The sequence below is a fragment of the Laribacter hongkongensis DSM 14985 genome (assembly GCF_000423285.1).
In the GTDB taxonomy this organism is placed as follows: Bacteria; Pseudomonadota; Gammaproteobacteria; order Burkholderiales; family Aquaspirillaceae; genus Laribacter; species Laribacter hongkongensis.
Genome location: NZ_AUHR01000003.1, coordinates 115,344 through 169,834 on the forward strand (window position 1 = coordinate 115,344; position 54,491 = coordinate 169,834).

60 protein-coding genes and 1 pseudogene (2 of these 61 cut by a window edge) are annotated in these 54,491 nt (G+C 61.5%); 38 read left to right on the forward strand and 23 right to left on the reverse strand.

Features of this window, described 5'->3' with window-relative positions:
• On the forward strand, positions 1 to 612 hold the 3' portion of the coding sequence (locus tag G542_RS0103495; RefSeq protein ID WP_027823384.1) for a cupin domain-containing protein. 321 nt of this gene lie to the left of the window's left edge; 612 of the gene's 933 nt are visible here — the last part of the coding sequence; the start codon falls outside the window, past its left edge; it ends in the stop codon at positions 610 to 612.
• Positions 613 to 857: 245 nt separating this feature from the next.
• Here G542_RS0103495 and G542_RS15760 read toward each other — a convergent pair whose 3' ends face one another.
• Positions 858 to 1,142, reverse strand: coding sequence for a transcriptional regulator (locus tag G542_RS15760; RefSeq protein ID WP_051189879.1), 285 nt, complete (start codon positions 1,140 to 1,142; stop codon positions 858 to 860).
• 184 nt (positions 1,143 to 1,326) lie between these two features.
• On the opposite strand from G542_RS15760, the gene G542_RS0103505 reads away from it, so the two are divergent.
• The 11 genes from G542_RS0103505 (at position 1,327) to G542_RS0103565 (ending at position 8,476) form a co-directional block, all read left to right on the forward strand.
• Entirely contained in the window at positions 1,327 to 1,575 is a 249-nt protein-coding gene (locus G542_RS0103505; RefSeq protein WP_027823385.1) for a hypothetical protein, read from the forward strand.
• Entirely contained in the window at positions 1,572 to 1,994 is a 423-nt protein-coding gene (locus G542_RS0103510; RefSeq protein ID WP_027823386.1) for a hypothetical protein, read from the forward strand. Before G542_RS0103505 ends, G542_RS0103510 begins: the two co-directional genes overlap by 4 nt.
• 22 nt (positions 1,995 to 2,016) lie before the next feature.
• Positions 2,017 to 3,789 (forward strand): replication endonuclease, encoded by a 1,773-nt coding sequence (locus G542_RS15765; RefSeq protein WP_162142325.1) that lies wholly within the window; start codon positions 2,017 to 2,019, stop codon positions 3,787 to 3,789.
• A gap of 450 nt (positions 3,790 to 4,239) precedes the next feature.
• Positions 4,240 to 5,217 (forward strand): hypothetical protein, encoded by a 978-nt coding sequence (locus G542_RS0103525; RefSeq protein WP_027823388.1) that lies wholly within the window; start codon positions 4,240 to 4,242, stop codon positions 5,215 to 5,217.
• Positions 5,218 to 5,289: 72 nt separating this feature from the next.
• Entirely contained in the window at positions 5,290 to 6,171 is an 882-nt protein-coding gene (locus tag G542_RS17330) for a hypothetical protein (RefSeq protein WP_155826591.1), read from the forward strand.
• A gap of 58 nt (positions 6,172 to 6,229) precedes the next feature.
• A complete protein-coding gene (locus G542_RS0103540; protein WP_027823389.1) occupies positions 6,230 to 6,724 on the forward strand; it encodes a lysozyme in 495 nt (164 codons plus the stop codon).
• 22 nt (positions 6,725 to 6,746) lie between these two features.
• Positions 6,747 to 6,935, forward strand: coding sequence for a hypothetical protein (locus tag G542_RS0103545; RefSeq protein WP_027823390.1), 189 nt, complete (start codon positions 6,747 to 6,749; stop codon positions 6,933 to 6,935).
• Positions 6,925 to 7,332, forward strand: coding sequence for a hypothetical protein (locus tag G542_RS0103550; RefSeq protein WP_027823391.1), 408 nt, complete (start codon positions 6,925 to 6,927; stop codon positions 7,330 to 7,332). The genes G542_RS0103545 and G542_RS0103550 overlap by 11 nt, the downstream gene beginning before the upstream one ends.
• 15 nt (positions 7,333 to 7,347) lie before the next feature.
• Entirely contained in the window at positions 7,348 to 7,701 is a 354-nt protein-coding gene (locus tag G542_RS0103555; RefSeq protein ID WP_027823392.1) for a hypothetical protein, read from the forward strand.
• Positions 7,702 to 7,926, forward strand: a complete 225-nt coding sequence (locus G542_RS0103560) for a hypothetical protein (RefSeq protein WP_027823393.1) — start codon at positions 7,702 to 7,704, stop codon at positions 7,924 to 7,926. It abuts the gene before it with no gap.
• Between the two features lie 286 nt (positions 7,927 to 8,212).
• Positions 8,213 to 8,476: a hypothetical protein gene (locus G542_RS0103565; protein ID WP_155826592.1), complete on the forward strand. Its 264-nt coding sequence runs from the start codon at positions 8,213 to 8,215 to the stop codon at positions 8,474 to 8,476.
• Positions 8,477 to 8,880: 404 nt separating this feature from the next.
• On the opposite strand, the gene G542_RS0103570 is transcribed toward G542_RS0103565, so the two are convergent.
• Together G542_RS0103570 and putA are read right to left on the reverse strand one after the other, a co-directional pair.
• Positions 8,881 to 10,068, reverse strand: a complete 1,188-nt coding sequence (locus G542_RS0103570) for a branched-chain amino acid ABC transporter substrate-binding protein (protein WP_027823395.1) — start codon at positions 10,066 to 10,068, stop codon at positions 8,881 to 8,883.
• A 177-nt stretch (positions 10,069 to 10,245) separates the two neighbouring features.
• Positions 10,246 to 13,845 (reverse strand): trifunctional transcriptional regulator/proline dehydrogenase/L-glutamate gamma-semialdehyde dehydrogenase, encoded by a 3,600-nt coding sequence (gene putA / locus G542_RS0103575; RefSeq protein ID WP_027823396.1) that lies wholly within the window; start codon positions 13,843 to 13,845, stop codon positions 10,246 to 10,248.
• A gap of 285 nt (positions 13,846 to 14,130) precedes the next feature.
• Between putA and G542_RS0103580 the strand changes: the two genes are divergently transcribed.
• From G542_RS0103580 to G542_RS0103590, 3 genes and pseudogenes are all read left to right on the forward strand, one after another.
• Positions 14,131 to 14,616 carry an Lrp/AsnC ligand binding domain-containing protein gene (locus tag G542_RS0103580; RefSeq protein WP_012697330.1) on the forward strand — a complete coding sequence of 162 codons (486 nt, stop codon included), beginning with the start codon at positions 14,131 to 14,133 and terminating at the stop codon, positions 14,614 to 14,616.
• A complete protein-coding gene (locus G542_RS0103585; RefSeq protein ID WP_012697329.1) occupies positions 14,616 to 15,425 on the forward strand; it encodes an alpha/beta hydrolase in 810 nt (269 codons plus the stop codon). The genes G542_RS0103580 and G542_RS0103585 overlap by 1 nt, the downstream gene beginning before the upstream one ends.
• A 125-nt stretch (positions 15,426 to 15,550) precedes the next feature.
• Positions 15,551 to 15,841 (forward strand): annotated as a pseudogene (locus G542_RS0103590) (DUF3579 domain-containing protein); the annotation flags it as partial.
• 153 nt (positions 15,842 to 15,994) lie between these two features.
• On the opposite strand, the gene G542_RS0103600 reads toward G542_RS0103590, so the two are convergent.
• On the reverse strand, positions 15,995 to 16,810 hold the full coding sequence (locus G542_RS0103600; protein ID WP_012697327.1) for a crotonase/enoyl-CoA hydratase family protein: 816 nt from the start codon (positions 16,808 to 16,810) through the stop codon (positions 15,995 to 15,997).
• A gap of 63 nt (positions 16,811 to 16,873) precedes the next feature.
• Between G542_RS0103600 and dapF the strand changes: the two genes are divergently transcribed.
• The 4 genes from dapF to fabI all read left to right on the forward strand — a co-directional run bounded on the left by dapF (position 16,874) and on the right by fabI (position 19,769).
• On the forward strand, positions 16,874 to 17,710 hold the full coding sequence (gene dapF / locus G542_RS0103605; RefSeq protein WP_012697326.1) for a diaminopimelate epimerase: 837 nt from the start codon (positions 16,874 to 16,876) through the stop codon (positions 17,708 to 17,710).
• Positions 17,707 to 18,351: a DUF484 family protein gene (locus G542_RS0103610; protein ID WP_012697325.1), complete on the forward strand. Its 645-nt coding sequence runs from the start codon at positions 17,707 to 17,709 to the stop codon at positions 18,349 to 18,351. Before dapF ends, G542_RS0103610 begins: the two co-directional genes overlap by 4 nt.
• Positions 18,348 to 18,905, forward strand: coding sequence for a hypothetical protein (locus G542_RS0103615; protein ID WP_027823397.1), 558 nt, complete (start codon positions 18,348 to 18,350; stop codon positions 18,903 to 18,905). Before G542_RS0103610 ends, G542_RS0103615 begins: the two co-directional genes overlap by 4 nt.
• Before the next feature lie 69 nt (positions 18,906 to 18,974).
• Positions 18,975 to 19,769 (forward strand): enoyl-ACP reductase FabI, encoded by a 795-nt coding sequence (fabI, locus tag G542_RS0103620; RefSeq protein WP_012697323.1) that lies wholly within the window; start codon positions 18,975 to 18,977, stop codon positions 19,767 to 19,769.
• Between the two features lie 120 nt (positions 19,770 to 19,889).
• Here the strand turns inward: fabI and rlmD are convergent, their stop codons facing one another.
• Positions 19,890 to 21,440 (reverse strand): 23S rRNA (uracil(1939)-C(5))-methyltransferase RlmD, encoded by a 1,551-nt coding sequence (gene rlmD / locus G542_RS0103625; protein WP_012697322.1) that lies wholly within the window; start codon positions 21,438 to 21,440, stop codon positions 19,890 to 19,892.
• A 170-nt stretch (positions 21,441 to 21,610) separates the two neighbouring features.
• Between rlmD and G542_RS15775 the strand changes: the two genes are divergently transcribed.
• The 9 genes from G542_RS15775 to trpE all read left to right on the forward strand — a co-directional run bounded on the left by G542_RS15775 (position 21,611) and on the right by trpE (position 29,438).
• Positions 21,611 to 22,543 (forward strand): L,D-transpeptidase, encoded by a 933-nt coding sequence (locus G542_RS15775; protein WP_162142326.1) that lies wholly within the window; start codon positions 21,611 to 21,613, stop codon positions 22,541 to 22,543.
• A gap of 304 nt (positions 22,544 to 22,847) precedes the next feature.
• Entirely contained in the window at positions 22,848 to 24,242 is a 1,395-nt protein-coding gene (gene gltX / locus G542_RS0103635; RefSeq protein WP_027823398.1) for a glutamate--tRNA ligase, read from the forward strand.
• Between the two features lie 171 nt (positions 24,243 to 24,413).
• Entirely contained in the window at positions 24,414 to 24,716 is a 303-nt protein-coding gene (locus G542_RS0103640) for an ElaB/YgaM/YqjD family protein (protein WP_012697319.1), read from the forward strand.
• Between the two features lie 3 nt (positions 24,717 to 24,719).
• A complete protein-coding gene (locus G542_RS15780) occupies positions 24,720 to 25,118 on the forward strand; it encodes a phage holin family protein (protein WP_012697318.1) in 399 nt (132 codons plus the stop codon).
• Positions 25,115 to 25,399 (forward strand): hypothetical protein, encoded by a 285-nt coding sequence (locus G542_RS0103650; protein WP_012697317.1) that lies wholly within the window; start codon positions 25,115 to 25,117, stop codon positions 25,397 to 25,399. The genes G542_RS15780 and G542_RS0103650 overlap by 4 nt, the downstream gene beginning before the upstream one ends.
• 86 nt (positions 25,400 to 25,485) lie before the next feature.
• Entirely contained in the window at positions 25,486 to 26,574 is a 1,089-nt protein-coding gene (nagZ, locus tag G542_RS0103655) for a beta-N-acetylhexosaminidase (protein WP_012697316.1), read from the forward strand.
• A gap of 73 nt (positions 26,575 to 26,647) precedes the next feature.
• Entirely contained in the window at positions 26,648 to 27,100 is a 453-nt protein-coding gene (locus G542_RS0103660) for a MaoC family dehydratase (protein ID WP_027823399.1), read from the forward strand.
• Positions 27,101 to 27,170: 70 nt separating this feature from the next.
• Positions 27,171 to 27,836, forward strand: coding sequence for an HAD-IA family hydrolase (locus G542_RS0103665; RefSeq protein ID WP_012697314.1), 666 nt, complete (start codon positions 27,171 to 27,173; stop codon positions 27,834 to 27,836).
• A gap of 132 nt (positions 27,837 to 27,968) precedes the next feature.
• Positions 27,969 to 29,438 (forward strand): anthranilate synthase component I, encoded by a 1,470-nt coding sequence (gene trpE / locus G542_RS0103670; RefSeq protein WP_027823400.1) that lies wholly within the window; start codon positions 27,969 to 27,971, stop codon positions 29,436 to 29,438.
• Between the two features lie 65 nt (positions 29,439 to 29,503).
• Here the strand turns inward: trpE and hisC are convergent, their stop codons facing one another.
• The 8 genes from hisC to G542_RS0103710 form a co-directional block, all read right to left on the reverse strand.
• Positions 29,504 to 30,604 (reverse strand): histidinol-phosphate transaminase, encoded by a 1,101-nt coding sequence (hisC, locus tag G542_RS0103675; protein ID WP_012697312.1) that lies wholly within the window; start codon positions 30,602 to 30,604, stop codon positions 29,504 to 29,506.
• An 82-nt stretch (positions 30,605 to 30,686) separates the two neighbouring features.
• Complete coding sequence (locus G542_RS0103680; RefSeq protein ID WP_012697311.1) at positions 30,687 to 31,268, reverse strand: LOG family protein; 582 nt, start codon at positions 31,266 to 31,268, stop codon at positions 30,687 to 30,689.
• Positions 31,269 to 31,340: 72 nt separating this feature from the next.
• Positions 31,341 to 32,411, reverse strand: coding sequence for a prephenate dehydratase (gene pheA, locus G542_RS0103685; RefSeq protein WP_012697310.1), 1,071 nt, complete (start codon positions 32,409 to 32,411; stop codon positions 31,341 to 31,343).
• A gap of 27 nt (positions 32,412 to 32,438) precedes the next feature.
• Positions 32,439 to 33,518, reverse strand: a complete 1,080-nt coding sequence (gene serC, locus G542_RS0103690; RefSeq protein ID WP_027823401.1) for a 3-phosphoserine/phosphohydroxythreonine transaminase — start codon at positions 33,516 to 33,518, stop codon at positions 32,439 to 32,441.
• Positions 33,519 to 33,566: 48 nt separating this feature from the next.
• Positions 33,567 to 34,004 (reverse strand): PaaI family thioesterase, encoded by a 438-nt coding sequence (locus G542_RS0103695; RefSeq protein ID WP_012697308.1) that lies wholly within the window; start codon positions 34,002 to 34,004, stop codon positions 33,567 to 33,569.
• Positions 34,001 to 34,444, reverse strand: a complete 444-nt coding sequence (locus G542_RS0103700) for a PaaI family thioesterase (protein ID WP_027823402.1) — start codon at positions 34,442 to 34,444, stop codon at positions 34,001 to 34,003. The genes G542_RS0103695 and G542_RS0103700 overlap by 4 nt, the downstream gene beginning before the upstream one ends.
• A gap of 34 nt (positions 34,445 to 34,478) precedes the next feature.
• Positions 34,479 to 37,058 carry a DNA gyrase subunit A gene (gene gyrA / locus G542_RS0103705; RefSeq protein ID WP_012697306.1) on the reverse strand — a complete coding sequence of 860 codons (2,580 nt, stop codon included), beginning with the start codon at positions 37,056 to 37,058 and terminating at the stop codon, positions 34,479 to 34,481.
• A gap of 209 nt (positions 37,059 to 37,267) precedes the next feature.
• Positions 37,268 to 37,807: a Dps family protein gene (locus G542_RS0103710; protein ID WP_027823403.1), complete on the reverse strand. Its 540-nt coding sequence runs from the start codon at positions 37,805 to 37,807 to the stop codon at positions 37,268 to 37,270.
• Positions 37,808 to 38,057: 250 nt separating this feature from the next.
• Between G542_RS0103710 and nadC the strand changes: the two genes are divergently transcribed.
• Positions 38,058 to 38,900, forward strand: coding sequence for a carboxylating nicotinate-nucleotide diphosphorylase (gene nadC, locus G542_RS0103715; protein WP_027823404.1), 843 nt, complete (start codon positions 38,058 to 38,060; stop codon positions 38,898 to 38,900).
• Between the two features lie 198 nt (positions 38,901 to 39,098).
• Here nadC and dinB read toward each other — a convergent pair whose 3' ends face one another.
• From dinB to G542_RS19595, 8 genes are all read right to left on the reverse strand, one after another.
• A complete protein-coding gene (gene dinB, locus G542_RS0103720; RefSeq protein ID WP_027823405.1) occupies positions 39,099 to 40,166 on the reverse strand; it encodes a DNA polymerase IV in 1,068 nt (355 codons plus the stop codon).
• A 17-nt stretch (positions 40,167 to 40,183) separates the two neighbouring features.
• A complete protein-coding gene (gene nudB, locus G542_RS0103725) occupies positions 40,184 to 40,633 on the reverse strand; it encodes a dihydroneopterin triphosphate diphosphatase (RefSeq protein WP_012697302.1) in 450 nt (149 codons plus the stop codon).
• A complete protein-coding gene (locus G542_RS0103730; RefSeq protein WP_027823406.1) occupies positions 40,634 to 41,269 on the reverse strand; it encodes a response regulator transcription factor in 636 nt (211 codons plus the stop codon).
• Positions 41,266 to 42,621, reverse strand: a complete 1,356-nt coding sequence (locus G542_RS0103735; RefSeq protein WP_012697300.1) for a mechanosensitive ion channel family protein — start codon at positions 42,619 to 42,621, stop codon at positions 41,266 to 41,268. The genes G542_RS0103730 and G542_RS0103735 overlap by 4 nt, the downstream gene beginning before the upstream one ends.
• A gap of 80 nt (positions 42,622 to 42,701) precedes the next feature.
• A complete protein-coding gene (gene lolD / locus G542_RS0103740) occupies positions 42,702 to 43,376 on the reverse strand; it encodes a lipoprotein-releasing ABC transporter ATP-binding protein LolD (protein ID WP_012697299.1) in 675 nt (224 codons plus the stop codon).
• On the reverse strand, positions 43,369 to 44,610 hold the full coding sequence (locus G542_RS0103745) for a lipoprotein-releasing ABC transporter permease subunit (protein ID WP_027823407.1): 1,242 nt from the start codon (positions 44,608 to 44,610) through the stop codon (positions 43,369 to 43,371). Before G542_RS0103745 ends, lolD begins: the two co-directional genes overlap by 8 nt.
• 9 nt (positions 44,611 to 44,619) lie before the next feature.
• A complete protein-coding gene (locus tag G542_RS0103750) occupies positions 44,620 to 44,844 on the reverse strand; it encodes a hypothetical protein (protein ID WP_012697297.1) in 225 nt (74 codons plus the stop codon).
• Positions 44,841 to 45,833 carry a C40 family peptidase gene (locus G542_RS19595; RefSeq protein WP_012697296.1) on the reverse strand — a complete coding sequence of 331 codons (993 nt, stop codon included), beginning with the start codon at positions 45,831 to 45,833 and terminating at the stop codon, positions 44,841 to 44,843. Before G542_RS19595 ends, G542_RS0103750 begins: the two co-directional genes overlap by 4 nt.
• A gap of 89 nt (positions 45,834 to 45,922) precedes the next feature.
• Between G542_RS19595 and G542_RS0103760 the strand changes: the two genes are divergently transcribed.
• The 7 genes from G542_RS0103760 to map all read left to right on the forward strand — a co-directional run bounded on the left by G542_RS0103760 (position 45,923) and on the right by map (position 52,597).
• Positions 45,923 to 47,608, forward strand: coding sequence for an ABC1 kinase family protein (locus tag G542_RS0103760; RefSeq protein WP_027823408.1), 1,686 nt, complete (start codon positions 45,923 to 45,925; stop codon positions 47,606 to 47,608).
• Positions 47,605 to 48,216 carry a hypothetical protein gene (locus G542_RS0103765; protein ID WP_027823409.1) on the forward strand — a complete coding sequence of 204 codons (612 nt, stop codon included), beginning with the start codon at positions 47,605 to 47,607 and terminating at the stop codon, positions 48,214 to 48,216. The genes G542_RS0103760 and G542_RS0103765 overlap by 4 nt, the downstream gene beginning before the upstream one ends.
• Before the next feature lie 64 nt (positions 48,217 to 48,280).
• Positions 48,281 to 48,751, forward strand: coding sequence for an NUDIX hydrolase (locus G542_RS0103770; RefSeq protein WP_012697293.1), 471 nt, complete (start codon positions 48,281 to 48,283; stop codon positions 48,749 to 48,751).
• On the forward strand, positions 48,723 to 49,280 hold the full coding sequence (locus G542_RS0103775; protein WP_012697292.1) for a hypothetical protein: 558 nt from the start codon (positions 48,723 to 48,725) through the stop codon (positions 49,278 to 49,280). Before G542_RS0103770 ends, G542_RS0103775 begins: the two co-directional genes overlap by 29 nt.
• Positions 49,277 to 50,356, forward strand: coding sequence for a tRNA 2-thiouridine(34) synthase MnmA (gene mnmA, locus G542_RS0103780; protein WP_012697291.1), 1,080 nt, complete (start codon positions 49,277 to 49,279; stop codon positions 50,354 to 50,356). Before G542_RS0103775 ends, mnmA begins: the two co-directional genes overlap by 4 nt.
• 236 nt (positions 50,357 to 50,592) lie before the next feature.
• On the forward strand, positions 50,593 to 51,714 hold the full coding sequence (locus G542_RS0103790) for a porin (RefSeq protein ID WP_012697289.1): 1,122 nt from the start codon (positions 50,593 to 50,595) through the stop codon (positions 51,712 to 51,714).
• 94 nt (positions 51,715 to 51,808) lie between these two features.
• Positions 51,809 to 52,597: a type I methionyl aminopeptidase gene (gene map / locus G542_RS0103795; protein ID WP_012697288.1), complete on the forward strand. Its 789-nt coding sequence runs from the start codon at positions 51,809 to 51,811 to the stop codon at positions 52,595 to 52,597.
• Between the two features lie 484 nt (positions 52,598 to 53,081).
• On the opposite strand, the gene G542_RS0103800 is transcribed toward map, so the two are convergent.
• The gene (locus G542_RS0103800) at positions 53,082 to 53,492 is read right to left on the reverse strand and encodes a YchJ family protein (protein WP_012697287.1); all 411 of its coding nucleotides are present in this window, start codon (positions 53,490 to 53,492) and stop codon (positions 53,082 to 53,084) included.
• Entirely contained in the window at positions 53,473 to 53,955 is a 483-nt protein-coding gene (locus tag G542_RS17335; protein WP_012697286.1) for a hypothetical protein, read from the reverse strand. Before G542_RS17335 ends, G542_RS0103800 begins: the two co-directional genes overlap by 20 nt.
• Positions 53,956 to 54,123: 168 nt before the next feature.
• Here G542_RS17335 and G542_RS0103810 point away from each other — a divergent pair, with 168 nt between their 5' ends.
• Positions 54,124 to 54,477, forward strand: coding sequence for a CidA/LrgA family protein (locus G542_RS0103810; RefSeq protein ID WP_012697285.1), 354 nt, complete (start codon positions 54,124 to 54,126; stop codon positions 54,475 to 54,477).
• On the forward strand, positions 54,474 to 54,491 hold the 5' portion of the coding sequence (locus tag G542_RS0103815) for an LrgB family protein (RefSeq protein WP_027823411.1). 699 nt of this gene lie beyond the right edge of the window; the window shows 18 of its 717 coding nt (coding positions 1-18); the start codon lies at positions 54,474 to 54,476; its stop codon lies off the right edge, out of view. The genes G542_RS0103810 and G542_RS0103815 overlap by 4 nt, the downstream gene beginning before the upstream one ends.

The window sequence follows — 54,491 nt, forward strand, 5'->3', positions numbered from 1 at the left end:
GAAGTGGATTTGCTGTGTGGCCGTTTTTGTTTCAGTTCGGGTATAGGAGACTGGTTGTTGTCGGGATTGCCAGAGCCATGGCGGATATCTTTTTCCAGCCTTTCGGCGCAGGCGATGCTGCAATCACTGGTCGGCTGGATCAGGCAGGAGGCTGGACAATCTGCTCCAGGGGCCGTGGCGATTGTCACTTCACTGGTTCAGGCGTTGTTGACACTGGCATTGCGTGAACAAGGGAATCAGCCAGATACGCCTCCGGGTTTGCTGAAGCTGCTGGGGCATTCCCGGTTGGCGATTTCGGTGCATGCGGTTCTGAAAGCTCCCGAATATCCCTGGACAATTGCCGAACTGGGGCGGTTGGCAGCCATGTCGCGAGCAACCTATGCCAGGCATTTTGCTGAGTCGGCCGGTATGGGGGTTGGTGCATTCCTTTTGCGGTTACGCATGCTGAAGGCGTGCGCGTTATTGAGGCAAACGAGCCAACGTGCCGGGGAAATCGGCCTTGCGGTGGGATATCAATCCGAAGCGGCTTTCGGGAAGGCGTTTCGCCAGTTTTCCGGATTGGCTCCAGGGCGGTATCGCCAGCAGTACATGCAACATCCATCAATGCCATGAAAGCACAGACCAATCAGTTTACTGATGCGCGCAGGCTACAGAATTGCGCGCTTTTTTATTGATCTGACTCAAGAAACCTGCAACGTCGAAGGCCGGAAAACTGGGCACGTGCCAAGTGGCGAAATTTTCAAAAACGCATAGTTCCAGCGTTTTTTCAGTCGACTTAATATTATTAAGCGTATGCAATCGGCATTAAATTGAAAAAATTGGCGGACGTTTCCGAGCGGGAAACGTTGAAAACGCAATTAATTTTGTGTTTCGTCTGGTCTGCTGCAATAAATCTGTTCCCAGAACGCTTTCTCTGAGGGCGATTTTGCGCGCTCAAAATTTAACGACGAAATAATTTTCAAAGCGTCGAAATGGGCAAAATTGGCTAGTCGAATGGCCGTTGTATCGCCAAGGTTCGACTTGCCGGTCTTTATTTTGCTGATCTGGTGGCGAGTTACGCCAATCACTTTCGCCATCGCATAGTCGGACTCAACACCAATCCGCTGTTTGGCAAGGCAAATCCAGTCATAACTTGTCATCATTTCCGCACCCGTTTTTATTAAGTTTCCGACTTTCTCGGTTAGCTGGATTGTAGGCTGATCGACATTAAAAACAACGGTTTACCGGCAGGCACCGTTGTCCGGGATTTCAGTAACTTGAATTGCAAGGCGCGGCAGAAATCTGTCGCGCCCAACTATTTATGTCATTGGCATTCCGGGGGTCGGCATGGGTTCGGTGTTTCAGTCGTTCGCATTTGAAAAGGCAATGGTCACGCTGCGGCGGGGCCGGGCCGGCATGGTCGTCGTCGAGATATGGGGCGGCGACGAGATGCGGGCGCGCATCGAGATTTGCACCCTGCCGACCGTGGGTGAGGGCCGGGCACGGCCGCCGGTGCTGGTCGATCTGCGCAGCCTGCCGGGCCGCGAGGCTGCGGCGACGGAAGAACAGGCTGCCGCCAAACAGGTGAAGCCATGAGCGCCCGCCCGCCGATTGATGCCGGCGCGCTGACTCTGGCGCACTGCAAGCGGTTGCTGGCCGACAAGACCGCCGCTGCTGCCGGTGCAAAAACCGCGCGCGCCGGTGGGGCTGAATCCAGCGTGGGCGGCCCGACCGGGGTCATCAGGCGCGACGGTTGCGCGGCTGATCGCGCCGAAATCAGTCACGCCGAAGCCGAAACCGCCGAGCGCGTCGGCCAGTACCTCGAAAAACTCGCCGCGCGCATTGCCGAATGCCAGCGCGCGCTGGACGTGGCAGGGCTGGAATCGCTGCGGGTCGAAGCCGCTGCCGGCGTACTTGCGATGGTCGCCGGCGAATGCCGGCAGGTAGCCGACCGCTACGCCCTGCAACGCCAACAACGCGAGCGCGCCGGTATCCGGTCGCGCCTCGCCGCCTGAGAACGCCGGCATGAGTGCGGACATGCTGGCACGGATTTACCGCGAGGATTCCGCGTGGCGTGCCGGCCTGCTGGCCGACCTGCCGGCCGGGCTTCGCCAACACTGGCAAACCACCTATGACCGCATCTTTCAGCGTCAAGGGCTGGCCGGCGACGTGCGCCGCGCAGCCAATTCGTTTCTGCGTCAGGCGCACCGGCGCGCGACCGGCACCGCTGCGGGCCTGCCGCTGGATACCGACGGCGACACTATCGACACTCGTGCGCGTGATCTGTGCCGGCAGGCGCGGGCGGCGCTGTCACGTCCTGCCGGTCACGCCGGCATCGAAACCGGCGGGCTGCCATCGGCCGAACGCCTTGCCCAAGCGGTCGCCATCGAACTGCCGGCCACCGGCAGCCCGGCAGGACTCGCCGCGCGGCTGGTCGAAGATCGTTTTTGGCTGCGCCGGGTGCGAACGCAAACTGGCCGCCGCCGTGAATCGCTCGAAATAGCCGCCGGGCTGGTGCACAAACGCCGCTCGGCCTACGTCAGCGCCGACACGCTGGCCGTGGTGCGCCGCACCCGCGCGCGCAATGCCGCCCTGCTGGCCGCCACCCGGCTGGTCAGCGACGCCGGCGACGACGTGCCGCTTGATGAAATCGTCGCCGCATCGGTGTCCAACCCGGCCATCCGGCGCGCAGAACTGATGACGCGCATCGCCGGCATGGAACGCGCCAGTCTGGCAAACGGCCACGCCGCCGAATTCCTGACGCTGACCGCGCCAAGTGCGTTTCACGCGCGCCTGAGCAACGGCCGCAAGAATCCGCGCTGGCAGGGCAGTACCCCGCGCGAAGCGCAGGCGTGGATGACAAAACAATGGGGCCGCGCCCGCTCGGCCTTCGCCCGTGCCGGCCTGTCGGTCTACGGGCTGCGGATTGCCGAGCCGCACCACGACGGCACACCGCACTGGCACGTCCTGCTGATGGGCGAAGCCGAAGCACTCCAGCGGGCCATCGCCATCGCAACCGACTACTGGCAGCGCGAATTTGCCGAAGAACTGACCAGCAGCGAAGCGCGCCGGGCGCGCGCCTACAGCGTGGCAATAGACCGCCAGCGCGGCAGTGCCGCCGGCTACGTCGTCAAGTACGTGTGCAAGAACATCGACGGTGCCGGGGTCAGTGAAGGCGACTTTGAAGCCGGCACCGATGCCGCCAGCGGGGCCGAGCGCGTCCGGGCGTGGGCGTCGATCTGGGGCATCCGGCAGTTCCAGTTTTTCGGGGCCGCGCCGGTCACGCTCTGGCGCGAAGCGCGCCGGGCCGCCGACCGGATCAGCGAAGTCTCCGGCGCGCTGGCCGTCGTCATCGACGCCGCCGACCGGGGCGCGTGGGACGACTACACCGCCGCCATGCGCGGCCGGGCGGTCAGCCTGCGCTACCGCAGCGCGCTCAACCGCTACGGCGAACCGATGCAGATCATTGCCGGACTGACCGATACGGCCAGCGGCGAAACCCTGACCACCCGCGTCAAGACATGGCGGATGGAATGGTCCGGGTCACAGAAAAGCGGCGTCAGCCGCTCTTGGACTCGTGTCAATAACTGTACGCGAGGCCATTTTTCAACCGAAGGGGAAACACATCATGACTATCAAGAACACCGACAAGCTGAGCGGCCGCAAGCAACCGGAAATTCTGGCCGAAGTGCTGCGCGAGGCGACCAATCTCAACATCACCGCCATCGTGGCGGATGCGGACAAGGGGACTTTCACGGCCGAAATCACCGCGACGGTGGACGGGGGCGAGCGGGTGTATGCCATTGCTGACGCCGCCGGCAAGGTCAAGGTTTACGCCGACGTGGACAGCGTGTGCGTGGCCGTGCTCGGCATCGTCGGCAAGGCGGTGTTCACCGCCGGCAACATGATCGTTTCGGTTCGTGGCGCGTCGAGCCTCGTCAAGCCGAAAACACCGCCGCGCGACGTGATCGCGGCGGCCACCAACCAGCTTGAAAAGTATCAGGCCAAGCTGCCGGACATGAGCGCCACGGTCAGCCGGCTGACCACCGAAATCAAGCTGGCCGAAAGCTGGCAGTCCGGCAGCGACGAAGAACGCGCGCGCTACGCCGAAATGGTCGCCCAGCGCGACGCGCAGGCGGCTTACGTGGACTGGATGGCCGCCGAAGTGAAGCGCATCGACGCCATCATCAACCCCGAGTCCGAGCCGCAATAACCGCAGGGCAGGGCGGGCCACGCGGCCCGCCCGCATGGGATACCGACATGGATACATGGCTGCAATCCGGCCGCCGGCCGGTCGAGGCGGTGGCCGAATGGCTCGGGCAGCAAGGCATTACCGGCATCGAGCTGAAACTGTGGCCGGACGGCCCGGCGCTGCGCGCCACGGTGGCCGCCACCGTCGGCGGCGGCCGGCGCGAATGGCAGTTGTCAGACCTGACCGGCGTGTTGCTGGACGTGGAAAGCATCGACAAGGTTTTGCAGGCGCTCGGCCGTTACGGCGTCGAGGTACTGACAATCGGCGGCAGCGCGCTGGACGATTACCGCATTACCCGCGTCAGCCCGGTCAAGACCCACGCCGACCGGCTGACCGCCGAACGCCGGCGGCTGCTGCGGCTCAAGTCCGACCAGACCGCCACCACGGCAGCAGCGGCTGATCTGGTCACGGCCGGGCGGCTGGTGGCCGATTCGCCGGATGCCGCCTTGCGCGCCGAAGTGGCCGCCCGGCAGGGCGCGGTCAGCGCCTACGCCGCATGGCTGACGCCGGCGATTGCCGCATCAGCGCGGGCGATTGAACTGATGGAAACCAGCGCCGCGCCGAGCGGGGGCATTCCGCCGCGCGACCGCTGGATTGAATGGCGGTTCAAGGCCGGCGACCCGTGGCAGAACGGCCAGACCATCGGCTGGCTGCCGCCGAAGCACTGCATTGCCGGCTGGCGATGGGAGGGGGTCGAACCGCTGGCGGACGGCATCGACGTCGAGTTCTGGATTGGTGCGGATGGTGACCAGAAAACCTACGGCCGAAAGTTTGCCGAAGCCTGTACTTGGGGCGACCTGCTGCAAGCCGGCGAACTGATCGAAGGGGCAAGCCTGCTGTGCGGCAACGGTGCCGCCGCCGGGCTGGTGGCCGCCACGGACGGCTATCCGGTACGCGCCGCATTCATGCAGGCGGGCAGCCGCGTGGTGCCGGCGGCCGGCGTGTTTCGCGTTGCGCTGGTCGTGAAGTTTGATCTGGATGCGTGAGAGGGGAGATTCATGGCAAGACGGTTTTCCGACCTGACCGGGACACTGCAAAAACGCTTTGATATTGGTGGCGTGTCGCTGCAAACCAGCCTCGAACTGGGCTTTGGCGGCCGGCCGGTACGCACCATCTATCTGGAAGAAATCCCGACGCTTGGCAACGGCCAGCCGCTTGAGGGGGCGATGGCCGCCGCCGGCAGCAGCGTATACGCCGCGCGCGCCGATCATGTCCACCCGCGCCCGCCGGTGGCGACGCAATTTGCGGCAGGGCTGATGTCGGCAGCAGACAAAACCAAGCTGGACGGCATTCCGGCCGGGGGCGGCGGGGGCGGGACAACGGCGGTGGTCACGACGATGGCAAATGGTCTGATGCTGGCGGCAGACAAGGCGCGGCTTGATGCGCTTCAACCGGCAGCAGCGGTGCCAGCGCAACCAGCCGGGGCGGGCGCAGCGGGGTCATCAATAAGGTATGCGAGAGAGGACCACGCGCACCCGGCCATTCCGGCAGCGACACCATCAGCCGCCGGACTCATGTCGGCGGCCGACAAGACCAAGCTGGACGGGCTGACGGCGGGAAGCGGCAGCAGCGGAGCGGCAGCCGGCGACTACATCCCGTTCTATTTCGAGGCGAATGCAGTCTCGGCAAACCAGACGTTTTTCAGGTGCGTCGCGCGGCGGGACTGCAAGTTCAAGTCAGGATTGGCCGGCTCATCATTTATATGGATGAACGGCCCGGCCGGCCGGACCTTTTGGGAGCTGGTCATCAATATCCGCAACCCGAAAACCGGCGTGGTCACGGCGGCCGCCAACGTGAACGTTTATCAGGCGTCGTCCGGCACACCGTTCATGGCATACGGGGCGATGCCCGCCATACCGGCAGGCAGCATCATCGAACTGCAAGTTGTGCAGTCAAACAGCGCGTGGTCATACCTGACCGGCGGACTGTTTCTTGAATGACAGGCGGCGTCCGGACGTTGACCTGTCAACGGCTGGCCGGCGCAACCGGGGAACCGACATGAACCGCGCAATCCAGATAATCAAAGTATGTGAAGGGCTTGAGCTGACCGCTTACCGCTGCCCGGCAGGCATCCTGACCATCGGCTACGGCCACACCGGGCCGGACGTGACCGAAGGCCAGACCATCACCGAGCGGCAAGCTGACGGGCTGCTGCAAAACGACATCCAGCGCATCGCCGTCCCGCTGGCCGACGCCATCGAGCGCGAACGCGCCCGCCAGCGGCTGCCGCTGCTGACCGCGCAATCGCGCGACGCACTTGTTTCGCTCGCTTTCAACTGCCCGGCGGCGCTCAACTGGCGACCGACGAAAACCGACCCGGACGGATCCACGCTGGCCCGCCTGCTGGTCAGCGAGCGCGAAATCTATCGCGCCCCGGTATCCGGGCATATCCGGCGCGAATGGCTGCGCTGGTGCTACGCCGGCGGCAAAGCCCTGCCGGGGCTGAAAATCCGCCGCGAAACCGAACTGGACCTGTTTTTCTGCACGCGCTGACCGCGCACACAAGGGGGAAGTCATGGGGGAAATCATCAAACAACGCGCCCACGAACCGAGCAGCGCCGCCGGCATGGCCGCACTGCTGCTCGGGCTGGCAAATACCGCAACCGGCGTCGGCCAGATCATTTTGTACGGGGCCGGTGCCATCAGCGCCGTGGCCGCCGTACTGCTGCCGGAATGGCGCATGGGCCGGCGTCGTGGCGAGTAGCAACACACGGCCGGAGCCGGCCGGACTGGACGACTGGCTGGACCGCGACAGCACTGCCGGCCAGAAAATCCAGACCCGCGCCGGGCGCGACAAAGACCGCGAGCAAAAGCGGCTCAAGCGCGCGAGCTGCAAGGCCGAAGCCGACGCGCTCTATCAGGTCGAGCGGTCGCGGTGGGCATCGCGCTGCCGGAAGCTGCGGCAGAAAAAACAGCCGGGCAGCCCGCCGCCGTTCGTACCGTCCATGCGCCTTGTCCGGCTCTATCTCTACGGCTGCGGTCACGACTGGCCGTACATCAAGGCCGCACTGGCGCGGCTGCGACAGCAACGCGAAGCCGCTGACGAAGCCGGCCAGCAGGCAGGCCGCGACTGGAAAACCGCGCTTGGCGCGGATTGGTAAAGGGGAGGGGGGAACATGCTGTTTTTGATACCGGCAGCCGGCAGCATCGGGGCCAGCGTACTTGGCGCACTTTCGGCGTTTCTGGCCGGGGCCGGCGTCATGGCAACGGTCGAGGAGGTGGCTGACAACCTCGCTGGCATTGACGGTTTGGGGCCGGCCATCCGGTCAGCCATCGGTGGCGATTACAACCAGCTTTTTTCCGTCATCGGCAACGAAATCGCAAGCCGCATCAACAGCCGCTACGGAACCAGCATCAGCAACGTCTGGCCGGTCGAAACACTGCGCGCCGAAATCGAGGCCGAAGTCATCCGGCAGATTGAGGCCGAGCTTGCCCGCTACAGCAGCAGCGACGACAGCGAGGACGAATAAATGGGACTGCTATCCAGCGGCGCCATCGCGCGCATCCGCAGCCGTGTGGCCGGCAAAGACTGCGATAAAAAGAAGTCCAGCGACCCGGAGTTGCAGAAAAAACGGGAACAGGACCGCGAACGGCAGGCGCGCTACCGCGACAAGCAAGGTGGCCGCAATTGCAGCTACGGCAGCGGCGGCGGCACCACCAGCAAAAAGAAATCGACGAAGAAAAAGGGCTGGTGAGCGTGAGCGGTCACGGCTGGCCGGGCAGGGTTGGCAGCAGGCAGCTGGGCTGACATGCAACGTTGCGTGACCGCTCACGCCACACAAACCGGCGACGGACGGTCAGGAATTTGACCGCCGTATATTCATTTGGAATATTTGGAGCGGCGAAAGCGACGCGCCGGCCGCATCCGGTGACGTTGGCGCGTAGTAGGGACATCGGAATCTGACAACCGGGGGCAACCCCGGTTTTTTTTGTGTGCAGCAAGCCCGCGTGAGCGGTCACGCGACATTCAAGGAGGTGTGTATGGGGGGGAAATTGCAGCGGCTGGTGTCGACCGTGATTTTCTGGATTGGCGCTTGTCTGTTGGCTGGCTTGATGACGTTCGGTCTGTATCGCGTCGTTCTTTGGATGGGATACCGGCTGCCGGGCTGGGCGGGCTGGCTCGTGTTCGTGGTGTTTTATTTCCTGATACATCGGCAGCATCAGGCGAAACCGGCGCGACTCAGGGCCGAAGCCGAGCGCATGTTGAGCGAGGCCGACCGGATGGAACGTGAGCAAACCAGATAAAGGACAATTAGCAGGCGGTAAATTTGTTGCGCGCAAGCTACAGAATTGCGCGCTTTTTTATTGATCTAGCTCAAAAAACCTGCAACGTCGAAAGCCGGAAAACGGGGCACATGCCAAGCGGCGAAATTTTCAAAAACGCATAGTTCCAGCGTTTTTTTTTCAGTGTAAGGATTTCATGGAAATTACACTTTTTCCGGACTTTCGACTTAATATTATTAAGCTAATAATGAAATTTATGGGTAAAATGTATACATAAGATGTAATACGTTATTTATTTACATATTGAATTTAAAATCCTGATGAACGCCCATGAAAATGGTCAAAATACAAAAGGCCCGACAAGCAATCTTGTCGGGCCTTCTTGGTACGCCTCTTTCTATTTGAGGCCGTTGCAGCCAGCGGGATTATTTGCCGCCGACTGACTCCACTACAGTCCATGCGCCATTCTGGACCTTGTAGACCGTAATGCCGCCATCCTTCAGGTCTCCCTTGCTGTCGTAGGCCCAGTTGGACGACGTTACGCCCGAATGCTGGATTTTTGCCAGTTCAGGCAGATACTTTGCCGGATCTGCGGAGTCAGCCTTCTGCATGGCAGCGACCAGTACTCGTGTTGCGTCATAGCCGTACGGTGAGTACGTAGCTACATCTTGGTTGAAACGGGCCTTGTAGCGGGTTTCGTAATCCTTGCCCTTGGGCATCTGGTCCAGCGGCAAGCCAGCCAGTGAGGCTACGGTGCCTTCGGCATCACTGCCAGCCAGTTGCAGGAATGTCGGTGTCTTGGTCATTTCACCGGAGACCAGCGGAGCCTTCAGGCCCAGACGCTTCATCTGCTTGGCCATCGGTGCAGACTGTGCATCAGCACCGCCGTAGAACACGACGTCAGGATTGGTACCCTTGATCGTGGTCAGGATTGCGGTGAAGTCGGTGGCCTTGTCGTTGGTGAACTCACGCTTCAGCACATTCCCGCCGGCAGCCTTGACCGACTTTTCAAACTCGTCAGCCAGACCTTGGCCATAGGCAGTACGGTCATCGATGATGACCACGTTTTTGCCCAGTTTTTCGACAACCCACTGCCCCATCACCCCGCCCTGCTGCGTGTCCGAAGTCATGGAACGGAATGCCGTTGCGAAGCCCTGCTGGGTATACGCCGGGGCTGTTGCCATGGCGATACCGGGAATGCCGGCATCTGCGTAAATCTTCGAAGCCGGGATGGCCGTGCCGGAATTGAAGTGACCAATGATGCCGTTCACCTTGGCATCCACAAATTTCTGGGCAATCTGTGTCGCCGTCTTGGGATCTGCCTGATCATCTTCGGCAACCAGTTCAAACTTGACTGGCTGACCACCCAGCTTGGGCTTTTCTGCATTGACGTCTTCGATGGCCAGCGTCACCCCGTTCTTGTATTCCTCGCCGTAATGGGCCTGCGGGCCGGTCAGCGGGGCAGAAAAGCCGATCTTCACGGTCGTTGTGCCGTCAGTTGCGGCCGGGGCGGCACTGTTGCCGGCAGACTGTTCCTGCTTGCCGCAGGCCGAAAGGGCCATCACGGTGGCCAGTGCCACGGCCGTCAGGGCCAGACGCGGGGTTTGGGTCATTTTTTTCTCCTCGTGGAATGCGATGCATGGACCACGACCGATGCGGCTTGCGTACGGCCCGCATCAATCGATGGGTCACAATTCTATACAAATCGCATTGGCTGGCCATGTGCCGGGAGGTTTTTTTTGTAACCCGCTGTGCGTCTGCCCTTGCAGGCAGCCAGTCTGCCTGCTCCGTCAGTCTTCCATGCTCATCAGGCTGGCGTTGCCCCCTGCCGCAGTCGTGTTGATGCTGACGGCCCGCTCATGCACCAGACGGCGCAGATCATATTGACCCGCGGCATCAGCCTGGTTCAGCAGGATGACGGGGCCTTCCTGGTCGGCCAGTTGCTGTCGCAGCGCATCTGCCGCAGCCTGCCCTCCGGAAAAGAGGACTGCGTCCACGTCATCCAGCGACTTGCTGATGGAAAGACTCAACGAGCCCGGCAGGCTTCCCGCCTCTACTGCTTCGACGCTGTCTGCCGACAGGATTGCCACGTTGCCGGTCGCGAAGATGGCAATCAGTTGGGCCACTAGGGCTTCGCGGCTGTCTGCAACGCACATGACCCGTCCGCGCGGCACATAGGCGAGCTGATTGGTTTCGCCCGTGGGTCCGGGCAGCGTGATCCGGCATCCGGCCTGCGATTGCCTGCCCACTTTGGCCAGCCAGTCGGCCTGCCGCTGGCGGGCTACATCATCCGCGAGCATGACAGGCAACAAGACTGCCAGTTCATCCAGCGGTGCCCTCGCCTCGCTTTGCGCAGTCTCGCGGAGCGGCTCTCCGTCCCGGCAGAGGCGGTAGAGATAGTCAGGGCCGCCGGCTTTGGGGCCGGTGCCTGACAGGCCTTCTCCCCCGAACGGCTGCACGCCAACGACTGCACCGACGATATTGCGGTTGACGTACAGGTTGCCCACGGCAGCCGTATCGGTGACCAGGTTGATGGTTTCATCAATGCGACTGTGCAGCCCCATGGTCAGGCCATAGCCACTGGCCCGGACATCGTTGATGACCTGCGGCAGTTCGTTGGCGCCAAAGCGGACGACATGGAGCACTGGTCCGAACACTTCCTGTTTCAGCTCGCGGATGGAGCTGATCTCGCACAAGAACGGTGCGACAAACGTACCGTTTTCCGGTGCGGAAACCGTGTGGTGCCAGCGTGCCGTGTTTTTGATGCGCGCGATGTGGGCCAGCAGGTTCTGGCGGGCCTCCTCGTCAATCACCGGGCCGACATCCGTGGCAAGACGGGCCGGATCGCCCACAACCAGTTCATCCATGGCGCCCTTGAGCATGGTGATGACCCGGTCGGCAATATCATTCTGGAGATACAGCACCCGCAAGGCCGAGCAGCGCTGGCCGGCGGAGTCGAATGCACTGGTAATGGCGTCACCGACAACCTGCTCCGGCAGCGCAGAACTGTCCACGATCATGGCATTCATGCCACCGGTTTCCGCAATCAGTGGAATGTCCCCTCCCCTTTGTGCCAGCGTCCGGTAAATCAGCCGCGCAACCTGGGTAGAGCCGGTGAAAATCACGCCTTGCGTGCGCGGGTCGGCGACCAGTGCCGCACCGATGACCTCGCCACGGCCAGGCAACAACTGGATGGCATCACGCGGGATGCCGGCTTCGTGCATCAGGCGTACGGCCAGTGCCGCGACAAGCGGCGTCTGCTCGGCCGGTTTGGCCAGTACCGGATTGCCGGCTGCCAGTGCGGCAACGGACTGTCCCGCAAAAATGGCCAGCGGAAAATTCCAGGGGCTGATGCAGACCACCGGTCCTAGCGGCCGGGGTGGCCGGGGGGCAAATTCGGTCCGCAACTGGGCGGCGTAGTAGCGGCAAAAATCAACCGCTTCACGCACCTCGGCCAGCGCATTGGCAAAGGTTTTGCCTGCCTCGCGCACGGCCAGCATCATCAGTTCGTCCTGATGTGCCTCCAGCAGGTCGGCAAAATGGTCCAGCAGGCGGGCTCGCTCCTCAGGTGCAACCTGGGGCCAGTTGGCGTTCCCGGCCGCGGCCAGTGCCGTGTGGACGTCGCGCAGACCGGCTTCCCTGACGGTGCCGACCTGGTCACCGGTGTCAGCCGGGTTCAGGACGGGCTGTTCGGGCAGGTCTTCCATGGACTGTCCTGCCAGCAGGGGGGCTGCGTGCCAGGTGACGGCCGCGGCCGCATTCAGGCCGGTTTCGAGCATGGCCAGCGTGTGCTCGTTGGCGAGATCCAGACCGGCCGAATTGCGCCGGGCAGTGCCGTAGAGGTCGGCCGGTAGGGCGATGCGCGGATGCGGCAGGCCGCCTAGCCGTTCGGCTTCGGCCACCGGGTCGGCAACCAGCTCGTCGATGCTGACGGCGTCGTCAACGATCCGGTTGACGAACGAGCTGTTGGCTCCGTTTTCCAGCAGTCGCCGGACCAGATAGGCCAGCAGCGTCTCGTGCGAGCCGACCGGTGCGTAGATGCGGCAGGCCCGGTCCAGCTGCCCGGCCCCGACCACCTGGTCGTACAGGGTTTCACCCATGCCGTGCAGGCACTGGAATTCGTACTCTTTGCCCTGCCCCAGCTGATGGATGGCGGCCAGCGACAGGGCATTGTGGGTGGCGAACTGCGGATAGATACAGTCCTGCGCAGCCAGCAGTTTTCTGGCGCAAGCCAGATAAGAGACATCGGTATAAACCTTGCGGGTGTACACCGGGTAGCCGGCTTGTCCGTCCACCTGGGCGCGCTTGATTTCGGCATCCCAGTAAGCACCCTTGACGAGCCGGACCATGAAACGCCGCTGGCTGCGCCGGGCCAGGTCGATCAGGAAATCGATGATGAACGGGCAGCGCTTCTGGTACGCCTGCACCACGATGCCCAGCCCGTCCCAGCCACCCAGGTCCGGATCAAAGGCCAGGGCCTCGACGAGATCCAGCGACAGCTCCATGCGATCGGCTTCCTCGGCGTCGATGTTTAGCCCGATGTCGTACTGGCGGGCCAGCATCATCAGGGATTTCAGTCTGGGGAGCAGCTCGGCCAGTACCCGGTCGCGCTGGGCGCGACTGTAGCGCGGATGGATGGCCGAGAGCTTGACGGATATGCCCGGTCCTTCAATCACGCCACGGCCGGCGGAAGCCTGGCCAATGGCGTGGATGGCGCGGGTGTAATCGTCGAGGTAGCGCCGGGCGTCAGCTTCGGTCATGGCTGCTTCGCCCAGCATGTCATAGCTGAAGCGGTAACCGCGGGCTTCGCGTTCCCGGCCGTTGGCCAGTGCCTCGTCGATGGTTTCGCCGGTGACAAACTGGCGGCCCAGCATGCGCATGGCTAGGTCGACGCCTTTGCGGATCAGTGGTTCGCCACCTTTGGCGATCAGGCGCGTCAGTGCCGTGGAAAGTCCGGTTTCGCCGTGGGTGCTGACCAGTTTGCCGGTGACCAGCAGTCCCCAGGCGGCGGCGTTGACGAAAAGAGACTGGCTTTTGCCCAGGTGGCTGGCCCAGTCGCCCCGTGCCACTTTGTCACGGATCAGCCGGTCGGCCGTTGCTTGGTCGGGAATGCGCAGGAGAGCTTCGGCGAGGCACATCAGGGCGATGCCTTCTTCACTGGATAGTGAGAACTCGTGCATCAGGGCATCCACGCCGCTGGCTTTGCGTCGGCGCGTGCGGACATCAGTGACCAGACGCCGGGCCAGCTCTTGCGCTTTGTCGAGCTCGCTGCTGCTCAGGCGGGCCTGTGGCAGCAGCGATTGAACACAGATCTGTTCGTCGCGCCGCCATGCCGAAGTGACGGCATCCATTAATCCTGACTGGGGACGAGACAAGTGCGGGAAACGCATGTGCAGACTCCGTATTTCAATGGTTTTACTTTTTTATAAGGGCAAACTGGAAGTCCTGGCGCCAACTGTGGCGCACAAATGACACATGCAATATTATGACAATGCAAAAAACACGGCACTCTAATTGACAAAGTCTTCACGAGACTTTATATCTTGTTTGCAACTCATAAGAGATAAAAATATCAACATGACACGCCATTCGTAAAATAATCGTTTGCCGGATATTTGATTGCGGTTTTATTAAAAAAAATGGCGTATTTATCTACAAAACAGGAGATTAATAGAATGAAGCGTACGAAGGCCCGAAAGGCTTTGGATCTGATAGACCGCAAGATTCTTGCCCTGTTGCAAGACAATGCCAAGATTTCCAACGTCGATCTCGCCGAGCAGGTTCATCTTTCTCCTACGCCCTGTCTTGAGCGCGTCAAGCGCCTTGAATCAGATGGCTATATCCGGCAGTACGCAGCGCACCTGAATCCACAGCTTCTCGACGCCGGCATGCTGGTGTACCTGGAAGTCAGCCTGCAGAACACGACCAGCGAAATCCTGAACGAATTCAATGCGGCGGTGCAGCAGCTGCCGCAGATTCTGGAATGCCACATGGTGGCAGGCGGATTTGACTATCTGATGAAGATTCGTGTGCGCGACATCCATGAGTTCCGTGACATGCTGGGCGACATGCTGTCGCGCCTGCCTTATGTCCGCGAAACCCACACATATGTTGTGATGGAGGAAGTCAAGGAAACGACCCAGATTCCGCTGCGCCCCTGATGACTGCCGGTATTTCCCTTGAGTGTCTGTCGCGTCAGCCGGTCCGGCCGTCCGAGGCGCCGCCACTGCTGTTCGTGCACGGTGCGTATTCGTCGGCCTGGGTGTGGGATGTCGACTGGATGCCGCAACTGGCCGCATCTGGCCGGGCAGTACATGCCCTGAGTCTGGAGGGGCACGGCCAAAGTGACGGCCATTCGTGGCTGGCCGCCTGCGGCATTGACGATTACGTGGGTAATGTCCGGCAGATCGTTGCCACCCTGCCGGAACCACCGGTTCTGGTGGGACATTCGATGGGCGGTTTTGTCGTCCAGCGGTACTTGGAGCTTGGCCATGAAGCAGCAGGCGTGGTGTTGCTGGCGTCCGTGCCGCCCAGAGGACTGACCCGCTCGACCCTGAACCTTTTGCGGCAGGCGCCGGACCTGCTGGGAGCTTTGCAGCTGTTCCAGGCATCGGAGAGCTATCATCCGCAGGCCGAGAAGGTCAAAAAGCTGCTGTTCAGCAACGACATGTCGCTGGAGCAGATCATGCAGTGGGGCAGCCGCTTCCAGCCAGAGTCCATGCGTGCCATTTTTGACCTGCTGCTGGTCGGGCTGTTCACGCCTTCCGCATTGTCCGGTTTGCCCGCCCTGGTACTGGGTGGTGCAGAAGACCGGATCATCAGCCCGACGGATGTCCAGGAAACGGCCGAACGCTTTGGTGTGGAAGGGCTGATCCTGCCGGATCTCGGGCACATGATGATGCTGGATGCGCACAATGCTGGTGTTCTGTTGCGCATTCAGGACTGGTTGCAGCAGCATTGGCCGATATGACCTTGGTCTGTTGCGGTGCAGCATCGAACATGCTAGGGCATGCATGCCGCCTCCGGTACAATGTGCAATGCGTCGGGAATTGATCCGGCGCAAATTTCTTCAGGCGCATTGCCGCGGGTACAGAGATGATTTGCAACCCCTACGAAATCGTCATTCAGGGTATGACTTCCGAAGGACGGGTTTTCCGTCCGAGCGACTGGGCAGAGCGACTGTCCGGCATTCTGGCCTCATTCGAATCGGACCAGAAAAAGCTTGAATATCACGCTTATGTACGGCCCTTGATGCTGGAAAACGTGCGTTGTGTGGCTGTGGACAAAAAGCTTGAAAAAATCGATCCGCGCGTCTTCCAGTTCCTGATGTCCTTTGCCCACGACAACGATTTGCGGGTGCTGGATTGCCGCCAGCTGATTGACGAGGTCTACCCGAGCCGCTTCCTCGCCTGATGACCGAAGCCGCAAGACGGATGTACGCACCACTGTCTTGTTGCTGGCGACCGGCATCCTGATGCAAGCCAGCAGACAGCCGGATCATTTGATCCGGCTGTCTGCTTTTCAGGACCGGCTGGTACGTTAATCGGCAAACACGGGCGTCTGTCCCTGCATTTGCGCCATTACGGCCGCCTGGATGTCACTGGAAATCAGCATGGCTGCGTTCCAGTGGGCGACTTGCTCCAGCCCTTCGGCAACGCTGTGGTCGCGGCTGTAGTTCAGCACCTGCTTGGTGCCGCGCAGTGCCAGCGGTGACTTGCCGGCCAACATGCCGGCCAGTTCGCTGGCTGCCGACAGCAGGATTTCCTTGTCCGGCAAGACCTGGGTGACCAGACCGATGCGCTCGGCTTCTTCTGCATCGATCTGGCGTCCGGTCAGGGCCAGTTCGCGGGCACGCCCGTCACCGACGACATGATGCAGGCGTTGCAAGGTTCCTACGTCTGCCACCATGCCGATGTCGATTTCCTTGACGCAGAAAGTGGCATTGCCGGCAGCCAGCCGGATGTCGGCTGCCAGCGCCACATCCAGCCCGCCACCAACACAGGCACCGTGGATCGCGGCAATGACCGGCTTGCGGCAGGCTTCCAGCGCGGTGACCGAGCGTTGCAGGCGCCTGATGGTGGCCAGCAGCTTTTCGCGCTTGCGGCCTTCGCAAGGATCGTGGATCGCCTGTTGCAGGCCCGCCAGCATCATCAGGTCGATGCCGGCGCAAAAGTGCCTTCCCTCGCCTGCCAGTACCACGACCCGTACCTCCGGCGTGTCATCCGCCCACTCAAAGGCCCGCCGCAGTTCTTCCCACATCTGCTCGTTCAGGGCGTTGGCCTTGTCCGGGCGATTGAAATGGATGGTGGCGACATGAGCCTCCAGCGCGACGGACAGCGTTTCAAGTTGCAGCATGGTTTCTCCCCGTAAGATTCATGGTTTGTTTATGATTGGCGCATCGTTTTACCGGTTTGCACCATGAAGCTCAAGTTCACCAAAATGCAGGGCCTTGGCAATGATTTCGCCGTGCTCGACGGCGTACGCCAGACCATCCGCCTGACGCCGGAGCAAATCCGCAAGCTGGGAGACCGGCGCTTCGGCATCGGCTTTGACCAGTTGCTGCTGGTGGAGCCGCCGCAGGATGCCGGCAATGATTTCAGCTATCGCATTTTCAACTGTGATGGCGGTGAAGTGGAGCAATGCGGCAATGGTGCCCGCTGCTTTGCCCGGTTCGTTTTTGACCACGGCCTGACTGACCGCCGCGAAATCCGGGTGGAAACGGCCCGGGGCGTGATTGTTCCGCGTCTTGCTGACGACGGTCTGGTTACCGTTGACATGGGGCCACCCCGCTTCCGGCCGGCTGACATTCCCTTTGTGGCTGCTGAAGATGCCGTAATCCACGAACTGGAAGTGGCCGGACAAATACTTGGCGTGACCGTGGTATCGATGGGCAATCCGCATGCGGTGCAGGTGGTGGACGATGTCGATACGGCGCCGGTTACGGCCTTTGGCCCACTGATCGAAAACCACCTCCGTTTCCCGGCCCGGGTCAATGCCGGTTTCATGCAGATTGAGTCGCGTACGGCGATCTGCTTGCGGGTGTTCGAACGTGGCAGCGGTGAAACCCTGGCCTGCGGCACCGGAGCCTGTGCCGCCGTCGTGGCGGGTATCCGTCGCGGCCTGCTGGATGCGGATACTCCCGTTACGGTGCAGACCCGGGGCGGGGAACTGCGGATCCGCTGGGCTGGCGACGGGCATCCGGTCTGGATGACTGGGCCGGCCGTGACCGTATTCGAAGGGGAAATCACGCTATGACACCTGAAGCCATTGCCGTCTGGCTGACCCGGAATCCGGATTTTTTTGAAAAACATCCGGATGTCCTGGCTGAACTGCGGGTGCCGGCACCCCGCCAGGAAGGCACCATTCCGCTGATCGAAAAACAGGTCCGGGTCCTGAAAGACAAGACCCGGCAGCTCAATGCCGCCATGGCGCAACTGATGGCATACGGTGAAAGCAATGACCAGATCGTTGCCGCCACGCACCGGCTGGCCCTGCATCTGATGCGGGCCACGTCTGTCGAAACCGTGATGGCTGCTGTCAGGGCTTCGATGGACGACGATTTTGCCGTGACCGGCTGGCAGCTGGGGTTGTGGCATCCGCAGGCAGCCGGCCATGGTCTTTCCAGAAAGCCCCTGCCCCTGTCCGCCAGGGCGCTTGAGTCACCAGTGGTCGGGCACTACCTGCCCCCTGAAATGATGGCCTGGCTGCCACAAACAGCCGACGCATGGCAATCATTTGCCCTGGCCGCGCTGAAAAATCCGGCCGGCGAAGCGTTCGGTGCGCTGATCCTGGCCAGCGAAAGCGAGCATCGCTTCAGCCCGGACATGGAAACCCGCCTGCTTGCCGATATTGCCGAGCTGATTGCTGCGGCTTTCGAGCGCGTACTGGCCGCATGAGCGGGGCCATCCTGCTGGCCCTGTTGCCGATTGCTGCGGTCAATCTTTACCTGCTGTGGTGGCTGATCGTCCGTCAGGACGCCCAGATAACGGCCAGCGTGCTGGCAGGTTGGCTGATCTTGGCTTTGGGCAGCAAGGCCATGCGTCCCGAGCAGGCGCTTGTGCCAGTGTGGCTGCCTTTTCTGTATCCCTATGTCTGGCTTGGCCTGGCCGCCGTGCTGTGGATGCTGATGGCCGGACGCCAGTCCGGGGGCCGTGTGGCCGCCCGTTTTGCACCTGCGGCTCATGACGGCCTGCAAGCCGTCATGGTGGCGGCACTGTTGCTGCATGCCTCACTGGCCATGGCCTTGCTGGTGGCCTCGCCACTGGCCCGGCTGTATGTCTTTTCGCCGTCACTGCTGTGCCTGTTGCTGCTGGCCTGCACGTTCCTGGTCCGGCTGTACCAGCTGCGTCGCGGGCCGCGGCCGCTGGGCGGGCTGTTCGTACTCGTTGTATGTGCAGGACTCCCGGCCCTCGTTGTGGGTGCCGCCCGCTGGCTTCAGGCAGCCGGTTAAGCCCATGCCCGGACAAGGGCCGAGAGCTTCGCTATAATCGTCCGATTCCAAACGTCAAGGACTAGGTACATGGGATTCCTCCAGGGCAAGAAGATCCTGATTACGGGCCTGCTCTCCAACCGCTCGATCGCCTACGGCATTGCCGAGGCCTGCAAGAATCAGGGTGCGGAGCTCGCCTTCACGTATGTGAACGAAAAGCTGAAGGATCGTGTCGTCGAAATGGCGACCAAGGATTTCGGCAGCAACATCGTGCTCAAGTGCGATGTCAGTTCGGACGAGGACATCGACAATCTGTTTGCCGAACTCGGGCAGCACTGGGATGGTCTTGACGGTCTTGTCCACGCCATTGCCTTTGCCCCTCGCGAGGCGCTGGCCGGCGATTTTCTTGACAACCTGAGCCGCGAGGCCTTCCAGGTGTCGCACGACATTTCGGCCTACAGCTTCCCGGCCCTGGCCAAGGCTGCGCGTCCGATGATGCAGGGGCGCCGTGGTGCATTGCTGACCCTGTCGTATCTCGGTGCCGTGCGGGCCATCCCGCACTACAACGTCATGGGTCTGGCCAAGGCCAGCCTTGAAGCCAGCGTGCGCTTTACTGCTGCATCGGTCGGCCGTGAAGGCACCCGCTGCAACGGCATTTCCGCCGGTCCGATCAAGACACTGGCTGCGTCGGGCATCTCCGGCTTCGGCAAGCTGCTGAAAATGGCTTCCGACAACGCACCGCTCAAGCGCAATGTGACGATCGAAGAAGTCGGCAACGCAGCTGCCTTCCTGTTGTCGGATCTGGCCAGCGGCATTACCGGCGAGATCACCTACGTTGATGCCGGCTACAACATCAACGCCCTCAACGTTCCGGACGAAGAGTAAGCAAGCAGGCGGTTGCAGAAGAACCACAAAAAATCCCCGGTCAGACGACCGGGGATTTTTGTTGCAGCATACGTGCATCCACCCGGCAGAACCTGCTCCGGTTCATGCCGGGCAAAAGGATCAAGAGGCCGTTTTGCCGGACTCCTGGGCTACGGAGCGGGCGTCGTAATAATCCTTGTTGTCGAGGTAGTGCTGGTGCCGTGCCGCCTTGCGGGCAATCCGTTCGGCTTCCTGCTCGGCCTTGAGGCGGGCTGCTTCGGCATCGCGCTCCTTGCGGGCGTCCCTGGCTGCCTGCCGGGCGGCTTCTTCAGCGGCCTCGATGGCTTCCAGTTCGGCCCGGCTCTTGGCTGGCCCGGTTTTTTCGAACAGGGCGATGGATTCCACGTGCGCCGTGTGCGGGAACATGTTGACGATGCCGGCTGCCCTGAGCGTGTAGCCCTGGGTATGCACCAGCACGGCTGCATCGCGGGCCAGTGTGGACGGGCTGCACGAAACGTAGACAATGCGTTTGGGGCCGTTGTCGCCCAGCGATTTGCACAGCGCCACGGCACCGTCACGCGGCGGGTCGATCAGCATCTTGTCGAACCGGCCCAGCTTGGCAAACGATTCCGGTGTGACATCGAACAGGTTGGCCATGCGGTAGCGCACGGTCTTTTCCAGACCGTTGTGCGTGGCATTCTGCACGGCACGTTCAATCAGCTGCTGGCTGCCTTCCATGCCCAGCACAACGGCCCCGGAGCGGGCGATCGGCAGGGTGAAGTTGCCAAGGCCACAGAACATGTCGGCGATGCGCTCGCCCGGCTGCGGGTCCAGCAGCTTGAGTGCCCGCGACACCAGCACACGGTTGATGCCCGGGTTGACTTGGGTGAATTCGGTCGGCTTGTAGGGCATTTCCACGCCGAATTCCGGCAAGCGGTAGCACAGCGCCGGTGCATCCAGCGGATAGAACGGATAACAGCTGTCCGGTCCTTTCGGTTGCAGCCAGAACTGCAACGGCAGCAGCCGGTTGGCATTGTGGTGATCGGCAAATGCCCGGATGCGCGATTCGTCTTCGCTGGTCAGCGGGTCCATGTTGCGCAGCACCAGGACATCCAGGTCTTCACCGCCGGCATATTCCACCTGTGGCATGCGCTGGCTGATCGACAGGCTGGCAATCAGTGCTCGCAGGGGCATCAGCAGGTCGGAAATGCGCTGCGGCAGGATGTGGCATTCCTCCATGTCGGCAATGAAGCTTGAGCGCTTTTCATGAAAGCCGATCAGGACGGTGTTTTTCTTGGCGACAAAGCGGGCTGACAGCCGGCCCCGGTGGCGGTAGCCCCATTGCGGACCGTAAATCGGCGGCAGGACGACTTCCGGACTCACCTTGCCGATGTGGGCCAGGTTGTCTTCCAGCACCCGTTGCTTGACGGCAACCTGGGCGTTGAACTCAACGTGCTGCATGGAGCAGCCGCCGCAAATGTCGTAATGCGGGCAGCGAGGCCGGGCGCGCATGAAGCTTTCGTGCAGGATGGCCTTGCAGTCAGCGTTTTCGTAGCTGGGTTTTTTTCGGTAGCTGGCGTATTCGACCGTTTCAAACGGCAGGGCCCCGTCGATGAATACGGTTTTGCCGTCGACGTGGGCGACGCCTCGTCCTTCGTGGTCGAGCGATTCGATAGTGGCAAGTTGGGGCATGGCGGGTCGCTGCGCACCGCAGTGCATCAAGGGCTGCGGTGGTTCAAGTGGAAAACCGCTTATTGTAGGGCAAGCACCGGGGCCATGTACGATTTGTCCGTGAGCGCCGGACACGCTGTCTATCATTGCGGTTGAAGGTTTGGCCTGCGCTGGCCGTACGGAGAATGTCCATGTATCCCGTGCCGTATCGCATTGTCTGCGCTGCCCTGCTGTGTCTTGGCGTGCCGCGGGTCTGGGCAGTGACAGCTGTCCCGGACCATGCCGTCAGCTCCCGGGGTGTGCATGTCGTCATCAACCTGCCCCAGACCCGGCTGTTCGTCTATGACGACGGACAACTGGTCAAATCGTACCCGGTGGCCGTAGGCAAGGCGCTGACGCAAACGCCGGAAGGCGAATATGACGTCACCGGCATTTCGCGCAACCCGGCCTGGCATGTACCGCGTTCCATCCAGCAGGAAATGGCCCGTGCCGGCAAGACCGTGCAGACCGTGGTGCCGCCTGGGCCGCAAAATCCGCTGGGCAAGGTATTCATCCGTTTTGGCGAGCCGGGCCTCGGTCTCGGCATGCACGGCACGAATGCGCCGGGCAGCGTGCCGGGGTTCCGCAGTCACGGTTGTGTCCGGTTGCGCAACGAGGACGCGCTGGATCTGGCTTCGCGTGTCCGCTATGGCGTGCCGGTATCGGTCATTTACCAATCGGTCCTGTTGAACCAGGATGCCAGGGGGGATGTCTGGATGACTGCTTTTGCCGATCGCTACGGCAAAACCACGGCCAACGCGGCACAGATACGGACGGCAGCCGAAAAATGGAGCAGCGGCGGGCGCGAAATCCGCCAGCAAAGGATTGTCGAGACCTTGCAGGCCCGCACCGGCAAGCCGGTATGTCTCAGCTGCCGTGACAGCAGCAACGGACAAATTGCCGGATTGCAGCCTTTGCCCTGGCTTCGGCCGGACATGCCGGTGGTGGTGCCTGATGGCAACGAGACTGGAGCAGTGTCGCCGCCGCCTGTTGCTGCCCCTGTCGAAAATGCTTTGCCGGCCTTTTCTTCGCCTGCGGCAACAACGCCTGCCCAGGCATCCTCTGCGGCGGAGCGCCTGTTTTGACGGACAGGCAATGACTTTGTCCATGGCTGCGGATAGCCATCATCCAGACCTGAGCCAGCCGGTTCGTGCCGGCGGTGCTTCTGTGTTCTGTCTGTAGCCTGGTTCGCGCAGCGCTTCCGGAGCGCGATCCGGTTCTTCTTGTGCGTACAAGGTGCCACCGAGAGCCTGGATCAGGGCGATTCGGGGGTGTTTGCAGAATAAGTGTTGTGCAATGTCGTACAGGTTTGTGCAGTGCAACGCTGTGCAGGATGCCAGTCCGGCGTAAAATGACTAATTCTGTCTTTCCATGCCCACCAAACTGACCATGATCCGTACCCGTTTCGCCCCGAGCCCGACCGGTTATCTGCATATCGGCGGAGTCCGCACTGCCCTGTTCTCCTGGGCCTATGCCAAAAAGCACCATGGCGTGTTCGTGCTGCGCATCGAGGACACCGACCTTGAACGCTCGACGCCGGAGTCGGTCAAGGCCATTCTGGACGGCATGAGCTGGGTCGGACTTGGCCATGACGAAGGCCCGTTCTACCAGACCCAGCGTTTTGACCGCTACAAGGCCGTCATCCAGGAGCTGCTGGCAGCCGGGCACGCCTACTACTGCTACATGACCCGCGAAGAACTGGACGCCCTGCGCGCCGAGCAGGAAGCCCGGGGCGAGAAGCCGCGCTACGACCGCCGTTGGCGTCCGGAGCCGGGCAAGGAACTGCCCGCCCCGCCGGCCGGCGTAACGCCGGTGGTGCGTTTCAGGAACCCGGTTGACGGCGTGGTGGCATGGGACGACGCAGTGAAGGGCCGGATCGAGATTGCCAACACCGAGCTTGACGACCTGATCATCGCCCGCGGCGACGGCAGCCCGACCTACAACTTCTGCGTGGTGGTGGACGACTGGGACATGAACATCACCCACGTCATCCGCGGCGACGATCACGTCAACAATACCCCGCGCCAGATCAACATCCTCAAGGCGCTGGGCGCCCCGCTGCCGGTGTACGCGCACCTGCCGATGATCCTCAACGAGGACGGCCAGAAGATGAGCAAGCGCCGCGATGCCGTCAGCGTGGTGGACTATGCCGACCAGGGCATCCTGCCCGAGGCGCTGCTGAACTACCTGGCCCGCCTGGGCTGGGGACACGGTGACGACGAGTTTTTCACCATGGACCAGTTCGTCGAGTGGTTCGACCTCAAGGATGTCAGCCCGTCGGCGTCGCGCTTCAACCAGGAAAAATTCCTGTGGCTGAACGCCCAGCACATCAAGGCTGCCGACAACGTGCGCCTGGCCGGCCTGATCCGCAGCCGGCTGGATGCTGCCGGCGTGGACACCGGCAACGGCCCGGCGCTGGAAACCGTGATTGGGCTGGTGAAGGAACGGGTGCAGGACCTCAATGCACTGGCCCGCGAGGTGGATTACTTCTACGCCCGGCGCGAACCGGCTTCCGCTGACGTGGAAAAGCACCTGTCCGGCGAGGCGCCGGCCCGCATGGCCCGCTTTGCCGAACGTCTGGCTGCCCTGCCGGAGTGGAATGCCGAGGCCATCCACGGCCTGTTCAAGCCGTTCTGCGCGGACGAGGGCATCAAGATGGGCCAGCTGGGCATGCCGTTGCGCGTGCTGGTGTGCGGCACGACGCAAACGCCGTCCGTCGATGCTGTCCTGGCGCTGATCGGCCGGGACGCCGTGCTTGAGCGTATGGCAGCTGGCCTGGCCTGAGAAGTGAGACCGGGCCGTCCGGATTGGAGCTGCCCGGTTTTTCCTGTTCCGAAGCAATGATGTATGGCAATCTTGTTGATATTGAGGTAGTGCTGGCAGCAAGACAATTGCGCTACTTCGTCCGATACTGATGAAACTTCGTCAGTCTGTGTTTAGCCATGGGAGATCATGATGAGTGAAGTGAGCAAAGAACAATTGCTGGACGACGTCCGTGATGTACTCAACAACACCGAAGAGCTGATTGCACAAACCAGCGAAAACGGCAGCGACAAGGCCCGTGCCCTGCGCGACAAGCTGACCGCCAATCTGGAAGTGGCCAAAGACCGCCTGCTGCGCGCCGAAGAGGCAGTGACCGCCAAGGCCAAGGTGGCCTGCAAGACGACCGACCAGTACGCCCACGACCATCCGTGGCGCCTCGTGGGTCTGGCTGCCGTGGTGGGTTTCCTGCTTGGCCTGCTGGTTTCGCGCCGTTAATCCATGACGGGCTCCGACTCATCCAGAGCCCGTCCGGGCAGCCTGTCTGCACTGGTTACCGGGCTGGTCCGGCTGGCATCCACACGTGTCGAGCTGTTCCGTATTGAAATGGCGGAGCAGCAGGAGCGGGTCGTCACGCATGTCGTGCTGGCGGTCGGTGCCCTGATTCTGGTTCTGGCAGCCTTGGTGACGGTCATTGTCATGGTGGCTGTCCTGACCCCGCCCGGAGTACGTGGCTGGGCGCTGCTGGGACTTTTGTGTGGCTTCCTTCTGGCTGCTTACGGCCTTTTGAGAACGCTGATGCACCGGATGGCATCGGCTCCGCCGGCATTTCACCTGACGCTGACCGAAATCAGGAAAGACTGGCAGACACTTGCGCATTCGCACAAGGATGAGGCATGAACCGTCGGCAACAGGATCGCGAATTCCGCAAACAGCTCCTGCTGGTCAAGGGTGATGCCTTGCGCATGCAGGCCGGAGTCCAGCTGGCCCGTTGGCGCCGGCCGGCTCACTGGCTCAAGGAAGGCACGGCACTGGCCGGAGAGGCCCGCTCGCTCAAGATGGCTTCTGCCGTACTGGCCGCCGCCCTGCCGGACAAAGGTGCCCGGCACTGGTCGCGCTGGCTCAAGGTCGGGCTGGTTTCGTTCGTGCTGGCCCGTTGGTGGAACCGTGCCCGCGACTGAATCGGCATCATGGCATCTCTGCCATGATGCGCCTTTGCGCCGGCATGCCCCGCAGCCGGCAATATCCATTTTTCTCTGGTAGTGCCATGACTTTGCAACTTCCCCGCGGCCCGGTAATGGTCGATGTAGCTGGCTGCTCCTTGTCTGATGATGATCGCCGCCGTTTGTCCCACCCGATGGTCGGGGCCGTAATCCTGTTTCGCCGCAATTTCGAATCCGTCGGACAGTTACGGTCCCTTACCGAGGAAATCCGTTCCTTGCGCAGTCCGCATCTCCTGATTGCAGTTGATCATGAAGGTGGCCGGGTCCAGCGCTTCCTGACCGGTTTCACCCGTTTGCCGCCGATGCAGGCTCTGGGGGCGTTGTGGGAAAAATCACCGGAGGCTGCACTGGATCTGGCTCATGACGTCGGTGAAGTGCTGGCGACCGAATTGCGGGCCAGTGGTGTGGACCTGAGCTTTACTCCGGTACTTGACATTGACCACGGCCGGTGTGCCGTCATCGGTAACCGCAGTTTTCATGCAGACCCGAACATCGTGGCGACCCTTGCCGAAGCGCTGACCCGCGGGCTGGTGGCCGGAGGCATGATTGCCTGCGGCAAGCACTTCCCTGGCCATGGGGCGGTGGAAGGCGATTCACATCACGTCATCCCGGTAGACCATCGCAGCTATGCGTCCATCGAAGAAGCCGACCTGATCCCGTTTGCCCGCCTGGCAGCAGCCGGCATGCATGCCGTGATGCCGGCCCATGTGGTCTATGACGCAGTCGATCCGCTGCCCGCCGGTTTCTCGCCTTTCTGGTTGCAGACAGTCTTGCGGGAACGCATGGGCTTTGGCGGCACGATTTTCAGTGATGACCTCTGCATGGAAGGCGCGGCAGGTGCCGGGGGGATTGCGGCCCGGGCGCAGGCAGCTTTTGCGGCCGGCTGCGACATGGCTCTGGTATGCAACCGTCCGGACCTGGCTGACGAGTTGCTGGCACAACTCGATATGCCCGTTACTCCTGAACTGACCGGACGGCTGGCCGCGATGGCCGGTCATGGTGAGGTTGCTGACTGGCAACAAAAGCTTGATGGTGATGCCTTCCGGGCCAAGGCGGCCAAGGTGGCTGCCCTAGCCGCTACGGCGGAACCCTCACGTATTCTGGCTGGCCCGGCGGTCGGTGAATCTGCCTGACCATGCCTGTTTCATGCAGCGCCGGCCTGAAGGCCGGCGTTGTGCTGTATTCCCTCACAAAAAGAGAAAGATCATGGAGAAACTGTATTTTGAGGATTTTCAGCCTGGCATGCGCTTCGAGACAGCGACCCGTACGCTGACTGCTGACGACATTGCCGGATTTGCCCGTCAGCATGACCCGCAGCCTTTTCATCTGGATGCCCGGCTGGCCGAACATTCGGTATTTGCCGGTCTGGCTGCCAGTGGCTGGCAGACTGCAATAACCTCGATGAGGCTGGTGGTGGACTTGCTGGCGGACCGTGTGGCCGGTGGACTGGTCGGCATGCAGGTTGACAAGATGCGCTGGCCCCGTCCGACCCGTCCGGGGGATACCCTGAAGGTGACGCTGGAGGTTCTCAAGACCAAAAGATCGACCACACAGCCGGAGTTCGGCGTAGTCGGCTGGCGCTGGATAACGACCAATCAGGCCGGTGAAACCGCCATGACGCTGGAAAACGCCATCTGGGTGCCGTGCCGCCCGCATTGACCGGACCGGGGCCGTTTGTCCGCTCCGGTCCGTGCTGGCATGATGCTGTTTTCTTGCCGGATGGTTTGCCATGCGTATTCAGGCTTTTGCCCTTGATCTTGACGGGACCCTCGTCGATTCGATTCCGGACCTGACGATTGCGGCCAACCGGGTACGGGCGTACTACGGTTTGCCGCCGTTGCCAGAAGCGCGCATCCGTTACCACGTCGGTGACGGCATCGCGTCCCTGGTGCACCGGGCCCTGACCGACCTGCGCGATGGCTGTGTATCCGATGGTCAGCATGCCGAAGCCCTGTCCATGTTTCTGGACTGGTATGGCCAGCATCTGGCAGACCATACGCAACCGTATCCGACCGTCGTTGATACCCTTTCCCGCATGAAGGCCGAGGGCTTCCGGGTTGCCTTGGTCACCAACAAATCCGTCGGCCCGGCCCGCAAGCTGACTGCGGCCCTGGGGCTGGACCGCTTTCTGGATATCCAGATCGGCGGTGACTCTCTGTCCGAGAAAAAACCGTCCGGGTTGCCGCTACTCCATGTGGCAGAACAGTTCGGGGTGCCACCGCAAGCCATGGCCATGGTCGGAGACAGTCATAATGACGTGCAGTGCGCCCGGCAGGCGGGTGCGCTGGCGATTGCTGCCAGCTATGGCTACGAGGATGTCAGTGCCTGTGAGGCTGACTTTGTGGCTGCCTCGCTTGCTGCGGCATATGAATTCGGCAAGAATGCCATACGCTGATTTTTGTCCGGACATCCTCTTATCATGAAATTCCTGCCCAATCTGGCGAGTTGGCGATGGCCAAGCCAAGCCCCTGTCGTGCGGCTTGCCCTGCCGTTTTTTGCCTGACCTTTCTTGCCCGAACCGGATTTCATGATGACTCCCGAAGAATTCACCCGTCTGGCTGCTGCCGGCTACAACCGCATCCCCGTTACCCTCGAGCTGCATGCCGATCTGGATACGCCGCTGTCGGTATACCTGAAACTGGCCAATGCGCCCTATTCCTATCTGCTGGAATCCGTCGTGGGCGGAGAACGGTTCGGCCGCTATTCGTTCATCGGCTTGCCGGCCACCACACGCCTGCGCGTCAACGGGCTGCGGGTTCAGGTCGAGCATGGCGACCGGGTGCTGGAAACGCACGAAGGTGATCCGCTGGGCTTCATCGAGTCGTTCCAGCAGCGTTTCCGTACGCCGCAGCTGGACCAGTTACCGCGTTTCAATGGCGGGCTGGTCGGCTATTTCGGCTATGAAACCATCCGTCTGATCGAAAAGCGTCTGGCGGCCCGTCCACCCAAGCCGGACGTGATCGGCACGCCGGACATCCTGCTGATGCTGTCGGAAGAACTGGCCATCGTCGACAATCTGTCCGGCAAGCTTTATCTGGTGGTATACGCCGACCCGGCCGTACCCAACGCCTTTGCCAAGGCAGAGGCCCGCCTGAAGCAACTGCGCGGCAAGTTGCGTGAACCGGCTCCCCTGCCCTTGTCCCTGCCTTCCCGCCCGGCTGTGGCCCGCTCGGAATTCGGAGAAGAGGCTTTCAAGACAGCCGTGGCATCGGCCCAGCGTTACATCGTCGACGGTGACATCATGCAGGTTGTCCTGTCGCAGCGCATGAGCCTGCTGTACGAGGACAATCCCCTCTCACTCTATCGTGCCCTGCGCAGCCTCAACCCCTCGCCCTATCTGTTCTATTACCATTTTGACGATTTCCACGTGGTAGGCAGCTCACCGGAAATCCTCGTGCGCCAGGAAGACCGGCAGGTGACGGTGCGTCCGATTGCCGGTACCCGTCCGCGCGGCAAGTCGCGTGAAGAAGACCAGGCATTGGCCGAGGAGCTGCTGGCAGATCCCAAGGAAATTGCCGAGCATGTCATGCTGATGGATCTGGGACGCAACGACATCGGGCGCGTGGCCGAGACCGGCTCGGTATCCGTGACTGACAAGATGGTGATCGAGCGCTACTCCCACGTGATGCACATTGTTTCCAGCGTTGAAGGACAACTGCGGGATGGCATGAGCAACCTAGACGTACTCCGGGCCACTTTCCCGGCGGGAACCCTGTCCGGTGCCCCCAAGGTCCGGGCAATGGAAATCATCGACGAATTTGAACCGGGCAAGCGCGGTGTGTATGGTGGCGCCGTGGGTTACCTTGGTTTCAATGGTGACATGGACCTGGCGATTGCCATCCGCACCGCTGTCATCAAGGACGGGCAGCTGTTTGTGCAGGCGGGGGCTGGCGTGGTGGCCGATTCGGTGCCGCAGAGTGAATGGCAGGAAACCTGCAACAAGGCCCGGGCAGTGATCCGGGCCGCCGAACTGGTGCAGGCCGGACTGGATGCCTAGCCGGTTGTCAGGCGAAAGCACATGAAAAAGCGGGGTATCAACCCCGCTTTTTCATTAAGGGCCGGTCAGGCCAGGACGTGTTCCAGTGCGGTGATAAAGCGGGCATTTTCGGCCTCGGTGCCGACCGATACACGCAGGCTGTGATGCAGGCCGTAGCTGGCCAGCGGCCGTACGATCACGCCTTGTTGCAGCAAGGCACGATTGATGCCTGCCGCATCCTCGCAGTGGAAGGTGATGAAGTTGCCGCGGCTGGGGATGTAGCTGATACCCAGCCGCTCAAAAGCCTGGCCCAGTTGCCGCAAGCCCCGGGTATTGCCGTCGACGGTCTGGCGAAGGAATGCTTCGTCTTCCAGTGCCGCACAAGCTGCTGCCTGCGCCAGACTGTTGACGTTGAACGGCTGGCGGATACGGTTGATCAGGTCTGCGACAACCGGGTTGGCAAACGCCACGCCGACGCGCAGGCCGGCCAGACCGTAGGCTTTGGACAGGGTGCGACTGACGATTAGGTTGGGAAAGCGCCCGAGCCAGGACAGCGAATCGTACCGGTCTGCTTCGGGCAGGAATTCGGTATAGGCCTCGTCCAGCATGACCAGCACGTTTTCCGGCACGGACTCCAGAAATGCCAGTAACTCGGCTCCGGACACAAAGGTACCGGTCGGGTTGTTCGGGTTGGCAACGAACACCAGTTTGGTATCGGCCCGGATGGCTGCACGCATGGCGGCCAGGTCATGCCCGAAATCGCGGGCCGGGACTTCGATGCAGGTGGCGCCGCAGGCCTGGGTAACCAGCGGATAGACGGCAAAGGAATACTGCGCAAACACCACGCTGTCGTCCGGGCTCAGGAAGGTCCGGGCAACCAGTTCCAGCAGGTCATTGGAGCCGTTGCCCAGCACGATCTGCTCCGGTACAGAGCCAAAGCGGCGGCAGACGGCCGCTTTTACGTCAAAACTGTTGCCATCCGGGTAGCGGGCAATGTCGTCCAGTGCTGCGACCAGTGCCGCCTTGACCCGGGGGGACAGACCCTGCGGGTTTTCATTCGAGGCAAGCTTGACGATACCGGCAGGATCGAGGTCCAGCTCACGGGCCAGCTCACCGATCGGTTTGCCTGGCTGGTAGGGGGCGATGGCCCGGACATGGGACGGGGCAAGGCGGGACAGGTCTGACATGGGTTTTCCGGTCAACAGGTAATGATCCTGTCGTTTTTACCATATCCGTTTCACCTCTGCCCCGTCGGCATGTTCCGGTTGGTCAGATGGCGGCCTTGCCCATCCACTTGCTGACCCGGACCGGCTGCCAGTCCTGCATGGCGTTGAGCAACGACGGAGGTTCGTTGGCGCTGACGAACAGGCTCAGGTTTTCTTCACGGACAAATCCCGTCCGGGCAGCGTGCTGGGCAAACTGCAGCAACGGGTCGTAAAAGCCGCTGATGTTCAGCAGGCCGATCGGCTTGGAGTGCATGCCAAGCTGGGACCAGGTCAACACTTCGAACCATTCTTCAAACGTGCCGAATCCGCCCGGCATGGCAATGAAGCCATCAGCCAGTTCAGCCATTTTCGCCTTGCGTTCGTGCATGGAACCGACGATGTGCAGTTCGGTCAGGTGCGCATGATCAAGCTCTTTCAGACGCAGGAATTCGGGAATGACTCCGATGACTTCACCTCCGGCGGCCAGCGTGGCGTCGGCGATGGCTCCCATCAGGCCGACCTTGCCCCCGCCGTAGACCAGACTCAGGCCGCGACGGGCCAGCTCCTGCCCCATGGCGATGGCGGCCAGTTCGTAATCGGGCTTGTTGCCGAAGTTGGAGCCGCAAAATACACAGATACGTTTCATGATGGATTTCCTGGAAAGCACAACGGGCAGTTGACGCTGCCCGTGTGACAAGACGAATGCGTCACTGGAGGATCAGAGCACTGCTGCCGGATACGATCCCAGTACCTTGACGAAGGCAGCCCGCTCGCGCAGCTCCATCAGCGCCTGCTGCATGGTGGCATCGCTCTGGTGCCCTTCAAGATCAACAAAAAACAGATATTCCCACAGGCCGGAGCGCGCCGGACGTGACTCGAACTTGGTCATGCTGACCCCGGCCCGGGCAATGGGAGCGATCAGGCTGTGGACGGCTCCCGGCCGGTTCTGGGCCGAGCAGACGAGACTGGTCTTGTCATGCCCGGTGGCCACGCAATCCTGGTGTCCGAGCACCAGAAAGCGTGTGGTATTGTTGGGCTCATCCTCGATGTTGCTGGCAATCCGGGCTAGGGCATAACGCTCGGCGGCGGCTTCGCCGGCGATGGCGGCCACCGTGGCATCCTCACTGGCCAGCCTGGCTGCTTCGGCATTACTGGCGACCGACACCCGTTCTGCATCGGGCAGGAAGCGGTTGAGCCATTCGTGGCACTGGGCAAGCGACTGTGCGTGTGAATACACCTTGCGGGGAGGTGTGGCATCGGCAGACTGGCGCAGCAGGTGGTGATGGATGCGCAGGACCACTTCGCCGCAGATTTTCAGCGGGGTGGACACCATCAGGTCCAGCGTCCGGCCGACCGCGCCTTCGGTGCTGTTTTCAACCGGAGCGACGACATAGTCCAGAGAACGGGATTCGACGGCCCGGAAGGCTTCGTCGATCGACACGCACGGGACCGTCGTGGCGGCATGGCCGAAGTGCTTGATGGCTGCGGACTGGCTGAACGTGCCTTCGGGCCCCAGAAAGGCGATCGACAGCGGTTTTTCCAGTGCGAGGCATTCGCTCATGATCTCGCGGAAAATGCGCGCAACCGACTCGCCCGGCAGTGGTCCTTCGTTCAGGTCCTTGATGCGGCGCAAGACTTCGGCTTCACGCTCGGGACGGTAAATGATGCCGCCACCCTTGATTTCGCCAATGGCCCGGGCATGCCCTGCCCGGGCGTTGAGTCGCGCCAGGATTTCCGCATCAATCGAATCAATGGCGTGACGATGTTGCTTGAGTTGTTCTTCTGACACGTTGGGACCCCGGAAAACGATGGACAATCAGCCGTGACGGCGGGCGAATTCTGCCATGAACGCGACCAGCGCCTTGACACCCTCGAACGGCATGGCGTTGTAGATGGATGCACGTACCCCGCCCACTGAACGATGGCCCTTGAGTTGCAGCAACCCGGCCATGTCGGCTTCATCCACGAAACGCTTTTCCAGGACTTCGGTACGCAGGCGGAACGGAACGTTCATGCGCGAACGGCATTCGACATCCACCGGGCAGCGATAGAAACCATCGCTGGAGTCGATGGTGTGGTACAGCAGGCCGGCCTTTTCCTCGTTGCGCATCTGGATGCCGCGTACGCCACCGTTATCCTTGAGCCACTGGAACACCAGACCGGCCATGTAGATGGCGTAGGTTGGTGGCGTGTTGTACATCGAGTCGGCATCGGCATGGATCTTGTAATCGAACATGGTCGGCGTGCCCGGCAGGGTCTGCCCGAGCAGGTCTTCGCGCACGATCACCAGGGTCAGCCCGGCCGGACCGATGTTTTTCTGGGCGCCGGCAAAGATCAGTCCGAAGCGGGAGACGTCAACCGGTCGCGACAGGAAATCGCTCGACATGTCACAGACCAGCGGTACGCCGGATTCGGGAATGAACGGAAACTGCACGCCGCCGATGGTTTCGTTGCTGACGTAGTGCAGGTAGGCGGCATCGGGGTTGGGCTGCCACTCTGATTGCGGCGGGATGCCGTTGAAGCCGCTGGCCTCGCCTGTTGCGGCAATGCGCATGTCACCGTAACGCCGTGCTTCCTTGATGGCGACCTTGCCCCAGTGCCCGGTGATGACGTAATCGGCAGTGGTTTTGCCGCGCAGGAGATTCATCGGCACCATGGAAAACTGGCTGTGTGCCCCGCCTTGCAGGAACAGGACCCGGTAGTTGTCGGGAACCTGCAAGAGTTCGCGCAGATCGGCTTCTGCCTGGGCGTGGATGGACATGAACTCGCGTCCGCGATGGCTCATTTCCATGACGGACATGCCGCTGCCGTGCCAGTCGGTCAGTTCGCGTTGCGCTTCCCGCAGCACGTCTTGCGGCAACAATGCGGGTCCGGCGGAAAAGTTGTAGATCGTCATGCTGTTGTTTCTCCAGAAGGCTTCACTGCTGTTTTCCCGCCTGACGGGCTAGTTGAGCAGGAAATGTCCCCGGGCAACGGCAACTGGCCTGGATTCGTCTTCCTGCCAGGCCGTTACCTGCATATTGGCCACGCGTTTGCCCTGCTTGGTGAATTCGCAGCGGGCAAACAGGATGTGCGGTTTTGCCGAGCGCAGGTAGTCGAGGGAAAAATCCACGGTCTTGGGAGTTTCCCGGCTTTCCTGTACCCACAGCAGTTGTACCAGTGCGGCATTTTCCATGAATCCGCCAAGCACGCCGCCGTGCATGGCGGGCAGCAGCGGGTTACCGATGTTGCGCTCGGCAAACGGCAAGGAAAACAGCAGCCGTCCTTCGGATTCTTCAGCGAACTGCACGCCCAGCAGGCGGGCGTAGGGGATGCTGTCGACAATGCCGGCATAATCGCGTGCTTCGCGCAGGGCCTGGAAGCGGGTCACGTATTCACTCATGACTGCCCTCCCAGAACGGCCTTGCTGGATGCCCGCATGAAGGTGGCGACGCCGTGTGCGATCGGGTCACTGGCATCACCGTGATGACAGACCGCCCGGGTAAAGGCGACCTGCCGGGCCAGCTTGTAGCATTCGGCCCGGCAGTACACGGTCTGGCCGGGTATCGCCGGCTTGAGGTAGTCAATGCGCAGGTCCAGCGTGGCAATGGCTTCGGCATCCGGCAGGTGCGGAAAAATCGACAGTGCGCTGGTGGTATCGATCAGGCTGGTGATCACGCCGCCATGCAGTACGCCGGTGGCCGGATTACCGACCAGGTCCTCGTGCCAGTCGATTGCGTAACAGGGCTGCTTGTCGACGATGTCGACAAAGCGGATGCCCAGTGTCGCGCAGTGCGGCAGGCTGACAAACCAGCTCTGCATGTGGTTGAAGAGGTCAGACATGACTGTTGGTTTCTCCCCTGTTTCTCCGCCTGTCTCAGTCCTGTTCCGGGGCGGTTTCATCCGTGTCGTCGGGTTCGTCGCTTTCCGCGATCTTTTCCAGACTGACGAGTTGCTCGCCGGCATCAAGGTTGATCAGGCGCACCCCTTGGGCCGCCCGGCCGGTTTCGCGGACTTCCGATACACGGGTGCGGATCAGGACGCCGCCGGTGGTCATCAGCATCAGCTCGTCACTGTCTGCGACCAGCGCCACGGCCACCAGTGCACCGTTGCGTTCGCCGGTATCGATGGCAATCACCCCTTGGGTGCCGCGACGTGATTTGCGGTAGTCGCCGATCGGCGTGCGTTTGCCATAGCCGTTGGCTGTAGCCGTGAGCACCTGACTGGTTTCTTCGTTGCTGACCAGCATGCCGATGACCTGCTGGGCGTCGCCGAGTTCCATGCCGCGCACGCCACGGGCGTTGCGGCCCATCGGACGGACATCTGCTTCATCAAAGCGCACGGCCTTGCCGGCATCGCTGAACAACATGACTTCACTGTTGCCGCTGGTGACGGCCGCCCCGATCAGGTAGTCCCCTTCATCGAGGTCGACTGCGATGATGCCGGCGCTGCGACGGTTGGAGAATGCCGAAAGCGGGGTTTTCTTGACCGTGCCGCGGGCAGTGGCCATGAACACGTATTCGGTATCGCTGAACCCCTTGACCGGCAGGATGGCGTTGATTTTTTCGCCTTCGACCAGCGGCAGCAGGTTGACGATGGGCTTGCCACGGCTCTGGCGGCTGCCCTGCGGCAGTTCATAAACCTTGAGCCAGTACATGCGGCCGGCCGACGAGAAGCACAGCAGGAAGTCGTGGGTGTTGGCGACAAAGAGGTTTTCGATGAAATCCTCGTCCTTGGTGGCGGCTGCCTGCTTGCCACGACCACCCCGGCGCTGGGCCTGGTAATCGGTAACCGGCTGGGTTTTCATGTAACCGGTATGCGACAGGGTCACCACCATGTCCTGCGGCGTGATCAGGTCTTCCAGATTGATGTCGCCGCCGAATGGCTCGATTTCCGAGCGCCGGGTGTCACCGAACTGGGTTTTGATCTGGTTGAGTTCGTCGGCGATGATCTGGCTGACCCGCTCCGGCCGCGCGAGGATGTCGAGCAGGTCCATGATGGTGTCCATCACGTCGCGGTATTCGGCAACGATCTTGTCTTGCTCAAGACCGGTCAGGCGTTGCAGGCGCAACTCCAGAATGGCTTGGGCCTGGGTTTCCGACAGACGGTAGCCATTGGCCTGCAAGCCAAACTCGGGCAGCAGGCCGTCCGGACGGGCCTTGTCGAGTTCCACCCGGGCCAGCATTTCCTCCACCAGCGGCGAGCGCCACTGGCGGGCCATCAGCTCGGCCTTGGCTACCGGCGGCGTTGGAGCGGCCTTGATGAGGGCGATGATTTCGTCGACGTTGGACAGGGCAACCGCCAGGCCTTCAAGCACATGGCCGCGCTCACGGGCCTTGCGCAGTTCGAAAATAGTCCGGCGCGTCACTACTTCGCGGCGATGGCGCAGGAATTCTTCCAGAATCTGCTTGAGGTTCAGGAGGCGCGGCTGGCCGTCGACCAGGGCCACCATGTTCATGCCGAAGCTGTCTTGCAGCTGGGTCTGCTTGTACAGGTTGTTGAGGACGACGTCCGGTACTTCGCCGCGCTTGAGCTCGATCACGACGCGCATGCCCGACTTGTCGGATTCATCACGCAAGTCGGAAATGCCGTCAATGGCTTTTTCGCGTACCAGTTCGCCGATCTTGATCAGCAGGTTGGCCTTGTTGACCTGGTAGGGCAGCTCGTCAATGATCAGCGCCTGCCGGTCGCCGCGGCCGATGTCTTCGACGTGGGTGCGGGCGCGGATGACCACGCGGCCCCGGCCGCTGCGATAGCCTTCGCGTACACCGGCAAGACCGTAGATGATGCCGGCAGTCGGAAAGTCCGGGGCCGGAATGATGTCGATCAGCTCGTCGATGGTCATGTCGCTGTTGGCCAGCAGGGCCAGCAGGGCATCCACGACTTCGTTGAGGTTGTGCGGCGGGATGTTGGTCGCCATGCCCACGGCAATGCCCGAGCTGCCATTGATCAGCAGGTTGGGAATCTTGGCCGGCAGCACCAGTGGTTCGTGTTCCGAGCCATCATAGTTGGGGCCGAAGTCGACCGTTTCCTTTTCGATGTCGGCCAGCAGTTCGTGGGCGATTTTGGCCATGCGGATTTCGGTGTAACGCATGGCGGCTGCATTGTCGCCGTCGATCGAGCCGAAGTTGCCCTGACCGTCCACCAGCGGATAGCGCAGGGAAAAATCCTGGGCCATGCGCACGATGGTGTCGTACACCGCCGTGTCGCCGTGCGGGTGGTATTTACCGATGACGTCGCCCACCACGCGGGCGGATTTCTTGTAGGGACGGTTCCAGTCGTTGGACAGCTCGTGCATGGCGAACAGTACGCGACGATGCACGGGCTTGAGGCCGTCGCGCACATCCGGGAGCGCCCGGCCCACGATCACGCTCATGGCGTAATCGAGGTACGAGCGGCGCATTTCTTCTTCGAGGCTGACGGGAATCGTCTCTTTGGCGAACAGGTGATCGGTCATGTGAAATCAGGTCGGTCTTCTAGCCGGAAAATAGCGCCGATTCTAGCACGGAGCGCACCGCATGGCCGCCTGTACGGCAGTCTTGCCGGGCAAACCGGCTGTGGCTGCCTGCTTCTCCAGGCGGCTCTTGCCGGATCGGACGCAAAAAAACAGCCACCCCGACACGTCGAGGTGGCACAGATCAGGGAAACGATGCGTATCAGGACGCGTCAATGCCCGGTGGAATCGCTGTGGCGGCTGGCTTCGAACAGGAACCAGGCGCGTTTTTCGGTTTCGTCGATCCAGTTTTCGATCAGGCTGGCACCGGCCGTGTCGTTGTATTGGTCGCACACATTGTGGGCCTCGCGCAGGCGGCTGACCAGATCGCGGTTGTCTTCGCACAGTTCGGCCAGCATGTCACCGGGTTCGACATATTCGGCATCGTTGTCGAGTACGCGTTGCAGACGGCTGATCTGGCCGATGGAGGTCAGGGTACGACCACCCAGCTTGCGTACGCGCTCGGCCAGCGGATCGGTCATGGCAAACAGCTCGCCGCCGAAATCGTCCAGCATCAGGTGGTAATCACGGAAATGCGGCCCGCTGACATGCCAGTGGAAGTTCTTGGTTTTCAGGTACAGCGCAAACACATCCGCCAGGATAAGGTTGAGCGCCGCGCCGATATCACGGCGGGCCTCCTCGCCCAGATCGGTCGGAGTGGTGATTTCCAGCAGGCGTTTGCTGGCCGTGGCGCGTTTTTTGTCTGAAGACATGTCTGACTCCTGGTTCAGAGGAAAACAATTCGCCGACTTCTTGATCGGCAATTTCCTCGGGTTATAGCAGCCAGAATCGCTAGAGGCCGGGAAATGGCAGACAACCGGTCAAACAGGTCGACTCGTCGCAATCCACGGCCGGATCAGTGCCAACGCTGGCGCATGTCCCGGACAAACCGGCCACCTGCACTTTTTTCTTGCCCGGCATCCGGCTAGACTCGCTTCCCGTCTTTTTTCACGCCTGCCTGCCATGTCTATCTTGCCTGCCGCCCACCTGATTGCTGCTGACGTTGCCCGTGCACTGGCCGAAGACATCGGCGTGTGTGACTGGACTGCCTGCCTGGTAGATGCTCGGGCGTCCGGTAGTGCTCGCGTGATTGCCCGGCAGGCTGCCGTGATTGCCGGCCAGGCATGGTTTGACGAATGCTTCCGGCAGGTGGATGCCCGGACGCAGGTCCGCTGGCTGGTGGCCGAAGGCGCGCGGGTCGAGCCGGATACCCTGTTGTGTGAAATCTCCGGCCCGGCGCGGGCCCTCCTGACGGCCGAGCGCAGCGCCCTCAATTTCCTGCAAACCCTGTCGGCTACCGCCACGGTGGCTTCCCGCCATGCCGCGGTGGTGGCTGGCACCCGGGCGCGGGTCTACGACACCCGCAAGACGCTGCCGGGCCTGCGGCTGGCGCAAAAGTACGCAGTAACCGTCGGTGGCGGGGAAAACCAGCGCATCGGCCTGTACGACGGCGTGCTGATCAAGGAAAACCACATCGCCGCCGCAGGCGGCATTGCCGCTGCCTTGGCGCAGGCTGCCCGGCTGACGCCTGCCGGCGTGCCGGTACAGATCGAAGTGGAAAGCCTGACCGAGCTGGATGAAGCCTTGGCTGCCGGTGCCACACTGGTCCTGCTCGACAATTTCTCCTTGGCCGATCTGACTACCGCCGTTGAACGCACGGCCGGCCGGGCGGTACTCGAAGCCAGCGGCAACGTGTCGCTGGCCACGCTGCGCGCCATTGCCGAAACCGGCGTGGACCGCATTTCCATCGGCAAGCTGACCAAGGATGTCGAGGCCGTCGACCTGTCCATGCGTTTTGCCCTGTAAGGTGGCGCCGTTGCCGGATGTCCGTTGTGTCCGGGCATCGGCTTGACCCTCAGCCTGAAGCCAGCGGGTGTACCTTCAGCATACGCTTTGCCCTGTGCGGCGCGGAAAGCCCGTTCATGCGACCGGTACCTGGCGGTGATGCAACCTGCCGGATGTTCAGTGCGGGATACTAGAGGCCGGGGATTCGGCAAGCCTGCGTTACGGCGCGTCAAACAGGCTGAGTTGCCGCGCCGGTTCGGGCGGCATGCCCAGCCTGACCCCCACGCCAAGCAGCCGGACCGGCTTGCGCCCCCGCTCCCACGCCGTTGCCAGCAAATGCTCCAGCCGTGCAGTCCGGAGGCTGCTGCCCCCCTCTTCCACCGTGGTCTGGCTAAAGTCGGCAAATTTAATCTTGACGGTCACGCCCCGAAAATCCGGATCGCCCGCCCGGGTCAGCCGGCTGTGCAGCCGGTCCAGCAGTTCGGGCAGTGCCGCCCGGCACGCAGCCAGATCCGGCAGGTCCTGTGCATAGGTTTCCTCGACGCTGACCGACTTGCGCACGCGTTCCGGTTCCACCGGCCGCTCGTCAATGCCGTGCGCCAGTTCGTGCAGCCGTTCGCCAAAACGGCCGAATTCCGCTACCAGTTGTTCCAGCGGTGTTGCCCGGATATCTGCTCCCGTTTCGATTCCCATGGCTTGCAGGCGGGCAGCTGTCACGGCCCCGACACCCCAGAAGCGCCGGACCGGCAATGCCGCCACGAAGGCATCAATGGCCTGAGGCAGGATCACGAACTGCCCGTCGGGCTTGTTCCAGTCGCTGGCCACCTTGGCCAGAAACTTGCTGGGCGCGATGCCGGCCGATGCTGTCAGGCCGACTTCGCTGCAGATCCGGGCGCGGATGGCCTCTGCCATCAGGGTGGCGCTGCCCTGGCAATGCGGCTGGCTGGTGACGTCGAGATATGCTTCGTCCAGCGACAGCGGCTCGACCAGTGGCGTGAATTCCCGGTAGATCGAGAGGATGTGCTGGCTGGCAGCCCGGTAGCGGGTGAAGTCCGGAGGCACCAGCAGCAGCCTGGGGCACAGGCGCAGGGCCCGGGCCGACGACATGGCCGAATGCACGCCAAAGCGGCGGGCCAGATAGTTGCAGGTGGCAATCACGCCGCGGTTTTCCGGGCGGCCGCCTACTGCCAGCGGCACATGCTGCCATTCCGGGTGGTCGCGCATTTCCACCGAGGCATAAAACGCGTCGCAATCCACGTGGATGATCTTGCGCACCGGTCCGCTCATGGCTACACCCGCAGGAATCAGTCTGCGGAAGCCCCTGCCCGCTGCCGTGCTAGTGCCCGGATGGCTTCGGCATTCGACGGCGAAAATGCCTGCGCGGCAGCGGCTTGCCAGGGTAGCCAGCAGGCTGCCGTATGCTCGCCCGGCGCCAGGCGGACGGACAACCCGGCCGGCACCTCCAGCGAAAACACATGCTCGGTGTTGTGCGTGACGCCTGGCGCATAGCGGTGACGCCAGCGCGGATAGATTTCCCACACGTTCTGCTGCTGCCAGTCATGCAGCCGGCCAGCTGTCAGGCCGGTTTCCTCGGCCACTTCACGCCATGCAGCCTCCGGCAGGCTCTCGCCCTCTTCCAGACTGCCGGTGACGGATTGCCAGAAACCGGGCGCATCGGCCCGTTCCAGCAGCAGGATCTGCAAATCAGCCGTATGGATCACGACCAGGACCGATTCGGGGCGCTTGTACGTCATTCAGGCTTCACCCTGCCGTTCGCGCCGCCCCAGGAGACCGGCCAGTTCCACCGCCGATTTCACGCCCATCTTGTCGAGAACCCGCGAACGGTGGACCTCTACGGTCTTGATGGAAATATCCAGTTCTTCGGCAATCTGCTTGTTGAGCCGGCCAGCCACGATCAACTGCATGACCTCGTGTTCGCGTTCGGTCAGTTGCTGCAAGGCAGCATCGATACGCTGCCAGTGCTGGCGGGCCTGACGCCGCTGGTTGTCGGCCGCCAGGCACTCGGCCACACGGGCAATCAGCCGGGCGTCGTCAAACGGTTTCTCGAAAAAATCCGCGGCGCCCATCTTGAGTGCGCTGACAGCCAGTGGAACGTCCGCATGACCGGTCAGGAAAATGGCGGGGGGGCAATCGCCCAGTGCCCGCAGGCGTTCGAACAGGATCAGGCCGCTGATGCCGGAAAGCCGGACATCCAGGACCAGACAGCCGGCAGTGCTGACGCAGTGACTGGCAGCCAGCAGGGATTCGCCCGAATCGAACACGCGGATGGTGAATCCGTTGCCTTCCAGCAACCAGCTCAGCGCTTCGCGCACGGCGTCATCGTCGTCAACGATGATGACCGTCTGGTCATGGTTTGCTTCTTGCATCATGCCTGTCGGCTCTCCTGCGGAATCATGCTGACATCGCCCAGTACCCGGACTTCCCGCTGAGGGAACGGAATCTGGATGCCGTGCTCGACGAATTTGTCCCAGATGGCCAGGTTGATGGCGGATTTGGGGCCAAGCAGGCCGTTTTCCGGATCGCCCACCCAGTATCCCAGTGTCAGGTTGATGCTGCTGTCGGCAAACGCCGTTACAAAGGCGGTCGGGGCCGGGTCCTGCAGGACGCGCGGTGAGCTGGTGGTGGCCTCCACCATCAGTGCCATCACCTGCCGCAGGTCGCTGCCGTAGGCTACGCCGATTTCCAGGCTCTGCCAGACGGAGCGGTCGCTGTACGAGGTATTGACCACGGTGTTGGAAATCAGGGTTTCGTTCGGGATCAGGGCTTCGGTGCCGTCGGCCTGTCGCAGGACGACATAGCGCGAGGTGATCTCCTGGATGATGCCGGTGCGCGAGCCGGCACCGTCGACCGTGACCCGGTCACCGATGCGTACCGAGCGGTCCAGCAGGATGATGAAACCGGATACGTAGTTGCTGGCGATCTTTTGCAGGCCGAAACCCAGGCCGACACCAAGTGCACCACCAAAGACCGACAGGACGGTGAGGTCGATGCCGACGATCGGCAGCGCGATCAGGACGGCGGCGATGATCATGCCGGTCCGGACCAGCTTGGAGATGACGATGCGGAAGCTGAGGTCGACGTGGCTGATCAGCATGATGCGCTTGTCGATCAGGCGGCTGACCCACAAGGCAGCCAGCATGATGACCGACACCCACAGCAGGGCGCTCAGGATCATCAGCGCCGTCAGGCGGTTTTTGCCGACGTGGAAGCTGATGGAGTCCAGCCACGAAAAAATCAGCCCGTCGAATCCGAGCTGGTAGGCAATGAAGCCCAGCCAGAACAGGACGGCGATGGAGTGCTCGGTGCCCTGCTCGATCTTGCCTTTGGGCAGGATGGTCCGCACCAGTGCTGCGGCCAGCCGGGTGACACCCAGCCAGAACAGCATGGCTGAGCCGACTGTCAGGATGGTGGCGTCGGCCTTGAAGTACAGCGCGTTGGCCACGATGGCCAGCAAGGCCAGTACGAATCCGCAAACCGGCAGGACGAGTCGTCCGAACAGGTAGGTCAGCAGCCGTTCGCGCCGTTCCGGATGATCCCGGAAGAGATAGCGCTGTACGCGGACGGCGAACCAGAGGCCGAACCAGACGATCAGTACCAGCAAGGCCAGTTGTATCAACCCGGTTTTGGTTGTCAGCAGTTCGACAATCAGGTCGAACTTGTTGGCCTGGTCGGCCATCAGGTTGTCAATGGATGTGGCAGCGTGTGCGGGGTCTTGGGTCATGGAGGCTCAGGAGCAGCAAAATACAAAAATAATACCTCCCGCGAGGTCATCGAGGGAGGCTGACGTGGGACGCAAAAACCTCAGGCCGCGAGCAGCTGTCCGTCCGTCAGGCGGTAAATGCTGCCGGTGCGGGCTGCAATGTCGTAGTCGTGGGTGACGATCACCAGTGCCGTGCCGGCATCGGCATTCAGCTCCAGCATCAGGTCAAACACGGCTTCCGCCGTATGCCGGTCGAGGTTGCCGGTGGGCTCGTCAGCCAGCAGGCAGGCGGGTTCCGTCACCAGTGCCCGGGCGATGGCTGCCCGCTGGCGCTCTCCGCCGGACAGCTCGCCCGGGCGGTGAGCGAGGCGGTGTCCCAGCCCGACCCGCTTGAGCATGGCCGCAGCCTTTTCCTCGGCATCGGCCTTGCCCATCCGCCGGATCAGCAAGGGCATGGCCACGTTTTCGACAGCGGAAAATTCGGGCAGCAGATGATGAAACTGGTACACGAACCCGAGCATGCGGTTGCGCAGGTCGCCACGGGCCTTTTCCGACAGGGCGTACAGGTCCTGCCCGCCCAGCTCCACCCGGCCGGTGGATGGCGTATCCAGTCCGCCCAGCAGGTGCAGCAGGGTGGATTTGCCCGAGCCGGAACTGCCGATGATGGCTTGCCTTTCGCCTTTCCCGAGGGTCAGGCTGATGCCGGACAGTACCGGTACGTCCAGTCCGGCATAGGTTTTGCCGAGTCCTTCGGCCTTGAGAACCAGATCACTCATAGCGCAATGCCTCGGCCGGTTGGGTGCGGGCGGCGCGCCAGCTCGGATAAAGCGTGGCGATGAAGGCCAGCACCAGGGCGATGACGGCAATGGTCGAAACGTCGGCAAACTGCACGTCGCTCGGAAGGTGGTCGATCATGTAGACCTCGCTGGAGAGCAGTTTGGTGCCGATGATCCGTTCGATGGCCGGTACGATGGTGTCGAGATTGAAGGCAACGACTACGCCGCCGACCACGCCGGATACGGTGCCGACCACACCGGAAATCGCGCCCTGGAGCATGAAGATCTTCATGATCGAGCCGGGGCTTGCTCCCAGCGTACGCAGGATGGCGATGTCTGCCCGCTTGTCCGTCACCACCATCACCAGTGTCGACACCAGGTTGAATGCTGCCACTGCCACGATCAGCGTCAGGATGATGGTCATCATGCGCTTTTCGATCTGCACGGCCCGGAAATAGTTGGAATGCTGGTCGGTCCAGTCGGTCAGGACCAGGTTCTGGGTAATCCGCGGATACAGGTCACGCTTGACCACCGGCGCCTGCAAAACGTCATCCAGCTTGAGGCGCAGCCCGGATACGCTGTCGCCCATGCGGAAAAGGCGCTGGGCATCAGCCAGGTCGATCATGGCCAGTGTGGCGTCGTATTCGTACATGTCGACCTTGAATACGCCGACGACGGTGAAGGTCTTGAGCCGGGGCAGCATGCCCGCCGGCGTGAACTGGCCTTCCGGCGTGATCAGGTTGACCTTGTCACCCATGCCGACACCCAGTGCCCGCGCCAACTCGACGCCCAGCACGATGCCGAACCCGCCGGGTTGCAGGTCGGTCAGCTTGCCGACCACCATGTGCGAGCCGACGTTGACCACCTGGTCTTCCAGCTTCGGCACCACTCCGCGAACCAGGGCACCGCGTACGGCGCCCTGTGCTGACAGCAGGCCCTGGGCTGCGATGAACGGTGCGCTGGCTTCTACCCGCGGATCAGCCGCAACCAGTTTCTGTACGGCAGGCCAGTCATTGAGCTGGCCGGTCACGCTGGAGACTTCCAGGTGCGAGGCTACGCCGAGCATGCGGGTGCGGATTTCTTTCTGAAAACCGTTCATGACCGACAGGACGATGATCAGTGCTGCCACGCCCAAGGCGATGCCGACAATGGAAACCAGTGAAATGAACGAAATGAAGCTGTTTTGCCGCCGCGCACGGACGTAGCGCATGGCGATCATTGATTCAAATGACATGACGGGCGATCAGTCCTGGGGGTAAGGGTTGACGAGCGAGAGCATCATGCCGGCGAGATAGTCGCGGATCTGCTGTTCATCGCACCCCATGAGAATGGCATCTTCAAAGGCATCCTGCGCGACCTGCCTTAATTCGGTCAGGTTTTCGTGCATTACCTTGATTTTTTCGACGCAGGCGACCGGATTGCCCTGCGGGTCGCGCCATACCGGAAATTCCGGCATGCAGTCAGTCATGATTTTTTCTTCCCGGTGGTCGGGCTCTTGCTTTTGCTGCTGGTACCCGTTTTTTTCTTGGTCGTGGCAGAGGTTGCCTTGCCGGCGGCTTTGCTCGCCGTCCTGGCCTTGTTATTGGTAGCCGATTTACCCGACTTTGACGATGCGGCAGATTTTTTGGCCGATCCCTTGCTGGCGGCCTGCTCTTTTTTCTGCTCCTCGCAGGCGGCCAGTTGCCGCTTGCGATCACGTGTGGACAGGCCTTTTTTGGGCGGCGGGCATTTCAGGGTTTCCGGAGCCGCCCGGGATTTGCCTGTTTCCACTGCGGCCGGCTGCTTGCCGGTTGCGGACTTGGCCGCAGCCAGTGCGCCGACTCCGGCCACCGCAGCTGCACCGCCTGCGAGTGCGGACCCGTTGTCGGCAAAGCTGGCAATCGGATCGGTATCGGACGGCTTCCTGGGGGCGGCATCCTGGTCAGCCAGGAATTCGCGTCCGCCGGCCGAGCGCGAAACCCGGCGGGCACCATTGAAACGGCCAGACCAGTAGCTTGCGTTGATGCTGGCGATTTCGATGTTCTTGCCCGTGCGCGGTGCATGGATGAACTTGCCGTTGCCGATATAGAGGCCGTTGTGCGAGAAGGCAAAGCCGCGGGTGTTGAAGAAGACGATGTCACCCGGCTGAAGGTCGTCGCGCGAAACCGGCCTGCCGTGCTGGGCCTGCTCGCCGGCAGTCCGGGGCAGGTTGATGCCGGCGGACTTGGAAAAGATGTAGCGTACGAAGCCTGAGCAATCAAATCCCTGCGACGGGTTGTTGCCGCCGAACCGGTAGGCGATGCCCATCAGGCTCATGGCTTGCAGGATGATGTCTCCCATGGCTTCATCGCCGGGAGAGGACAGGCGGGTTTCAGCGCGGGGCTTGGCTGCCGTCTCGCTGGCACGAGCCGGACTCGTCAGTGCCAACGCAAGCGAGGCCAGCAGGGTTGCAGCAACGGGACGGAAAGCAAATTTCATGGGTGGCGAATGTAATCGACCCACCCCCGGCTGTAAAGACAACAGGTACAGCTTATATACTGCGGAAATCGGATCCACTCACAAACTTCATGCTGAAAGAGACCTTTGTCGCCATGCGCGATCTGCCGCGCCTGCGCGAGATTACCGCCATCCTGTTTCGGCACGGACTGGGAGAGTTCGCCCAGCGGCTGAAACTGCCGCGTGCGGTCGAAAAAGGCATTGAATGGTTCCGCGGCCCCCTGCCCGGCCCGGACGCATATGTGCCGACGCCTGTGCGCGTACGCCGGGCACTGGAGGATCTGGGGCCGACCTTCATCAAGTTCGGGCAGATCATGGCCACCCGGGGGGACGTGTTTCCTCCGGAATGGATTGCCGAGTTTGAAAAACTGCAAACCCGGGTACCGCCGATTCCGGCCGGGCAGCTTTCGGCCGTGCTGACGGCGGCGCTGGGTGTGCCGGTCGAGAGCGTGTGTACCGAGTTTGACGCGCATCCGATCGGTGCGGCGTCCATTGCCCAGGTCCACCGGGCGCGGTTGCTGGACGGCACGCTGGTTGCCATCAAGCTGCGCCGTCCCGGCATTGTCGACAAGATCGACGCCGACCTGCGCATCCTCGGGCATCTGGCGCGCATGATCGAAATCGAGTTTCCGGATGCGCGCCGCTACCAGCCGTCCGAAATGGTGGTGCAGTTCGCCAAGGCCTTGCGGCGGGAACTCAACCTGGCAGCCGAAGCGCGCAACATGGAGCGCTTTGCCCAGCACTTTGCCGGGGACGAACATATCGTTGTGCCGCGGGTGTACTGGGAACTCACCAACACCGGAGTCAACGTGCAGGATTTTGTCGAGGGCATCCCCGCTACGGATCTGGTGGCTGTCGATGCCGCAGGGCTGGACCGGAAACTGCTTGCCCAGCGCGGGGCCGACGCCGTGCTGAAGATGATCCTGATCGACGGCTTTTTCCATGCCGACCCGCACCCGGGCAATGTGTTTTTCCTGCCCGACAACCGCATTGTCTTTATCGATTTTGGCATGGTTGGCCGCCTGTCACGCGACCGCCGCGACGAGCTGGCCGATCTGCTGGCCGCCCTGTCGCGCCGCGACGAGCGTGGTGTTTACGATGTGCTGATCGAATGGACCGGCAATGCCCAGGTGGACGATGAACGCCTGAAGGCCGACATTGCCGAATTCATGTTCCAGTACGAAGACCTGTCGCTGTCGGCGCTGGACCTGACGCAGCTGATCAACGACATCATGGGACTGATGCGCGAGCACTCCATCGTGCTGCCGGCCGATCTGTCCATGCTGTTCAAGGCACTGATCACGCTGGAAGGCTTTGCCCGCCAGCTGGATCCGGATTTCAAGCTGATCGAGCACCTGAGCCCGTTCGTGCGCCACATCATCATGAGCCGCTACACGCCCAAGGCCATTGCCGGGCGCAGCGGGCGCAGCATGCTTGACCTGCTGGGCATGATCGGCAACCTGCCGCGCGACATGGTCCGGTTGGTGAAAGGCATGCGGCGTGGCAAGTTCCACATCGACATTGATGTCAAACGGCTCGATCATTTCGGTTACCAGATCGACAAAAGCGCCAATCGCCTGACCATGGGCATCGTGACCGGCTGCCTGATCATCGGCTCGTCGATCGTGATGACGGTACAGGCCGGTCCGACCATGTTTGGCCTGCCGCTATTCGGCTTTCTGGGTTTCATGGCAGCATTTTTCAACAGCATCTGGATCATTCTGTCGATCTGGCGTGCCGGCAAGGATTACCAGTGAAAGCCCTTTTTTCCGCCCTGTCACTGTGGGCCGGTGTGGCTGTGGCCGCGCCGGCTTCTCTGGCCATCGAGGTCCGGGTGCCGGATCAGGCCGTACAACCCGGTGAAGCAATAACCGGTGATGTCACCGTCGGCAGCTGGCAGGCCCGCCGGCGCCATGGCCACGGCGTCTGGGTGGAAGGACTCGACGTGCCTCTGGGCAACCGTCAGCCGGAAGTTCCGCCCGTACCGGTTTTGCGTGCACCACTGAACCGGATCAGTTTTGTGTCGCTGGGCACGGCTACGGCTTGGGCCAACCGCACGGTGGTCAATCTGGCCGACGGCCGTCGTCTGGAGGTGCCGGACAACGGTGCGCCGGTTACCGGCTTCTGGATTTTGCCGGGCTTTGGTTCCGAAGGCCTGACTTACCGGGTGGCCGGCAGCCGGACCGCTCTGTCCCGCCCGACAGCGCGCAACAGCGCCCGCATCACCGGCCAGCTGGGCCAGTGGCTGAATGTGGGCACCCTGCTGACCGAAGCCTCTGGCGCCCGGGTGCTGGAGCTGGGGCCGGGGGGCAGCAGCGCAGGTTCGGCCATGATCGAATTGCGCGCGGTTCCGTCTGCCCGCTGAGGCTTGGCGAGCGCCGGCTGCGGCGCGGTATACTGTTCCGCAACACTGATTGTGGAGACGCCGCATGGCGCAATGGAAACCGAACGCGACTGTCGCGGCCGTTGTTGAACACGACGGTCGTTTTCTTTTGGTGGAAGAGCACACGCCTGACGGGCCGCAGTTCAACCAGCCGGCCGGCCACTGGGAGCTGGGTGAAACCCTTCTGGATGCCGTTGTCCGGGAAACCCGCGAAGAAACCGGTTTTCTGGTCGAGCCCGTGCATCTGGTCGGCATTTATGCCGCGCCCCGGCGGGATGAGCCTTCGATCGTGTACCTGCGTTTTGCCTTTGCCTGCCGTCTTGTAGGCGAGGTGCCCGATGCAGAACTGGACGAAGGCATCATCGGCCCGCGCTGGATGACGCTTGAGGAAATCCATGCCAGCAGCGCCCGTCATCGCAGTTCGCTGGTCGTGCGATGTGCCGAAGATGCCCGCGACGGCCGGCATTATCCGCTGGAGTTGCTGACACATGTCGGCTTCGGGCCACATGCGGCTTGAAGCCTGCCTGCTGGTGCTGGCGCTGTGGTCTTGCGGGATCCGGGCCGAGAGCCTTGATGTTTGTTACGGCTATGGCTGTCACAAACAGGCTGCGTTCGATGTTTCGCCAGCAGACATGCAGGAACTGGCCGGTTTGTTTGCCGGAGTTGAGAGTGCTGCCGACGAGCGCCAGGCCATCGCCCGTGCCATTGGCCTGATCGAGCGCATAGGTGCGCGCACGACGCTGATCGGTGGTGACCGGGGTGGCAATTTTGCCGATGGAGCCGCAGAAGGCCGGCGTGACTGTGTGGACCACAGTACCAGCACGTCTGCATGGCTGGTCTGGCTGGTCCGTCAGGGCTGGGTACGGTTTCATCAGCCCATGGGCCGCACGTGGCGGGCACCACGGATAGTGGATTTGCACTACACCGCCTGGATGCGTGACGACCAGGGGCAGGACTGGGCAGTAGACAGCTGGTTTTTTGACAACGGACACGATGCAGTCGTTGTGCCGTTGCCGGTTTGGAACGAAGGATATTCACCGTCATGACGGAGAAGAAAAAACGCATCGTAGTCGGCTTGTCGGGCGGGGTGGACTCGTCGGTGACAGCCTATCTGCTCAAGCAGCAAGGTCACGAAGTGATCGGCGTGTTCATGCAGAACTGGGAAGACGACAACGACAGCGAATATTGCTCGATCAAGCAGGATTCCCTTGATGCCATGAGTGTTGCCGACCTGCTGGGCATTGACATGGAAATCGTCAACTTTGCCAGGGAATACAAGGAGCGGGTGTTCCAGTATTTTCTGGACGAATACTCGGCTGGCCGCACACCCAATCCGGATGTGCTGTGCAATGCCGAAATCAAGTTCAAGGCTTTTCTTGATTACGCCATGCAGCTGGGTGCCGACTGCATCGCTACCGGTCATTACGCACGCAAGCTTGAACGCGATGGCCGCCACTATTTGCTCAAGGGCGTTGATCCGGGCAAGGACCAGAGTTATTTCCTGTACCGGCTGGTGCCGGCCCAGCTCGAGAAAGCCCTGTTTCCGCTGGGCGACCTGCACAAGACCGAAGTGCGGCGCATTGCCGGCGAGATCGGTTTGCCCAATGCCAGGAAAAAGGATTCGACGGGAATCTGCTTTATCGGCGAACGCCCGTTCAGGGCTTTCTTGCAGCGTTACCTGCCGATGCACCCCGGCGCCATGGTGACGCCGGAGGGGCGTGTGGTCGGACAGCACGAGGGGCTGATGTATTACACCCTTGGGCAGCGCAAGGGCCTGAACATCGGTGGCAGCAAGGATGGCAACGGCGAGCCTTGGTTTGTGGCAGGCAAGGACATTCCCCGCAATGAACTGATCGTGGTGCAGGGACACGACCATCCTCTGCTGCTGAAACCGGTGCTGGAGGCCGAACAGCTCTCGTGGACGCTGGGTGCTGCTCCGGATGACGGTGCATATGCAGCCAAGAACCGCTATCGCATGCCGGATGCTGCCTGCGAATTGACGAATCTGTCATCCGGGCGCATTCGTCTGGCCTTTGCCGACAGCCAGTGGTCCGTGACTCCCGGGCAGTCAGCGGTGCTGTATGACGGCGATGTCTGCCTCGGTGGTGGCGTGATCGTTTGATCCCGCATGGTCAGATGATGTTGCGCGGCAACACAGTCACCCAGATGGGTGGCTTTTTTACAACCGAAATATATGACAAAAATATAAATATGTTGTTTGTGTTGTTTTTTTGTAACGGGAAAAATGATTTTTGATGGTTTTCTGACTTGATAAATCGGATTGTCATGAATACGGCGATATAGTCGCACCACACCGCAGCAACGGTGCCAAACAAAATTCCTGTGTGGAGAAACGACATGAACAAGAAACTGATCGCCGCCGCTCTGGCCAGTGCTTTTATCGCTCCGGCCGTGCTGGCCGACGTGCAAATCTATGGCGTGATGAACGCCGACGTTGAGTCGGTGAAGGCTACTGGCGGCACTGCCAATCCGGATGCTTCGCCTGTTGTCGCAAAAGACGTGAAATCCACCTCGCGTGTGTCGAGCAATACTTCGCGTATCGGCTTCAAGGGTGACGAAGACCTGGGTAATGGCCTGAAGGCCATCTGGCAAGTCGAACAGGGTGTGAAGATTGATGGCACTGGTGCTTCTGACACTTGGGCAACCCGCAACAGCTTTGTTGGCCTGAGCATCAATGACGTTGGTCAAGTGCTGCTGGGTCAGTATGACAGTGCTTACAAGGTGCTGGTTGTACCGGTTAACCCGCTGGGTGACGGCATTGCCGATATCAACGTGACCACCTTCAGCCGTGCCAACAACCGTCTGAAGAATTCGGTGCATTACTACAGCCCGAGCTGGGCCGGTTTCAAGGTTGGTGCATCGTACGGCTTCGGTGAGCAGCAAGGCACTACCCGTGGTAGCGAATGGGCTCTTGCTGCCAGCTATGATATCGCCGGTTTCAATGTCGCGGCTGGTTACACCCGTAAGAACAATGGTCTGCTGGGCGCCAGCAACAACATCGGCAATGCGTATAACAATACCGCTTGGCCGGTGGCTGACCAGCTGATTGATGCCAACACCCATTCTTCTGATGCTTGGAAGGCTGTGGTCAAGTACGCTATCGCTGATACCCAGATTGGCGCAGGTTTCGAGCGTATCAAAGTGACGGATCGTGCCAGCGATTCTGTTTCGCAAAACAGCTGGACTATTGGTGCTGTGCAGAAGTTTGGTGCCTTTGGTGTTGGCCTCGCGTATGTCAAGATCAACGATATCAGCGGTGAATTTGACAACAGCGGTGCAAACCAGTGGACACTGACCGGTACCTACGATCTGTCCAAGCGTACCCAAGCCTATGCCTTCTACACTCGCATCAACAATGACGAGTTCTCGAAGATTGATTTTGCCAACAACCCGATTGGTGGTATTGGCTACGGCTCCAACCCGACCGGCTTTGGTCTGGGCCTGAAGCACACCTTCTGATCGGTTATTGCGACCGATTCTCGCAAACGGGCGCCATTTGGCGCCCGTTTTTGCTAACATGTCGTGCTCATTACCGAACAACGACATCTACGTCATGACTATTGTCATCAAGTCCGCTACTGATATCGCCAGGATGCGCGTAGCCGGCCGGCTCGCTGCCGAAGTCCTCGATTACATCACGCCGTTCGTCAAGCCCGGCGTCACGACCGGAGAGCTTGACCGGTTGTGCCACGACTACATGGTCAATGTCCAGGGAACGATTCCGGCTCCCCTGCACTATTCTCCGGATGGCCATAACCCCTATCCCAAGTCCATTTGTACTTCAGTCAACCAGGTCATCTGCCATGGCATCCCGGGTGAAAAAGCCCTGAAAAGCGGTGATATCGTCAATCTGGACATCACCGTCATCAAGGACGGGTACCACGGCGATACCAGCCGCATGTTCCTGGTAGGCGAATGCACGCCGCAAGCCAGGCGTCTGGTCCGTGTTACCTACGAATGCATGTGGAAAGGGATTGATGTCGTCCGCCCCGGCGCTCATCTCGGCGATATCGGCCATGTCATCCAGCAATATGCCGAAAACGCTGGCTACTCGGTGGTGCAGGAATTCTGCGGTCACGGCATTGGCCTGAAGTTCCATGAAGAGCCACAAGTCCTGCATTACGGTCGTGCAGGTACCGGACCGGAACTGAAAGAAGGCATGATTTTCACCATCGAACCGATGATCAATGCCGGCAAGCGTTTCATCAAGATGAAACCGGATGGCTGGACCGTGGAAACCAAAGACCGCAGCCTGTCTGCCCAATGGGAGCACACGATCCTGGTGACGGCGGACGGTTATGAAATCCTGACCTTGTCAGAGGGTACTCCTGCCCGTCCGTAATCCGGCTGATACCGCTCCTGCCAAAGGGCTCCTTCATGGAGCCCTTTTTGCGTATACCGGTATGACAGTCCTTGCTCCTGATCCGGGAGGTTGCCATGCCGGTCATTTCTCCTGTGGGCGGCATGGTACCGGTGGATATCCGGCCACGACCAGCAGCTCGCCCACCTGCCAAAGCTGTTCCCTTGGCACCCCGAAACGATTTCGTATCCGTTCCGCCCGCCTGTGGCTACGTCAACAAGTCCGGGCAAAACCTGCTGGAAACCCTGAATGCCGGTGCGTATGCAAGCAGGATGTCAGCGATAACACCAGAGCATTCGGGGCAGCCGGACATGACAGTCTTGCTGGCGAACTCTCCTTACGGGGCTCCTGCCAATGCACCCCAGACCGTACATTCCACAGCCAGAACGGAGCCCGCCGGACCCCGGCATGGCATCCGGGCAGTTTCTGCCTACCGTGCCATGGCCCGTCTGGGCCAGGAACCGGATCAATCGTCGCAAACCTCTCCATCGACATAGACCCACCGACCGTCCAGTCTCACAAACCGGCTGGTTTCCTGCATCATTCCGGCGCGGCCATTGACCTTGTAGCGTGCGGCAAACCGGACCACACCTTGCTGGTCGTCTTCCTGTCCCGCCTCGGATTGCTCGACCCGCAGGCCAAGCCATTTGACCGGTGTATCGAACCCGAACTCCTCAGGGCAGGTATCCGGATGCCAGCTGGCGCGCAGATAGTCCGCATCCTGCCTCACATAGGCAACATAGCGCGAACGCATCAGGGCTTCGGCAGTAGGCGCCGGATGACTCCCGTCAAGACGCGGACCGCAGCAGGCTTCCAGAAGCAGTCCGCTGCCGCAAGGGCAGAGACCGGCAGAGGGATCAGAGCGGCGCCTGGTCATAGATATGGATCAGGAAACGGGTGAAGCCGGCATTGGGGCGTTTGCCGGCAGGCAGGTTGTTGTAACGCAGGCGGGCACGTTCGATGGTTCCGATCAGAACCCGGCGCAGGTCGGCCTGGGTGGTCATTCCCCGTTCGAGCTTCGCGGTTTCCTGCCGGTAAACCGTGAATACGGCGTCGTCAATTGCATTGGGACCAAACAACCGCAGGCGCTCGCGGTTCAGGGCATCTGCGGCCTCCAGCCGGGTCAGTTTGCCGGCACGGACTTGGTCGGCAATCGCATTGGCTTCATCCAGAAAGGTCTGCTGCATCGAGGCGGCCTGCGAGGCTGGCTGTTGCGGAACAGGTGTATTGGCAATCACCGGCACGGCCGGGCTGCTGTTCAGGCCGGCACAGGCACCCAGTCCGAAAGGCAGCAACAGGATGGCCAGTCGCAGCGGGGCCGGCATCTGTAGACGCATCATGAGTTGGCTCCTTCAAGGATAAGTATTCATACGCATTGTCGGTGAGCAATCCCCTTCATCACAAGCCAAACCCGGTCCGGTGAGGAAAATCGTGCCTGCGACATGGTTGAAGCAGGGCCATTCATGCCGCATGCTTATGCCCTTGCCTGTTTTATTGCGGATGATCCTATGCTGGGTGCCCTGACTGTCATCGTCATTTTTCAGCTTGCCGGTGAGCTGCTGGCCAAAAGCCTCGCGCTGCCGGTTCCTGGACCGGTGCTGGGCATGGCCCTGCTGTTTGCCAGCCTTGCATGGCACGGGCGCGTACCGCCTGCCCTTGTCAGCCTGGCCGACGGTTTCACCCGTCACCTGTCACTGCTGTTTGTACCCGCCGGTGTCGGTCTGATGGTTCACGCAAGCCTGCTGGAAAAAGACTGGCTGGCCATCAGTGCGGCCATTTTCGGTTCTACCGTACTGGCCTTGATCGCAACGGCCGTTGTGGCCCGTCTGGTGCAGGCCCGCCTGAGAAAGCCCCTGTCATGACAATCCAGGTCTGG

Excerpts from the sequence above, each read along its gene's own strand:
- G542_RS15760 (WP_051189879.1), bottom strand. The coding sequence starts at position 1,142 with ATGATGACAAGTTATGACTGGATTTGCCTTGCCAAACAGCGGATTGGT.
- G542_RS0103505 (WP_027823385.1), top strand. The coding sequence starts at position 1,327 with ATGGGTTCGGTGTTTCAGTCGTTCGCATTTGAAAAGGCAATGGTCACG.
- G542_RS0103510 (WP_027823386.1), top strand. The coding sequence starts at position 1,572 with ATGAGCGCCCGCCCGCCGATTGATGCCGGCGCGCTGACTCTGGCGCAC.
- G542_RS15765 (WP_162142325.1), top strand. The coding sequence starts at position 2,017 with ATGCTGGCACGGATTTACCGCGAGGATTCCGCGTGGCGTGCCGGCCTG.
- G542_RS0103525 (WP_027823388.1), top strand. The coding sequence starts at position 4,240 with ATGGATACATGGCTGCAATCCGGCCGCCGGCCGGTCGAGGCGGTGGCC.
- G542_RS0103540 (WP_027823389.1), top strand. The coding sequence starts at position 6,230 with ATGAACCGCGCAATCCAGATAATCAAAGTATGTGAAGGGCTTGAGCTG.
- G542_RS0103545 (WP_027823390.1), top strand. The coding sequence starts at position 6,747 with ATGGGGGAAATCATCAAACAACGCGCCCACGAACCGAGCAGCGCCGCC.
- G542_RS0103555 (WP_027823392.1), top strand. The coding sequence starts at position 7,348 with ATGCTGTTTTTGATACCGGCAGCCGGCAGCATCGGGGCCAGCGTACTT.
- G542_RS0103560 (WP_027823393.1), top strand. The coding sequence starts at position 7,702 with ATGGGACTGCTATCCAGCGGCGCCATCGCGCGCATCCGCAGCCGTGTG.
- G542_RS0103565 (WP_155826592.1), top strand. The coding sequence starts at position 8,213 with ATGGGGGGGAAATTGCAGCGGCTGGTGTCGACCGTGATTTTCTGGATT.
- G542_RS0103570 (WP_027823395.1), bottom strand. The coding sequence starts at position 10,068 with ATGACCCAAACCCCGCGTCTGGCCCTGACGGCCGTGGCACTGGCCACC.
- putA (WP_027823396.1), bottom strand. The coding sequence starts at position 13,845 with ATGCGTTTCCCGCACTTGTCTCGTCCCCAGTCAGGATTAATGGATGCC.
- G542_RS0103580 (WP_012697330.1), top strand. The coding sequence starts at position 14,131 with ATGAAGCGTACGAAGGCCCGAAAGGCTTTGGATCTGATAGACCGCAAG.
- G542_RS0103585 (WP_012697329.1), top strand. The coding sequence starts at position 14,616 with ATGACTGCCGGTATTTCCCTTGAGTGTCTGTCGCGTCAGCCGGTCCGG.
- G542_RS0103600 (WP_012697327.1), bottom strand. The coding sequence starts at position 16,810 with ATGCTGCAACTTGAAACGCTGTCCGTCGCGCTGGAGGCTCATGTCGCC.
- dapF (WP_012697326.1), top strand. The coding sequence starts at position 16,874 with ATGAAGCTCAAGTTCACCAAAATGCAGGGCCTTGGCAATGATTTCGCC.
- G542_RS0103610 (WP_012697325.1), top strand. The coding sequence starts at position 17,707 with ATGACACCTGAAGCCATTGCCGTCTGGCTGACCCGGAATCCGGATTTT.
- G542_RS0103615 (WP_027823397.1), top strand. The coding sequence starts at position 18,348 with ATGAGCGGGGCCATCCTGCTGGCCCTGTTGCCGATTGCTGCGGTCAAT.
- fabI (WP_012697323.1), top strand. The coding sequence starts at position 18,975 with ATGGGATTCCTCCAGGGCAAGAAGATCCTGATTACGGGCCTGCTCTCC.
- rlmD (WP_012697322.1), bottom strand. The coding sequence starts at position 21,440 with ATGCCCCAACTTGCCACTATCGAATCGCTCGACCACGAAGGACGAGGC.
- G542_RS15775 (WP_162142326.1), top strand. The coding sequence starts at position 21,611 with ATGTATCCCGTGCCGTATCGCATTGTCTGCGCTGCCCTGCTGTGTCTT.
- gltX (WP_027823398.1), top strand. The coding sequence starts at position 22,848 with ATGATCCGTACCCGTTTCGCCCCGAGCCCGACCGGTTATCTGCATATC.
- G542_RS0103640 (WP_012697319.1), top strand. The coding sequence starts at position 24,414 with ATGAGTGAAGTGAGCAAAGAACAATTGCTGGACGACGTCCGTGATGTA.
- G542_RS15780 (WP_012697318.1), top strand. The coding sequence starts at position 24,720 with ATGACGGGCTCCGACTCATCCAGAGCCCGTCCGGGCAGCCTGTCTGCA.
- G542_RS0103650 (WP_012697317.1), top strand. The coding sequence starts at position 25,115 with ATGAACCGTCGGCAACAGGATCGCGAATTCCGCAAACAGCTCCTGCTG.
- nagZ (WP_012697316.1), top strand. The coding sequence starts at position 25,486 with ATGACTTTGCAACTTCCCCGCGGCCCGGTAATGGTCGATGTAGCTGGC.
- G542_RS0103660 (WP_027823399.1), top strand. The coding sequence starts at position 26,648 with ATGGAGAAACTGTATTTTGAGGATTTTCAGCCTGGCATGCGCTTCGAG.
- G542_RS0103665 (WP_012697314.1), top strand. The coding sequence starts at position 27,171 with ATGCGTATTCAGGCTTTTGCCCTTGATCTTGACGGGACCCTCGTCGAT.
- trpE (WP_027823400.1), top strand. The coding sequence starts at position 27,969 with ATGATGACTCCCGAAGAATTCACCCGTCTGGCTGCTGCCGGCTACAAC.
- hisC (WP_012697312.1), bottom strand. The coding sequence starts at position 30,604 with ATGTCAGACCTGTCCCGCCTTGCCCCGTCCCATGTCCGGGCCATCGCC.
- G542_RS0103680 (WP_012697311.1), bottom strand. The coding sequence starts at position 31,268 with ATGAAACGTATCTGTGTATTTTGCGGCTCCAACTTCGGCAACAAGCCC.
- serC (WP_027823401.1), bottom strand. The coding sequence starts at position 33,518 with ATGACGATCTACAACTTTTCCGCCGGACCCGCATTGTTGCCGCAAGAC.
- G542_RS0103695 (WP_012697308.1), bottom strand. The coding sequence starts at position 34,004 with ATGAGTGAATACGTGACCCGCTTCCAGGCCCTGCGCGAAGCACGCGAT.
- G542_RS0103700 (WP_027823402.1), bottom strand. The coding sequence starts at position 34,444 with ATGTCTGACCTCTTCAACCACATGCAGAGCTGGTTTGTCAGCCTGCCG.
- gyrA (WP_012697306.1), bottom strand. The coding sequence starts at position 37,058 with ATGACCGATCACCTGTTCGCCAAAGAGACGATTCCCGTCAGCCTCGAA.
- G542_RS0103710 (WP_027823403.1), bottom strand. The coding sequence starts at position 37,807 with ATGTCTTCAGACAAAAAACGCGCCACGGCCAGCAAACGCCTGCTGGAA.
- nadC (WP_027823404.1), top strand. The coding sequence starts at position 38,058 with ATGTCTATCTTGCCTGCCGCCCACCTGATTGCTGCTGACGTTGCCCGT.
- dinB (WP_027823405.1), bottom strand. The coding sequence starts at position 40,166 with ATGAGCGGACCGGTGCGCAAGATCATCCACGTGGATTGCGACGCGTTT.
- nudB (WP_012697302.1), bottom strand. The coding sequence starts at position 40,633 with ATGACGTACAAGCGCCCCGAATCGGTCCTGGTCGTGATCCATACGGCT.
- G542_RS0103730 (WP_027823406.1), bottom strand. The coding sequence starts at position 41,269 with ATGATGCAAGAAGCAAACCATGACCAGACGGTCATCATCGTTGACGAC.
- G542_RS0103735 (WP_012697300.1), bottom strand. The coding sequence starts at position 42,621 with ATGACCCAAGACCCCGCACACGCTGCCACATCCATTGACAACCTGATG.
- lolD (WP_012697299.1), bottom strand. The coding sequence starts at position 43,376 with ATGAGTGATCTGGTTCTCAAGGCCGAAGGACTCGGCAAAACCTATGCC.
- G542_RS0103745 (WP_027823407.1), bottom strand. The coding sequence starts at position 44,610 with ATGTCATTTGAATCAATGATCGCCATGCGCTACGTCCGTGCGCGGCGG.
- G542_RS0103750 (WP_012697297.1), bottom strand. The coding sequence starts at position 44,844 with ATGACTGACTGCATGCCGGAATTTCCGGTATGGCGCGACCCGCAGGGC.
- G542_RS19595 (WP_012697296.1), bottom strand. The coding sequence starts at position 45,833 with ATGAAATTTGCTTTCCGTCCCGTTGCTGCAACCCTGCTGGCCTCGCTT.
- G542_RS0103760 (WP_027823408.1), top strand. The coding sequence starts at position 45,923 with ATGCTGAAAGAGACCTTTGTCGCCATGCGCGATCTGCCGCGCCTGCGC.
- G542_RS0103770 (WP_012697293.1), top strand. The coding sequence starts at position 48,281 with ATGGCGCAATGGAAACCGAACGCGACTGTCGCGGCCGTTGTTGAACAC.
- G542_RS0103775 (WP_012697292.1), top strand. The coding sequence starts at position 48,723 with ATGTCGGCTTCGGGCCACATGCGGCTTGAAGCCTGCCTGCTGGTGCTG.
- mnmA (WP_012697291.1), top strand. The coding sequence starts at position 49,277 with ATGACGGAGAAGAAAAAACGCATCGTAGTCGGCTTGTCGGGCGGGGTG.
- G542_RS0103790 (WP_012697289.1), top strand. The coding sequence starts at position 50,593 with ATGAACAAGAAACTGATCGCCGCCGCTCTGGCCAGTGCTTTTATCGCT.
- map (WP_012697288.1), top strand. The coding sequence starts at position 51,809 with ATGACTATTGTCATCAAGTCCGCTACTGATATCGCCAGGATGCGCGTA.
- G542_RS0103800 (WP_012697287.1), bottom strand. The coding sequence starts at position 53,492 with ATGACCAGGCGCCGCTCTGATCCCTCTGCCGGTCTCTGCCCTTGCGGC.
- G542_RS17335 (WP_012697286.1), bottom strand. The coding sequence starts at position 53,955 with ATGATGCGTCTACAGATGCCGGCCCCGCTGCGACTGGCCATCCTGTTG.
- G542_RS0103810 (WP_012697285.1), top strand. The coding sequence starts at position 54,124 with ATGCTGGGTGCCCTGACTGTCATCGTCATTTTTCAGCTTGCCGGTGAG.